The following is a 56294-nucleotide window of genomic DNA, read 5'->3' as shown; positions in this document are numbered from 1 at the left end:
GGCCCAGCAGCAGGTCACTTCGCTGGCATCCGACCGATCGCGCGGCCTGAGCCTGTTCGCCAACGCCACGGTGCACGACAAGAAGACCAATGCCATCGACAACTATGTTCAGGCAGGACTGCTATTCAAGGGCCCCTTCGACGCCCGCGCCAAGGACGACATCGGCTTCGCCCTCGCCCGCGTGCACGTCAATCCCGCCTACCGCAAGAACGCCCGCCTGGCCAACCAGGCCGCCGGGCTCGACGACTACGACGATCCGGGTTACCTGCCGGTGCAGGACACCGAATACAGCGCCGAACTCTATTACGGCATTCACCTGGCCGACTGGCTCACCGTGCGCCCGAACCTGCAGTACATCCGCCATCCGGGCGGGGTGTCGCAGGTCGACGACACCGTGGTCGGCGGCCTGAAGATCCAGAGCACGTTCTAACAATTTTCAACCTAACGGAGAACATACGATGAGCACTGACGGTGCCAAGAATGGAAGCCGCTGGCTACCGCGCCTGATGGGCGTGCTGCTGTTGCTGATGGGCCTGGCCCTGCTGGCGGGCGGAATCAAGCTGAGCCAGGTCGGCGGGTCGCTTTACTACCTGATCGCAGGCATCGGCTTTGCCCTGTCGGGCATCCTGCTGCTGGCCCAGCGCCGCATCGCCCTGGGCCTGTATGGCCTGGTACTGCTGGGCAGTACCGTATGGGCATTTCTGGAAGTGGGCCTGGACTGGTGGCAGCTGGTGCCGCGCCTGGCTATCTGGTTCGCCATCGGCGTGGTGCTGCTGCTGCCGTGGGCACGTCGCCCGTTGACCGGCCCGGCCAACACGGCCAACACTGCGCTGCTCAGCGTGGCGGTCCTGGCCTCCGGCGCCTGCGCGCTGGGCAGCCAGTTCACCCACCCAGGCGAAGTCTTTGGTGAGCTCGGCCGCGACAACAGTGAAATGGGCAGCGCTGCGCCGGCCATGCCTGACGGCGACTGGCAGGCCTATGGCCGCACCGAGCATGGCGACCGTTATTCGCCCCTGCGCCAGATCACCCCGCAGAATGCGTACCGCCTGGAAGAGGCCTGGCGTATCCGCACGGGCGACCTGCCGAACGATAACGACCCGGTCGAACTGACCAACGAGAACACGCCGCTGAAAGCCAACGGCATGCTCTATGCCTGCACCGCCCACAGCAAGGTGCTGGCGCTGGACCCGGATACCGGCGCCGAGCTCTGGCGTTTCGATCCGCAGATCAAGACCCCCGTAGGCACCTTCAAAGGCTTTGCCCACATGACCTGCCGCGGGGTCTCGTACTATGACGAGAATGCCTACGTCAGCCGTGATGGCAGCCCGGCACCGAAAGTCTCCGACGCAGGTCAAGTGGTGGCCCAGGCATGCCCACGCCGCCTTTACCTGCCAACCGCCGACGCCCGCCTGATCGCCATCAATGCCGACAACGGCAAGGTCTGCGAAGGTTTCGCCAACCAGGGCGCAATCGACCTGACCACGGGTATCGGCCCGTTCACTGCCGGCGGCTACTACTCCACCTCGCCGGTGGCGGTCACCCGCAGCCTGGTGATCATCGGTGGCCACGTCACCGACAACGAGTCGACCAACGAACCGTCCGGCGTGATCCGCGCCTACGACGTGCACGATGGCCGCCTGGTGTGGAACTGGGACAGCAACAACCCGGACGACACCAAGCCACTGGCCCCAGGCAAGACCTACAGCCGCAACTCGGCCAACATGTGGTCGCTGGCCAGCGTCGATGAAGACCTCGGCATGGTCTACCTGCCACTGGGCAACCAGACCCCCGACCAGTACGGCGCTGACCGTACCCCAGGTGCCGAGAAGTACAGCGCTGGCGTGGTCGCCCTCGACCTGGCCACCGGCAAGGCGCGCTGGAACTACCAGTTCACCCACCACGACCTGTGGGACATGGACGTCGGCAGCCAGCCAACCCTGGTGCACCTGAAGACCAAGGACGACATCAAGCCGGCGATCATCGTGCCGACCAAGCAGGGCAGCCTGTACGTGCTCGACCGCCGCGATGGCACGCCGATCGTGCCGATTCGCGAGATCCCGGTGCCACAGGGCGCCGTCAAAGGTGACCACACCGCGCCGACCCAAGCCCGTTCCGACCTCAATTTGCTCGGCCCGGAACTGACCGAACAGGCCATGTGGGGCGCCACCCCGTTCGACCAGATGCTGTGCCGTATCCAGTTCCGCGAGCTGCGCTATGAAGGCCAGTACACGCCGCCGTCCGAACAAGGTTCGCTGGTCTACCCAGGCAACGTCGGCGTGTTCAACTGGGGCAGCGTCTCGGTCGACCCGGTACGTCAGTTGCTGTTCACCTCGCCCAACTACATGGCCTTCGTGTCGAAAATGGTGCCGCGCGAGCAGGTTGCCGCCGGCAGCAAGCGCGAAAGCGAGACCAGTGGCGTACAGCCGAACACCGGTGCACCTTACGCGGTGACCATGCACCCGTTCATGTCGCCCCTGGGCGTACCGTGCCAGGCGCCAGCCTGGGGCTACGTGGCGGCTATCGACCTGTTCACCAACAAGGTCGTGTGGAAGCGCAAGAACGGTACCACCCGTGACAGCACCCCGGTGCCGATCGGCCTGCCGGTGGGCGTGCCAAGCATGGGCGGCTCGATCGTCACCGCCGGTGGCGTCGGGTTCCTCAGCGGCACCCTCGACCAGTACCTGCGCGCCTATGACGTGAACAATGGCAAGGAGCTGTGGAAGTCGCGCCTGCCAGCGGGTGGCCAGGCCACGCCGATGACCTACACCGGCAAGGACGGCAAGCAGTATGTGCTGATCGTCGCGGGTGGCCACGGCTCGCTGGGTACCCGGATGGGCGATTACATCATCGCTTACAAATTGGCTGAGTAATCTTCGGCTGCGGCGGTGACCTTACCGCCGCTATCGCCGGCAAGCCAGCTCCCACAGGTACTCCACAAGCCTTGAAAGCAGTGGGGTTCAAGTGGGAGCCGGCTTGCCGGCGATGAGGCCGATACAGGCTCCCCAAGATGAAACCCCTCCCCTGCTCCCTTCGTCTACCATTGAAACCCTTCCCCCCGCGCCCCATCTAAGCACCATAGTCATTCACGCAGGTGCCCCATGAGCAACCAGCAGGATTTCCCGCAACCACCCGACGCACTCAGCGAAGCCGAACACCTCGATACCCAGGCCGAACCCGGCCACGCCCTCGCCCTGCCCGGCCAGCAGCTGCCGGACAAGGTCTACGTGATTCCGATCCACAATCGCCCGTTCTTCCCGGCCCAGGTGCTGCCGGTGATCGTCAATGAAGAACCGTGGGCCGAAACCCTCGACCTGGTGGCCAAGACCCCGCACCACTCGCTGGCGCTGTTCTTCATGGACACCCCACCGGAAGACCACCGCCACTTCGACACCTCGGCGCTGCCGCAGTACGGCACCCTGGTCAAGGTTCACCACGCCAGCCGCGAAAATGGCAAGCTGCAGTTCGTCGCCCAGGGCCTGACCCGGGTGCGCATCCGCACCTGGCTCAAACACCATCGCCCGCCGTACCTGGTCGAGGTCGAGTACCCGCACCAACCGGCCGAGCCGACCGACGAGGTCAAGGCCTATGGCATGGCCCTGATCAATGCGATCAAGGAGCTGCTGCCGCTCAACCCGCTGTACAGCGAAGAGCTGAAGAACTACCTCAACCGCTTCAGCCCCAACGACCCGTCGCCGCTGACCGACTTCGCCGCGGCGCTCACCTCGGCGACCGGTAACCAGCTGCAGGAAGTGCTCGATTGCGTGCCCATGCTCAAGCGCATGGAGAAAGTCCTGCCGATGCTGCGCAAGGAAGTCGAGGTTGCACGCCTGCAGAACGAGATCTCCGCCGAGGTCAATCGACAGATCGGCGAGCACCAGCGTGAGTTCTTCCTCAAGGAGCAGCTCAAGGTCATCCAGCAGGAGCTGGGCCTGACCAAGGACGACCGCAGCGCCGACCTCGAACAGTTCGAGCAGCGCCTGCAGGGCAAGACCCTGCCGGACCAGGCCAGGAAACGTATCGACGACGAGATGGGCAAACTGGCCATCCTCGAAACCGGCTCGCCCGAATACGCCGTCACCCGCAACTACCTGGATTGGGCCACCGCCCTGCCTTGGGGCGTGTACGGCAAGGACAAGCTCGACCTCAAGCATGCCCGCAAGGTGCTCGACCAGCACCATGCCGGCCTCGATGACATCAAGGAACGCATCCTCGAATTCCTCGCCGTGGGCGCCTGGAAGGGTGAGATCAGCGGCTCCATCGTCCTGTTGGTAGGCCCGCCCGGGGTGGGCAAGACCAGCATCGGCAAGTCCATCGCCGAATCCCTCGGCCGGCCGTTCTACCGCTTCAGTGTGGGCGGCATGCGCGACGAGGCGGAGATCAAGGGCCACCGCCGCACCTACATCGGGGCTCAACCCGGCAAGCTGGTGCAGGCATTGAAAGATGTCGAGGTGATGAACCCAGTGATCATGCTCGATGAAATCGACAAGATGGGCCAGAGCTACCAGGGCGACCCGGCGTCGGCACTGCTGGAAACCCTCGACCCCGAGCAGAACATCGACTTCCTCGACCACTACCTGGACCTGCGCCTGGACCTGTCCAAGGTCCTGTTCGTGTGCACCGCCAACACCCTGGACTCGATCCCCGGTCCGCTGCTTGACCGTATGGAAGTGATCCGCCTGTCGGGCTACATCACCGAAGAAAAACTGGCCATCGCCAAGCGCCACCTGTGGCCCAAGCAACTGGACAAGGCCGGTGTGGCCAAGACCAGCCTGAGCATCAGCGACAGCGCTCTGCGCACGGTGATCGAGGGCTATGCCCGCGAGGCCGGCGTGCGGCAACTGGAAAAGCAGCTGGGCAAGCTGGTGCGCAAGGCGGTGGTCAAGCTGCTGGAAAACCCGGATGCCAAGCTCAAGATCGGCAACAAGGATCTCGAATCCGCCTTGGGCATGCCGGTGTTCCGCAGTGAGCAAGTGCTGGCCGGCAAGGGTGTTATCACGGGCCTGGCCTGGACCAGCATGGGTGGCGCAACACTGCCGATCGAAGCGACCCGCATCCACACCCTGAACCGTGGCTTCAAGCTCACTGGCAAGCTCGGTGACGTGATGAAGGAGTCCGCCGAGATCGCCTACAGCTACGTCAGCTCAAACCTCAAGCAGTTTGGCGGGGACCCAAGCTTCTTCAATGAAGCCTTCATTCACCTGCACGTACCCGAAGGTGCCACGCCCAAGGACGGCCCAAGTGCCGGTATCACCATGGCCAGTGCCCTGTTGTCGCTGGCCCGCGACCAGCCGCCGAAAAAAGGCGTGGCGATGACCGGCGAACTGACGCTCACCGGCCAGGTGCTGCCGATTGGTGGCGTGCGCGAGAAGGTGATTGCGGCGCGACGGCAGAAGATTTTCGAGCTGATCCTGCCCGAGCCTAACCGCGGTGATTTCGAAGAGCTGCCCGACTATCTGCGTGAAGGGCTGACCGTACACTTCGCCAAACGCTTTGCCGACGTGGCGAAAGTGCTGTTCTGATCTGCACAGGGCCCCATCGCCGGCAAGCCGGCTCCCACTGGGTTTGGTGAGATCCCTGTGGGAGCCGGCTTGCCGGCGATGAGGCCTCAAGAGCCAGCACAAATTCTCATCTGCTTCGGGTATCCTCAGGCCATCGCCAGCCTTCGGAGCCACCATGACTGCCCCTCGTCTGCTCGTTCCCCTGAGCCTCGCCCTGCTGACCGCCTGCGCCCAACAGCCCAGGCAAACCATCGAACTGGACGCCGAAAGCGAATGCCCCCAACGCCTGCAAGTTGGCCAGGCCCTGACCCTGACGCTGCCCAGCAATCCCACTACCGGCTACCGCTGGTTGGTGCAGAACCCGGCTTCGAATGTACTGCGTAGCCTCGGCCCCGAGGTTTACAGCGCCCCCGAAGAAGCCGGAATCGTTGGCAGCGCGGGCATTTCCAGCTGGCGCTTCGAGGCCCGCGCTGCGGGAGAAGGCCACCTGGTGTTGGTCTATCAGCAGCCGTGGGCACCGGAAGTACGCCCTGTGCAGACGTTTGATTGTGCGATCAATGTGCATTGAACGCACTTCAGAGCGCTTCGAAACGCCGGCGCAAGGCAAGCAGATAATCGCGGGCATGTCTTAGCGCAGACTCGAGTGTTTCTGCCGCAGTGGCAGCAACCAACGCACGCTCGTGAACTTGCCATGCCTCGATGAACTTGCCTGCTTGTTCCTCCCAAGGCGTGCGCTTCGCGAGCAACTCTTCGACAGATTCAAACTGGGTGCTTGCATGCTGCGTCTGCTCCAGCTCTTTTCGAAGATGACGCAACGTCTTTTCCTGGTCGGCCAGCGCATCGCTAAGTCGCTGTCTGGCCGCAATAACATCAACGAACTTTCGTCCTTGCTCGAGCAGGTCCAGATGCTTGTTGAGCTTGCTCAAGGCCGCCTTGATCAGCTCTGGGCTTACCGTGGGATCTTTGAGCGTGTTGAGCATGACATCGATGTCACTTTCCTCGGGAATGGCATTGCGCAAGGCCTTGCGAACAGAAGGCTGATCGAGCGTCTCAAGTAGAGCATCCACTTCTTCCAGCTTGGCCCGCTTGTCGACGAGCATTTGTTCTATCTCTGCAATGCCATCCCGTTGCTTCACGACAACGGTCTCGTGCTCGCGTCTAAGTTCTGTGACAACCGGGGAGCGATAGTCGCGCACCCGCTCAATCGCCTCGGTGAGGTCGCCGACCTCTGCACGTAAGTCTTGGCAGATACGCATCAACTCCTCTTCATCCAGTTGAGGTGAAGTGTTTCTCAGATCAAGGTTCAATGCGACCAGGCTGGCAACTGCTTTTTCCCGCAAAGCGTCATTGCCGGCCTTGACCAAGGTAATCAGATCCAGCAAGCGTTCACGCACGGCCGGCAGCATTGCAGCAGTCTCGTTGTAATAGAGATAACTCATTCGTGTCTCGATCAGCACCATCGCATTTACATCAGGCAGTTCATCTTTTTTAATTTCCATGGCAGCAGAGCTCCTTAATCCGCCCGCAGGGCGTCATTGAACAGTTCAGATATCGTCTTGGTAATGCCTAGAATGTTTTTCCATGGTTCGACAACTCGTTCAAATCCACTCACAAAACGCTTGAGTTCCAACTGGGTATTTATGCCCTTGACTTTTCTTAGCGAAGACTTTGCATAGGCTTCCAACAACACCCAAACATCTTCAAGGTTCTTGGTCGCTGAAGCCACATCCACCAGCCGAAACTGCATATCTTGTATAAGAGTCCTGACATCCTCGAATTGAGCTGCCCCTCCTCCGAGCAATATGTTTTTCTTGACTGACAACTGCTCTCGCTGCTCGATCAGCTTATTTTTCAGTGCCCTTACATCTTCTGCTTGAGCGCCAAAGATTCCTCCGGTCACCACCAATCCGAGCGGACCGAAAACCAAGCCATAGAAAGCGGCACCGACGAGGCCATTGTACTCTTCAAGTTTCTTCTGAATCTTGTCATCCAGATCGACAAGCTCTGACTCTATCGACAGCAGCGTCCCCGTGACATCTTGCTTATTGAAATGCTTGAGCAAACTTATCGCCATCGGCATCAAGTTTTCGCTGATATCATCACCAAAGCGATCGATACGCCGTTTGACAAAGCGCACCCCGTCCAGCTTTTCGGATATCTCATCGGCAATGTGTTGCAGGTAGGTATCCACACCCTCGCTAAATGTTTGCTTGTCGTTAAAGGACAGCTCGGGTACCGCAGCAGCGGCACCGTCAGGTGCAGACTCCCAAGTCTCCAGGCCTTGGATGACTGATAGAAACCGCCCGCCGTCCCTGATCAGGTTCTCAGCAAAGACCTGCAGATCGGCCCCCATCGTTTTGCATTCATCTTCAACGACATCCCAGGAGTCGGCGTGCTTGCGCAGGTTGTCGAAAAACACATTGACATCTTTTGCCTCAAGCCCGAGCGCAGACAGCGACGCGTTCTCTGAAACCTCGTCGGGCATTGGCAGTTGGCGAACCCGCGCCTCATAACGTTTGATCGTCTTCAGATTTTCTCGACTAAAAATGAAGGCGGGTTCATCTTTCTTTAAATCAAATATCTGACCAGGTATCAGTACCGCCCGCTGCTCTTCAGAAAGCTGATCAAATGGCTTGCCCCCTTGATACTGTGCGTCACCACCTTGAAATAGAGGTAAATCTTCGACGCTACCATTAACCATACAACACCTCCACGGTGGATATAAATATTCAAAGAAAGGAACTACAACCGCGCAATTAAAGTAGCGCTACCAGCGAGTTACTGAAGTCAGGGCATTGTCGATAACATGACGGAAAAGTCGGCGGGCATGGACGGACCTGTGAACACGGGAACTCTCCCCCCCACCCTGCCATCAGTCACTTCGGTCTGATAAATAGGCAGCCACGGCCACTTTTGGCTAGAATATTGCCCCCTTATCACCCACGCCTGAGCCTGCCGTGAGCCAATCCCCCGACCGCCTCTTCTCTCAACCTCTGGAACAGGTACCCGACTTCGCGTTCAACGAAGACGTGGTGCGCGTATTCCCGGACATGATCAAGCGCTCGGTACCCGGTTACCCGACCATCGTCGAGAACCTCGGCGTGCTCGCGGGGCGCTTCGCACAGCCGAACACCGCGTTATATGACCTTGGCGCGTCGCTGGGCGCCGTCACCCAATCGCTGCGCCGCCATGTGCGCGTCGATGGCTGCCGGGTAATCGCCGTGGACAACTCGGCGGCCATGGTCGAACGTTGCCGCCAATACCTCACCGCGCAAGATTCGATGTTCCAGGAACTGCTACCGGTGCAAGTACTGGAGGCCGACATCCTGACCCTGCCCTTCGAGCCCGCGTCGGTGGTGGCGATGAACTTCACCCTGCAGTTCATCGCTCCCGAACAGCGCCTGGCGCTGCTCGGCCGCATCCGGCAGGCCTTGCTGCCTGGCGGCGCGCTGATCCTCTCGGAAAAACTGCGTTTCGCCGACGATGAGGAGCAGACGCTGCTCAATGAGCTGCACCTGGACTTCAAACGCGCCAACGGCTACAGCGAACTGGAAATCGCCCAGAAACGCAGTGCCATCGAGCACGTGATGAAGCCCGATACCCTGCAGGCCCATACCGAGCGGTTGCGCGCGGCGGGCTTCAGCAAGGTGGTGACGTGGTTCCAATGCCTTAACTTTGCCTCGTTGATAGCCCTGCCATGATCGATCTGTCTCCCCTCGTCCGCCGCCTGGCGGGCACGCCACTGGCTTCCTGGTCGCAAGGCCTGCAAGCACAACTGGACACCAAGCTGGAAAAAGGCCACGGCGACCTCGACCGCTGGCGCGGTGCGCTCGACGCTTTGCCGGCCCTGCAACCCAGCCAGATCGACCTGGTCGATGGCCTGCGCCTGGACTGCGACTGCGACGACGCCACCCGTGCCCGCATGCGCGATGCGCTGATGGGCCTGTCGCCTTGGCGCAAGGGGCCGTTCGACCTGTTCGGGGTACATGTGGACACCGAATGGCGTTCGGACTGGAAATGGTCGCGGGTCAGTCCGCACCTCGACCTCAAAGGCAAGCGCGTGCTCGATGTGGGCTGTGGCAACGGCTATTACCAGTGGCGCATGCTCGGGGCCGGTGCCGACATGGTCATCGGCGTCGATCCCAACTGGTTGTTCTTCTGCCAGTTCCAGGCCGTTCAGCAGTACCTGCCCGAGCTGCCCGCGTGGCACCTGCCGTTCGCCCTGGAAGACCTGCCTGCCAATCTCGAAGGCTTCGACACGGTGTTCTCCATGGGCGTGTTCTACCACCGCCGCTCGCCCATCGAACACTTGCTGGCACTCAAGGACTGCCTGGTCAAAGGCGGCGAACTGGTGCTGGAGACGTTGGTCATCGAGGGTGACGAGCAACAGGTGCTGGTACCCGAAGACCGCTACGCGCAGATGCGCAACGTCTGGTACCTCCCCTCGGTGCCTGCATTGGAGCGCTGGCTGCGGCGCGCAGGCTTCAGCGACGTACGCTGCGTGGATGTCAGCGTGACCAGCGTCGAGGAGCAGCGCAGCACCGAATGGATGCGCTACCAGTCACTCGGCGACTTCCTCGACCCGAACGACCACAGCAAGACCATCGAGGGCCTGCCGGCCCCCCGCCGCGCGACCCTGGTGGCGCGCAAATAAAAAAGGCGCCGATCACGGCGCCCGAATCACACCTGTGCCGAGGAGCTGTTTCGGCGCAGGTGCTGTTGCCTCAATCCTTCGCCACCTTCTGCGCGTTTTCCTGCGCCTTGCGCTCCCGCGCCACAATCGCCTGCTGCTTGTCACCATGCAGGCGCTGCTGGTCCTGGCGGAAAGCTTCCCAGAATTGCCTGGAGCGCTCCGCGCCACCTTCGGCATAAACGCTGGCACTGCCCAGGGTGAGGGTTGCCAGCAGCAAATATTTGGTCAGGTTCATCGTGCTTGCCTCGTGATAACCGATCAGACAGGGCCATCCTAGCGAGGGGCAGCTAACGCCAAGGTGAGGGGGGGATTACAGTCTTGCAATGTAGGCTTGGGTTGTCTGTTCTGGCCCTTTCGCGGGACAAGCCCGCTCCCACATGATGGGCGGAGTACCTGTGGGAGTGGGCTTGTCCCGCGAAGAGGCCCGTATGAACAGCCGGATAACGCCAGGATTACAAATCCGTCATCTACCCCGCTTGGCCTTACGCATGCCGTAACATCCTGCCCGTTGACCCTGAAGCCCCTACAGGGTCGAGAATCGCTCCCTTTTCCCTACCCTGAGCCTCTCATGCGCCTATTGATCATCGAGGACGAACTGCGTACCGCCGACTACCTGCAGCAGGGCCTGCGCGAGAATGGCTACGTGGTCGACTGCGCCCACACCGGCACCGACGGCCTGCACCTGGCACGCCAGCAGCCTTATGACCTGATCATTCTCGACGTCAACTTGCCCGAACTCGATGGCTGGGCCGTGCTGCAGCGCCTGCGCATCGAGTCGGCCACGCGCATCATGATGCTGACCGCCCACGGCCGCCTGGCCGACCGGGTCAAGGGCCTGGACCTGGGCGCCGATGACTATCTGCTCAAGCCGTTCGAGTTTCCCGAGCTGCTGGCGCGCATTCGCAGCCTGCTGCGCCGCAACGACCAAGACATGCAGCCCAGCACCCTGCGCGTCGCCGACCTGGAACTGGACCCAGGCCGCCACCGCGCCTACCGGGGCGGACAACGCATCGACCTGACCGCCAAGGAGTTCGCCCTGCTGCACCTGCTGATGCGCCAGAGCGGCGAGGTACTGTCGCGCACGCAGATCATTTCGCTGGTGTGGGACATGAACTTCGACTGCGACACCAACGTGGTCGAGGTCTCGATCCGCCGCTTGCGCGCCAAGATCGATGACCCGTTCGAGGACAAACTCATCCACACCCTGCGCGGCGTGGGCTACGTCCTGGAAGCGCGTCGATGAGACAAGCCAGCCTGTCGCTGCGCCTTGGCCTGGGCGTGACCCTGATGGGCGCTGCGCTGGTACTGTTGCTGGGCTGCCTGGGCGTGTTCGCCCTCAAGCATGAACTCGACAGCCGCGCGCGCAAGGACCTGATGCGCAAGATGCTGCAGGTCGAGCACAACCTGCGGGTCGACTTGCGCAGTGAAGACCTGGGCAACCGTGCCCATCCCCTGCTCGATTTGGTAATGGGGCACGACAACCTGAGCCTGAGCGTGCTGACCCTGGATGGCCGCCACCCACATTTGCTCATCCTGGGCCCTGCCCTGGAGTCACAGGTGGGCGCGCTGTACACCGACGCCCAACTGCGCTTCCATGAATGGCGCGACAGCACCGGCCAACAGTTGCTCACGGTGACCCGGCAAATGCGCCTGCGGGACGACACCCCGGTGCGCGTGATGATGTCGCTCAACCGCGCTGACGACAACGACCTGCTGCAAGCGTACCTGCACTCGACCCTGCTGGCCCTGCCGCTGCTGTTGCTGCTGATCGGTGCCGGTGCCTGGTGGTTGGTGCAGCGCGGCTTGAAACCACTGCGCCACTTTCGACACATCGCTGGCAAGGTGTCCGCCCAGGACCTGCAACACCGCCTGCCCGATCATGGCTTGCCTGTGGAGTTGGCCGAGCTGGCGACAGGCATCAACGTGATGCTCGACCGCCTGGACCACGGGGTGCGCCAGTTGTCGCAATTTTCCGATGACCTGGCCCACGAGCTGCGCACGCCCTTGAGCAACCTGATGGGCAAGGCCCAGGTGACCCTGGCCCGCGAACGGGACAGTGAGAACTACCGCGAAGTGCTGGCCGACAGCATCGATGAACTGACCCGCCTGAACCGCATCATCAACGACATGCTGTTTCTCGCCCAGGTCAGCCAGCCCCAGGCGCAGCTGGCGCTCAAGCCGCTGTCCTTGACTGACGAGACGCAGCAGGTGCTGGAGCTGTTTGCCTACAGCGCCGAACACAAGGCGTTGACACTACAGCTCAAAGGCTGGGGCACGGCCCTGGCTGATCGGCTGATGTTCCAGCGAGCGCTGTCGAACCTGTTGAGCAATGCGATACGCCACAGCCCGGAGGGTCGCGAGGTGAACCTGGGCATCGAGCGCCGTGGCGACGAGGTCTGGCTTTGGGTGGCGAATGAGGGGCCGGGGATCCTTGATGAGCATCTGCCGCAGCTGTTCGAGCGGTTCTACCGGGCAGGGTCGGGGCGTTCGCGGCTGGAAGGTGGAACGGGGCTGGGGTTGGCGATCGTGAAATCGATCATGCAGCAGCTTGGAGGGCGAGTTGAGGTGAGCAGTAGCTCTGCCGGGCCGACTCGTTTTTCCCTGGTGTTCAGAGCCGAATAGGTAGTTGTCTGGACTGGCCCTATCGCCGGCAAGACGGCTCCCACAGGGATCCGCACAGTTCTTGGGTGTTGTGCAGTACCTGTGGGAGCTGGCTTGCCAGCGATGGGGCCACAGCAGATCAGCGCGAAGCCGCGACGATCAGCGCCTTCATTTCCGCCACCGCCGCCTTGAAGCCGACGAACAGCGCATGGGCTACCAGCGCATGGCCAATGTTCAGTTCATTGATGCCCTTGATCGCCGCCACCGCTTCGACGTTGTGGTAATGCAGGCCGTGGCCGGCATTGACGATCAGCCCCTGGCCAACCCCAAACGCCACGCCATCGACGATGCGCTTGAGCTCTTCAGCCACCTCAGTGGGGGTTTGGGCATCGGCATAGCGACCGGTATGCAGCTCGATGGCCGGTGCGCCCACACGGCGCGAGGCTTCGATCTGCCGCTCGTCCGCATCGATGAACAACGACACTTCGGCACCCGTACGCGAGAGGCGCTCCACCGCAGCCTTGATCCGTGCCTCCTGGCCGGCCACATCCAGGCCACCCTCGGTGGTCAACTCCTGACGGGTCTCTGGCACCAGGCAGATATGCGCCGGGCGGATCTTCTCGGCGAAGACCATCATCTCTTCGGTCACGCCCATTTCGAAGTTCATGCGCGTCTGCAGCACGTCCTTGAGCACCAGCACGTCGCGCTCCTGGATGTGCCGGCGATCCTCGCGCAGGTGCACGGTGATGCCGTCGGCACCGGCTTCTTCGGCGTCCAGCGCGGCTTTGACCGGGTCGGGATAGCGCGTGCCGCGGGCTTGGCGCAGGGTCGCCACGTGGTCGATGTTGACGCCGAGAAGCATGCGGTTGCTGTGAGTCACGAAAGGCTCTCCTGGGGATTTAGCCCCACAGCATACGACGTGCTCAGCGCTTGCGAAACAGTTCCCGGCTGACCAGTGGCTTTGACCCCAGGTGCACCGCCAATGCCTGGCGCATCAGGCGCTTGGCCGCGAGCAAGGCGCCCGGTGCCTGCCAGTCGACTTGGGCCAGGGCTATCAGCTCGGTACCGTTGAACAGGCCAGGTTGCACCAGGTACACCCGCTCAAGGCCGGCATCGACCCGCAAACGGTAGAGGCCATCGGCCGCGATAGGGTCGTCATTGATGTCGTGGCTGAGCGAGAAGGCATAACCGAGGTCGTCCAGCAGGCGCCATTCGAAGGCGCGCAGCAGCGGCTCCAGCGGCCGCCCGGCCGCCAGCGCCTGCAAGGTCAGGGCGTAGTGCTCGAACAACTCGGGCTGGGGCGCCTCGGCAGGCAGCAGGCGCATCAGCAGCTCATTGAGGTACAAACCACTGAACAGGGCATCGCCGTGCAGCCAGGCGGCGATGCCGACGCTGTCCAGCCGACCGACATTCTTCAGCTCACCGCGCCCGCGCAGTTCCACTTCCAACGGCACGAACGGCCTTACCAGGCTGCCGCCCTTGCCCCGCGCCCGCCGCAACACCGCGCGCATGCGACCCTGCGGCGTGAAGAAGTCCACCAGCGCGCTGGTTTCCTTGTAGGCACGGCTATGCAGCACGTAGGCCGGCTGGCCGACAGGTTGTTCCATGGAAATGGCCTGAAAGCAAAGGCCCGGAACAATCCGGGCCATTGGGGAGGTTACAGGTCGCCGTAGCCCAGCGACCGCAGCGCGCGCTCGTCATCGGACCAGCCGCCCTTGACCTTGACCCACAGGTTGAGCATGACCTTGGCGTCGAACAGTACTTCCATGTCCTTGCGCGCGTCGGAGCCGATACGCTTGATACGCTCGCCCTTGTCGCCAATGATGATCTTCTTCTGGCCGTCACGCTCGACCAGGATCAGGGCATGGATGTGCAGCACGTGGCCTTGCTGCTTGAACTCTTCAATTTCCACGGTGATCTGGTAGGGAAGCTCCGCACCGAGCTGGCGCATGATCTTTTCGCGTACCAGTTCGGCAGCCAGGAAACGGCTGCTGCGGTCGGTGATCTGGTCTTCGGGGAAGAAGTGGTCGTTTTCCGGCAGGTGCTTGGCGATCAGTGCTTCCAGCGATTCAAGGTTGTGCCCCTGCTGGGCCGAGATCGGCACGATCTCGGCATTTGGCAGTTGCTCCTGCAGCCACTGCAGGTGCGGGATCAGCTCGGCCTTCTCGTCCATGCGGTCGGTCTTGTTCACCGCCAGGATCACCGGGCCGGTCACGTACTGAATGCGCTCGAGCACCAGCTGGTCCTCATCGGTCCAACGAGTGCGGTCGACCACGAAAATCACCACATCGACGTCCTTCAGGGCCGCCGAGGCATTACGGTTCATGTAGCGGTTCAAGGCCTTGTCGTTGGCCTTGTGCATGCCGGGGGTGTCGACGTAGATCGCCTGCACGTCACCCTCGGTCTTGATGCCGAGCATGTTGTGGCGGGTGGTCTGTGGCTTGCGCGAGGTGATCGCCAGCTTCTGGCCGAGGATGTGGTTGAGCAGGGTCGATTTGCCCACGTTGGGGCGGCCGACGATGGCCACATAGCCGCAGCGGGTCGGGTTGTTCTCAGTCATTGCCATTCTCCACGCCCAGGGCGATCAATGCGGCGGCGGCAGCGACTTGCTCGGCGATACGCCGGCTAACGCCCTGGCCACGGCTCTTGTTGTTCAGCAGCACCACTTCGCATTCGACGAAGAAGGTACGGCAGTGCGGTTCGCCCTGGATGTCCACCACCTCGTAACGTGGCAGATCGCAGCTACGCGACTGCAGAAACTCCTGCAGGCGGGTTTTCGGGTCCTTGTTGGTGTCGACCAGCGTCAGGCTGTCGAACTCGTCGGTCAGCCAGGCCAGGATGCGCTCGCGCACAGTCTGCATGTCGGCGTCCAGATAGATGGCACCAATCAGTGCCTCCAGGGCGTCGGCCAGGATCGATTCGCGGCGGAAACCGCCACTCTTGAGCTCACCCGAGCCCAGGCGCAGGTATTCGCCCAGGTCGAAGCCGCGGGCCAGACGAGCCAGGGTCTCACCTTTGACCAGGCGAGCACGCAGGCGCGACAGCTGGCCTTCGCGAGCCTGCGGAAAGCGCTCGAACAGCGCCTCGGCGGCAACGAAGTTGAGGATGGAGTCACCGAGAAACTCCAGGCGCTCGTTGTTGCGCCCGGCATAACTGCGGTGGGTCAGGGCCAGCAGCATCTGGTCCTGATTCTTGAAGGTGTAGCCGAGCTTGCGCTCGAGACGGGCAAGGGAAGCACTCATGCAGCCACCCGTGGGTTATTCAACGCGTTGTTCAAATCAACATCCTGAAAGACGGTTGGGCTGTGGTCCGTCGCGGTGCGCGGCGAATCTCTCGGTCCTTGAGAACACAGCCTATGTCAGAAATGCATTCGGCGCTGTCTACAGGACAGCGCCGATGGGTATCAATGGATCAGACCAACCCGCGACAGGTTGGGCAGGTGGCTGAGTTTTGGCTCTGGCCAGCTCATCCACACCGCGAAAGCCTTGCCGACGATGTTCCGGTCGGGAACCATGCCGTGCAGTTCCTTGGGAATGTTCGGGTCATCCCAGTAACGGCTGTCGTTGGAGTTGTCGCGGTTGTCGCCCATCATGAAGTAATGGCCGGCCGGCACGGTCCATTGCTGGTCCGGCGGCATGCGATAACGGGTCATTTCCTTGCGGATCAAGTGCTCGGCCGCGCCGAGCTTTTCCTTGTACAACTGGGCACTGCCCAGGGTGCCTGGCTCGGCGCCAACCAGCTGTTCGGCAATCGGCTGGTCATTGACGAACAGTCGCTTGTCGCTGGTGTAGCGCACCTTATCGCCCGGCAGGCCGACTACACGCTTGATGTAGTTGACGTTCGGGTCGCTCGGGTAGCGGAACACCATCACATCGCCGCGCTGCGGGTCACCGACCTCGATGACCTTCTTGTCGATCACCGGCAGGCGAATGCCATAGGAGAACTTGTTCACCAGGATGAAATCGCCCACTTCCAGGGTCGGCTTCATCGACCCCGACGGAATCTGGAACGGTTCTACCAGGAACGAGCGCAACACCAGCACGATGAACAGCACCGGGAAGAACGACTTGCCGTACTCCACCAGCAGCGGTTCCTTGCTCAGGCGCTCGACCACGGCCATTTCTGGCGGGTTGACGCGCCCCTGGTAGTTGGCGACCGCCGCCCGCCGGCGCGGGGCCAGGAACAGCAGGTCGATCAAGCCCAACAGGCCGCAGACGGCTACGGCGATGACTAGCAACAGCGGGAAATTTAGCGACATAGGACCTAGCTATCCAACCTGAGCACGGCGAGGAAGGCTTCTTGTGGAATTTCCACGTTGCCGACCTGTTTCATGCGTTTCTTACCGGCCTTCTGCTTCTCCAGCAGCTTTTTCTTACGGCTGACGTCACCACCGTAGCACTTGGCCAGTACGTTCTTTCTGAGCGCCTTGACCGTGGTCCGCGCGATGATCTGGCCGCCAATGGCTGCCTGGATCGCCACATCGAACATCTGCCGAGGGATCAGTTCCTTCATCTTTTCGGTCAATGCGCGGCCTTTGTAGGCCGCGTTGTCGCGGTGCACGATCAATGCCAGGGCATCGACCTTATCGCCGTTGATCAGTACATCCAGCTTGACCAGGTTGGCAGACTGGTAGCGATCGAAATGATAGTCCAGCGAAGCATAGCCGCGGCTGGTCGACTTCAAACGGTCGAAGAAGTCCAGCACCACTTCGTTCATCGGCATGTCGTAACGCACCTGCACCTGGCTGCCGAGGAACTGCATGTCGCGCTGCACGCCACGCTTCTCGATGCACAGGGTGATGACGTTGCCCAGGTGCTCCTGTGGCACCAGGATGGTCGCGGTGACAATCGGCTCGCGGAAGTCTGTGACCGACGATACGTCCGGCAGCTTCGACGGGTTGTCGACGATGATGGTTTCGCCGGTCTTGAGCTCGAGCTCGTAGATCACGCTCGGCGCCGTGGTGATCAGGTCCAGGTCGTACTCGCGCTCCAGGCGCTCCTGGATGATTTCCATGTGCAGCATGCCGAGGAAGCCGCAACGGAAGCCGAAGCCCAGGGCGTCGGAGCTTTCCGGCATGTACTGCAGCGACGAGTCGTTCAGGGTCAGCTTCTGCAGGGCATCGCGGAAGTCCTCGAAGTCGTCGGAGCTGACCGGGAAGAGGCCGGCGTAGACCTGCGGCTGGATCTTCTTGAAGCCCGGCAGCACTTCCACCTCAGGGGTGGTGGACAGGGTCAGGGTGTCACCCACTGGTGCACCGTGGATGTCCTTGATGCTGCCGATGATGAAGCCTACTTCACCGGCTTTCAGGTCAGCCGTCTGGGTGTGCTTGGGCGTGAATACACCGACGCTGTCGACCAGGTGCGTCTTGCCGGTGGACTTGACCAGGATCTTGTCGCCCTTCTTGACGCGGCCTTGGCGCACACGCACCAACGAGACCACGCCCAGGTAGTTGTCGAACCAGGAGTCGATGATCAGCGCCTGCAACGGCGCGTCGATGTCGCCTACCGGCGCGGGGATGGTCTGCACCAGGCGCTCGAGCACTTCGTCGACGCCCATGCCGCTCTTGGCGCTGCAGGCCACGGCGTCGGTGGCGTCGATGCCGATGATCTTCTCGATCTCGTCCTTGACGCGATCCGGGTCGGCCTGCGGCAGGTCCATCTTGTTCAAAACCGGCATGACCTCAAGGCCCTGCTCGATGGCGGTGTAGCAGTTGGCCACGGACTGGGCCTCGACGCCCTGGCCGGCGTCCACGACCAGCAGAGCACCTTCACAGGCCGCCAGCGAGCGCGAGACTTCGTAGGTGAAGTCGACGTGGCCGGGGGTGTCGATGAAGTTGAGCTGGTAGACCTTGCCGTCCTGCGCCTTGTAGTTCAGCGTGACGCTGTGGGCCTTGATGGTGATCCCGCGTTCGCGCTCCAGGTCCATGGAATCAAGGACCTGGGCTTCCATTTCGCGTGCCGACAGGCCACCGCACATCTGGATGAAACGGTCGGCCAGCGTCGACTTGCCATGGTCGATGTGGGCGATGATGGAGAAATTGCGGATATGACTCAAATCACTCACGGGTCAACACTCGAAAAGGCTGCGAGCCGGAACGCCCGCCGAAAAATAGCCGGGAATTGTACCTCAAGCCGCAGGGATATGGGAGATTCCTCTGTCGCACAGTGCACCCGCTTTCCCGCAGGGAATTGTGAAATCTCATGAAAAAGGGCAGCCGAAGCTGCCCTTTCCTACTTCAAAGCCAGCTTATTCCGCCAGCTTGAAGGTGATGAAGCTCGCCCGCCCTTGACGCAGCACGCGCATGGACACCGAACGGTTCTTCGGCAAGTCCTTGGCAATTTCGGTGAACTGCTTGGCCGAAGTGATCGCCTGGTTGTTCAGGTGACTGATGACGTCGCCCGGACGCAGGCCGATCATCGCTGCCGGGCCATCCTGGACTTCCTTGATGACCACGCCGCCCTTGAGCTCCAGCGTTTTCTTCTGCTCTGCGGTCAGGTCCGACACGGCGACACCCAGGCGGTTGCTGCTGCGCTCAGCGCCGCCTTCGGTGCTGCCGACACCAATATCGGCATCGTCATCCGGCATCGCGCCAACGGTGACATCCAGATTCTGGCGCTTGCCATTGCGGATGATCTCGAGCTTGGCCTTGTCGCCATCCTTAAGGGTGCCGACCAGATGAGGCAGGTCAGCCGACATGACGATCGGCTGGCCGTTCATGCTCAGGATGACATCACCCACCTGCAGGCCGCTCTTGGCCGCCGGACCGTCTTCCAGGACCTGGGCCACCAGGGCACCGGCCGGCTTGTCCAGGCCGAAGGATTCAGCCAGGTCCTTGTTGACCTCCTGAATCACCACGCCCAGCCAGCCACGGCTGACCTTGCCATCTTTCTTCAGCTGGTTGGACACATCGATCGCCACATCGATCGGAATGGCAAAGGAAAGGCCCATGAAACCGCCCGAACGCGTGAAGATCTGCGAGTTGATCCCCACCACTTCGCCGTTCATGTTGAACAGCGGGCCGCCGGAGTTGCCCGGGTTGATGGCAACGTCGGTCTGGATGAACGGCACATAGGTGTCGTTGGGCAGCGTGCGGCCCTTGGCACTGACGATGCCTTTGGTCACCGAGTGGTCGAAGCCGAACGGCGAGCCAATGGCCAGCACCCACTCACCCACCTTGAGCTTCTCGGAATCGCCCAGCTTGACCGTCGGCAGGTTCTTGCCCTCCACCTTGAGCAAGGCCACGTCGGTGCGCGGGTCGGTGCCGACCAGTTTGGCCTGCAGCTCGCTGCGGTCCGAGAGGCGGACGATGATCTCGTCGGCGTCGGCGACCACATGGTTGTTGGTCAGCACGTAACCATCGCTGGAAATGATGAAGCCCGACCCCAGCGACTGCGCCTCACGCTGGCGATCACCGCGCGGCGAACGCGGCTGCTGCGGCATGTTGCGCTCGAAGAACTCGCGGAACATCGGCGGCAGGCCTTCGAGGTCCGGCATCTGCCCCGAGGCGATACGGCGATCTGGCAGCTTCTGCTTGGTACTGATGTTGACCACCGCCGGCGAGGCCTGCTCGACCAACGTGGTGAAGTCCGGCAGGGCTTCGGCCTGGGCGCTGAGCACCTGGCCGAGCATCAGCACGGCGGCGAACATCGATAGGTAGGTTTTCAAGCGTGGTATTGACATACGGCTCCCGTCACAACGAGCGTAGTTAGCGTAAGGCCCCCTGCAAAAGCAGGAAAGGCCAGACTCCAAGAAGCCTGACCTATAGAAAATTTACCGATGGATTGCAAATGACAATGCTTTAATTTCATTTCAGCAGCATGTCCGCAAAGCTTGGCATGGACCGAAAAAAAGCGCGCCATCACTGGCGCGCCTGGGCATCCTGGGGCCGCATCGACAGCGCAATGCGTTCTGCGGTACCCAATGGGATTTCCCCGACCACGGTGACCATCACCTTGCCCTTGGGCGTATTCAGACGGCGCGAAACCGCCACGGTTGGACCCAGTTGAGTGCGTACATCGGCGCCGGAGTCGTCTTTGACAGGCTCCAGGAACACCGAAAAACGTGCCAGCCCATCGTCGTACATCAGGCTGCTGATGGTGCTGTCACGCGCTGGGTCACGGCGAACGGAGCTGTTGATCAGCTCGAAACCATCTGGCAGCCAATCCGAACGCCAACCGGCGACAGTCTCGCCCTTGGTACTCGCCACATGCTCTACCGGCTTGCACGCCGCACTGGGGCGCAAGTCCTGGTCGGTGGGCAGGTCATCGGTATCCAGCCGGGTCATCTGGAAGCGCTCGAGCAACTGGCCTTTGTCATTGAGCATCAATGAACGCAGGGGCAGCCCTGTCTGGCGATCGAGGTGCAATTCGAATGCATAGCGATGCTGATCACGCGGGGTAAGGGTGACAATCACGGCATCGCGCCCGGCGACACGCGCCCGGCCTGCCAGGCGAAGGTCATACCAGCTCATCAGCTTGAGAGGATCGAGCACGCGTGCGGTACCGTCAGGTGGCGTGCCCACGCCACTGACCAACGCACCACTGATGCACTGTACCTTGCCATCCACGCGCACGATTTCCTGGGCGGCCCCATCGAGCTGCAGCAGCCGCTCGCTGACTTTGCCGTCCTCAACCCGATGCCAGATATCGTGGGAAGAGAAGCTACCGTTGCGTTCGTAGACGAAGGAGCCCTGATAACTCTGTTTTTGCTCGGCCAGTGCCAGCTTGTTCAACCACTCACTCGCCTCGGGCGAGGAATTGGCCGCCAACGCTGGCACCATCACGCAGCTGCCTATCAGCAGCGACAGGAGAGGTAGCGCGCGCATGATCCTCCTTACTTAGCGGTTTTCCAGGCTGGCGGCGCGGGCATAAGGCAATGCGGTTTCAGTGCCTTTGAGCGCGGATTCCTGGGCATGCTGGCGCAGGTAACCTGGCAGACGCTGATCCCAGCCGGCCTGGTTCTGCAGCACGCCGTTGGCCATTGGCCCGGTCGGTTGCTCACTGCTCTCACTATAGCCTGCCAGAACAGCCGGGCCCTGAGTTTGTGGCATGCTCAGGCCTTGTTGCGCAGGCTGCTGGGAAGCCAGCTCGGCACCGGTGATCTCGTCCTGGTTGTACATGCGTACACCGGCCAGCACCGCGACGGTCACCGAGGCGGCAACAGCCAGGCGGCCAATGCTGCGCCACGGGCCTTGCTTGACCTTGGCTGGCACGGCTTCGTCGGCCAGTGCGGCAGACACCGCCGAGGCGATATCCAGCTTGGGCAGCAGCAGTTCCTTGTGCATGGCTGCGCGGGCAACCTGGTAACGCGACCAGGTGGCACGGGTTTCGGCGTCGTCGACGGCATTCAGCACGCGACGCAGTTCCAGTTCGTCCGCTTCGTTATCCATTACCGCGGACAGCGATTCCTGCAAAGCTTCACGACTCATGGCGGTTCCTCTCTTGGCTGTCGCCGCTGTCTCAGGTGTCCTGCAACAACGGCTGCAGGGCTTTGTCTATGGCCTCCCGAGCGCGGAAGATTCGAGAGCGCACGGTACCCACCGGACATTGCATGACGCTCGCAATGTCTTCGTAACTCAATCCGTCGAATTCACGCAGGGTCAGAGCCGTGCGCAAATCTTCCGGCAGTTGCTGGATGGTGCGATGGACAGTGCCTTCGATTTCATCCCGCAACAACGAGCGCTCTGGGGACTCGAGATCCTTGAGACCATGATCGCCGTCGTAAAACTCCGCATCCTCGGAGCTCACATCGCTGTCTGGTGGCCGTCTTCCACGGGACACCAGGTAGTTCTTCGCCGTGTTGATGGCGATGCGGTACAGCCAGGTATAAAACGCACTGTCTCCGCGAAAATTGCCAAGCGCACGGTAAGCCTTGATAAAGGCTTCCTGCGCCACATCCTGGGCCTCGTGGGTATCGTGAACGAACCGCACGATCAACCCGAGAATCTTGTGCTGATACTTCAGCACCAACAGATCGAACGCTCGCCTGTCACCACGCTGTACGCGCTCTACAAGCTGCTGATCCTCTTCCTGGGTTAGCATGAACACTCCTCAGTGAACTCGAAGGAGCGTTGCAACAGCCATCGTTCAGGCTTGCAACCATAGACTCGGGCTTTGCGCAAAAGTTCTCCCCTCCAAGCAAGTTTCCTGCGGCCCTTGGTCGGCTCGCACGGAAGACGCGGCGCGGTCACGGCCTGCTGCGTCGATAATCAGGTTTCGAATACGCAGGTGTCAGCCCGAATAGAGCTGCCGCCCTGCGTCGCCGCGGCAAATTGTGGCGTGCGGGCAGCCTTCATAGGATTTCCTGCCGTGCCGGAAAGTTCCCGCGAAGATCGCCGCTACGTCACATGTGGCATGGAAATTGGCTACCGCAGGCTGCTATAAAGACAGCCCGGCCTGCATTCACGATAGTTTCACATTGCCATCTGCACGTGACTATTGTGCCGCGCCCCTTTCAAAGATTACTAGTGTCCTGACATGAGCCAACAATTCCAACATGATGTCCTGGTGATCGGCAGCGGCGCCGCCGGTCTCAGCTTGGCACTGAACCTTCCCAGCCACCTGCGCATTGCCGTGCTGAGCAAGGGTGACCTGGCCAACGGCTCGACCTTCTGGGCCCAAGGCGGGGTCGCTGCGGTGCTGGACGATACCGATACCGTGCAGTCCCATGTCGAGGACACCCTCAATGCCGGCGGCGGCCTGTGCAATGAAGACGCGGTGCGCTTCACCGTCGAGCACAGCCGCGAAGCCATCGAATGGCTGATCGAACAGGGCGTGCCTTTCACGCGCGACGAACACCACGGTGTCGACGACGGCGGTTTCGAGTTTCACTTGACGCGCGAGGGCGGTCATAGTCATCGGCGCATCATCCATGCCGCCGATGCCACTGGCGCGGCCATCTTCACTACCTTGCTGGCCCAGGCGCGGCAGCGGCCGAACATCGAGCTGCTCGAACAGCGCGTGGCCGTCGACCTGATCACCGAGCGGCGCCTGGGCTTGCCCGGCGAACGCTGCCTGGGCGCCTACGTACTGAACCGCAACAGCGGCGAAGTGGACACCTTCGGGGCACGCTTCACCGTGCTGGCCACCGGTGGCGCGGCCAAGGTCTACCTCTACACCAGCAACCCCGACGGCGCTTGTGGCGACGGTATCGCCATGGCCTGGCGGGCAGGCTGCCGGGTGGCGAACCTGGAATTCAACCAGTTCCACCCGACCTGCCTGTATCACCCGCAGGCCAAGAGCTTCCTGATCACCGAAGCACTGCGCGGCGAAGGCGCCCTGTTGCGCCTGCCCAACGGCGAACGCTTCATGCCACGTTTCGACCCGCGCGAGGAGCTGGCCCCGCGGGATATCGTGGCCCGTGCCATCGACCACGAGATGAAGCGCCTGGGCGTGGATTGCGTGTACCTGGACATCACCCACAAGCCGGCCGAGTTCATCAAGAGCCACTTCCCTACCGTTTACGAGCGCTGCCTGACGTTTGGCATCGACATCACCCGCCAGCCGATCCCGGTGGTACCGGCGGCGCACTACACCTGTGGCGGGGTCGTGGTCGACGAGCGCGGGCACACCGATGTGCCTGGCCTGTACGCCATCGGCGAAACCAGCTTCACCGGCTTGCACGGGGCCAACCGCATGGCCAGCAATTCGTTGCTCGAATGCTTCGTCTATGGCCGCGCCGCCGCGGCGGACATCCGCGCGCACCTGGAGCAGATCAACATGCCCAGCGCCCTGCCCTGCTGGGATGCCAGCCAGGTCACCGACTCCGACGAGGACGTGATCATTGCGCACAACTGGGATGAACTGCGGCGTTTCATGTGGGACTACGTGGGCATCGTGCGCACCAGCAAGCGCCTGCAGCGCGCCGAGCACCGCGTTCGCCTGCTGCTCGATGAGATCGATGAGTTCTACAGCAACTACAAGGTCAGCCGGGACCTGATCGAACTGCGCAACCTGGCCCAGGTGGCGGAGCTGATGATTCGCTCGGCGATGCAGCGCAAGGAAAGCCGGGGGCTGCACTACACCCTGGATTACCCGGGGATGTTGCCCGAGGCCAAGGACACCATCCTTAGCCCGGTCTGAAATCAGTGGCGCCACCATCGCCGGCAAGCCGGCTCCCACAGGGTTCTGCGGCGCTGCAGGCATTGTGGGAGCCGGCTTGCCGGCGATAGCGCCAACTCGATGCCCGATCATCGCAGCGGTGCTTCAGCCCACCTGCGACGACTGAACTTGAGCCTTACCCGCAGTCGCCGATGCTCATCAGCCCCCAGGGCATCCCTGGCAATACACTGGCTCTCGCCAAACCAGCACCCCGGCCGCACAAACCGCAACACCACCAACCCCGGCAACGCCACACTGTCCCGGCACAACCGCACCGGCTGCCAACCGCGCGCGCGGCTGAACACCCGCCAGCCAAGCGCATCGCGGCGCAAACCGGTCACGGCTCGCGGATCAGTCAACAGAATTCGTCGGGGAATGGCCCAGCAAGCGTGGGCAATACAAGCTGCCAGAATGGCAAGACAAAACCACCAGGGCAGCGCACTCGACCACAAGGCCAGCTGCGCCGGCGCCTGGCAGATCAGATAGGCCGTCAGCAGCAGGCGCGAACCCTGCCAACGGCACTCGAAACGCTCACTTGGGCTGGACACGGTCCAGGATGATGCGAACCATGCGCTGCAGCTCCGGGTCTTCGGACTCGGTACGCTCCATGAACCAGCCGAACATGTCCTGATCTTCGCAGCTCAACAGGCGAACGTAGAGTTCGCGGTCGGCTTCGCTCAGGGTCGGATAGACTTCCTGGGTGAATGGCACCAGCAGCACGTCCAGTTCCAGCATGCCACGGCGGCTGTGCCAGAAAAGCCGGTTGAGTTCAGTTTGTTCGACCATGGGGCCCTCCTCGAATGGTCGGGCAGTATACCGCGCGAAGCCGCGAGCGACACCGGGCGTTGGTCTAGTCACCTACCTATTTTGTTACCGGCGTTCTATGATGGCCGCCAGACTTTAGCCACCGCGATGACCCATGGCCGATTCCGCTTTCTTCAGCCCCCTGTCCCACGAGGGCATCCTCGCCGTCCGCGGCTCCGACGCCGGCAAGTTCCTGCAGGGCCAGCTGACCTGCAACATCAACTACCTCAGCCCCGAGCATGCCAGCCTTGGCGCCCGTTGCATGGTCAAGGGCCGCATGCAGTCGAGCTTCCGCATTCTCCCCGAAGGCAACGGCTACTTGCTGGCCATGGCCAGCGAACTGCTCGAGGCGCAGCTGGCCGACCTGAAGAAATACGCTGTGTTCTCCAAAGCCACGCTCAGCGACGAAAGCGCTGCCTGGGTACGCTTCGGCGTGCAGCATGGCGAAGCGGCGCTGCAGGCGCTGGGCCTGGACGTGCCGACTGGCGCGGGCGCCAGCGTGCGTCATGAAGGCCTGATCGCGGTTGCCGTCTCGCAAGGTCGCATCGAACTGTGGGTGCCGGCGGACAACGCCGCGAACGTGCGCGAAAGACTTGCCGCGGTCTTGCCTGAGGGCAGCCTCAACGACTGGCTACTGGGGCAGATCCGTGCCGGTATCGGCCAGGTCATGGGCCCGACCCGCGAGTTGTTCATCCCGCAGATGATCAACCTGCAGGCGGTCGACGGCGTGAGCTTCAAGAAAGGCTGCTACACCGGCCAGGAAATCGTCGCCCGCATGCAGTACCTGGGCAAGCTCAAGCGCCGTCAGTACCGCCTGGCGCTCGACCAGCAAGACATTCCGTCACCGGGCGCTGAAATCTTCTCGCCCACCCATGGCTCTTCGGTCGGCGAGGTTGTCATTGCCGCCAGCACGGGCCAGGGCTGCGAGCTGCTCGCGGTACTGAGCGCCGATGCAGTGGAAGACGACAACCTGCACCTGGGCAGCCTGCAAGGCCCACGTCTGCAGCTGTTGAGCCTGCCTTACGAACTGGATCGCGACCGGGAAATCCAGCGCTGACCAGCACGCCACCCCTGCGGTAGAGACGTTCATGAACAAGCTGGCCGAGACGGTTCAAGCACAGTTGCTCGCTGCCATCGACAACGACGACCTGGTCTTGCCGACCCTTCCGGAAGTTGCCTTGAGTATCCGCGAGGCGGCCGAGGACACGGAAATCAGCGTTGCCGCCCTGAGCAAAGTGATAGGCCGCGACGCGGCCCTGTCGGCACGCCTGATCAAAGTGGTCAACAGTCCGCTGCTGCGTGCGGCGGTCGAGGTCACCGACCTGCACACCGCCATCACCCGCCTGGGTATCAACTACAGCTGCAACCTGGCCATCGGCTTGGTGATCGAGCAGATCTTCCACGCCCGATCGCCTGCAGTGGAGCAGAAGCTCCGTGATATCTGGGCCAACAGTCTCGAAGTGGCGGGTATCAGCTATGAACTGTGTCGGCGCTATACCCAGCTCAAACCCGACCAGGCCACCCTGGGCGGGCTGGTCAATCAGATCGGCGCGCTGCCGGTACTGATCTATGCCGAGGAGCATAACGAGCTGCTTTCCGACCCGGTCTGCCTGCACTACGTGATCGAGCAGATCCAGCCGGTACTGGGCGACAAGATCCTGTCATCCTGGGAGTTTCCCGAGCAGCTGGTGAACCTGCCGAGCCAGATACAGGACCTGGATCGCTTCACCGCCAAGGTCGACTACATCGACGTGGTACAGATTGCCCGCTGCCTCAGCCAACGCGGGCGCAACCGGTCCCTGGGGACGCTGCCGGCCTATCGGCACCTGGGGTTGCCGCCTGGCACCGAGCTGGACATTGGTGAGCTGCTGGAAGCGCGCAGCATGTTGCGCTGATCAAGGACTGCCTGCACTGGCCTCTTCGCGGGACAAGCCCGCTCCCACAGGTTCAATGCTGACCTCAGATATTGCGGTGATCTTGTGGGAGCGGGCTTGTCCCGCGAAGAGGCCAGCCTAGGCGGCACATCAATCAGGGATGAAACTCACCCGCACTTTCAACCCGCCCTTTTCCCCATCATGCAGGCTGATCTGCGCCAGATGCGCGCGACAGATCTCGCCCACAATGGCCAACCCCAAGCCAGTACCCTGGGCGCCACGCCGATAGAAGCGCTCGAACACCCGCTCACGCTCCGCCTCGGGAATGCCCGGTCCATCATCCTCGACCTCCAGCACCGCCGGCGCCAGCACCCGCAGGATCACATTGCCCCCTGCCGGCGTATGCGCCAGGGCATTGTCCACCAGATTGCTCAACAGCTCGTTGAGCAAGGTCGGCTCGCCCTTGAGCCAGACCGGCGCCTCGGCCTCCAGCGCCAGTGCCACGCCGCGATGGTGCGCCAACGGCGCCATGGCCATGCCCAGCTCGCGCGCCAGCTGGCTCAGGTCCAGACGCTGTGCCCCACCTTCGGCGATCGCGCGGGCACCGTTTTCCACCCGCGCCAACGACAACAGCTGATTGGCCAGGTGAGTCAGGCGGTCAGTACCTTGGGCAGCAGACTCCAGGGTCTGACGCCACTCCTCGGGCTGCTGCGAACGCAAGCCCAGCTCCACCCGCGCCTTGAGCGCCGCCAACGGTGTGCGCAACTCGTGGGCAGCCTCGGCGATGAACTGCGCCTGGCGCTCGAACTGCTCGCGCAAACGCTCGGTGAAGTGGTTCAGGGCACGCACCAGTGGCCCCAGTTCCCGCTGCACTTGCACCACCGGCAGCGCCCGCAGGTCGTCCGGCTGGCGCTCTTCCACCGCCGTGCGCAGGCGCTCCAGGGGGCGTAGCGCCGCGCTCACCGCAAACGACACCAGCACCAACGCACCGAGCGCCAGCATGCCCAGGCGCAGCAAGGTGTCGGCCATCAGCCCACGGGCCATGCGTACCCGCGCTTCCTCGGTCTCGGCCACGCGGATTTCCGCCATGCCATTCATGTTCGGCTCGCTCACGGGCTTGAGCAGGCTCACCACACGCACGTCCTGGCCCAGATAAGTGGCGTTGTAGAAACGCGCCAGCGCCGGGTAGTCATCGGTGCGCGGCGTGCCGGGCGGCGGCGGTGGCAGCTTCTCGTAACCCGAGATCAGCTTCTGGTTGATGTCCAGCACCTGGTAGTAGATCCGCCCGGCACTGTCGTAGGCGAAGGTGTCCAGCGCCACGTAGGGCACGTCCGCGCTCAGGGTGCCGTCGCGCTGGGAAAGGCCGGCGGCGATGGTCCTGGCCGAAGCCAGCAAGGTCCGATCGTAGGCGGTGTCGGCAGCTTCACGGCCGTTCCAGTAGGCGCTCAGGCCGCTGGCCAGCATCAGCACCACCAGCAACAGCGCCAGGTTGCCCAGCAATCGCCCGCGCAGGCTGCCGATGTCACGCATCGCGATGCTCGAGCAGATAGCCCAGGCCACGGAAGGTCACGATGGCCACCGGGTGGCCGTCGAGCTTCTTGCGCAGCCGGTGAATGTAGATTTCGATGGCGTCGGGGCTGGCCTCTTCGTCCAGGCCGAACACCTGGGCGGCCAATTGCTCCTTGCTCATCACCCGCCCCGGCCGGGCGATCAGCGCTTCGAGCACGCTCTGCTCGCGCAAGGTCAGTGTCAGGTTGTCTTCACCCAGGCTGAAACGGCGGGTATCGAGGTCGTACACCAACGGCCCGCAGCGCTGCTGGCGCTCGCCACCGAGCACGCTGCGCCGCAGCAGGGCCTTGACCCGCGCCTCCAGCTCGGTCAACTCGAAGGGTTTGGCCAGATAATCGTCGGCGCCAAGGTTCAGGCCATGCACACGGTCCTTCACATCGCTGCGCGCGGTCAGCATCAGCACCGGCAGGGTCTTGCCGCGGCCACGCAAGCGCGCCAGCACTTCGAAGCCGTCCATGCGCGGCAACCCCACGTCGAGCACGGCAACGGCGTACTCCTCGCTGGCCAGGGCCAGGTCGGCGGCCACGCCATCGTGCAATACATCCACGGTCAGGCCATGGCTTTTCAGGGCCTGGGCCACGCTTTCGGCCAGTTGCAGGTGGTCTTCGACCAGCAGCACACGCATCGGATTCTCCCTGCTCAGGTGGGGCGGTGGCGCGGAGTGTACCGCTGTCGCCCGGCCTTTGAAGCCCTTTGTGACAAACCTTTCACGCTGAAAGGTTAGCGAAAGGTTGGTTGCCTAGCATCGCACCACGGTCGCCCCGCGCGCCGAAAAAAAGCACCAGCAAGGTGCAACGAATAAGAACAATAAACGGAGCCACCCCGATGCTGTCATCGCAGCTGCAGGCATTCGCACCTGCCCGTTCCCTCTCCGCACGCCCCTCGGCCATTGCCAGTGCCCTGGCACTTGCCGGTGTCGCCCCGATGAGCCAGGCCGCCTTCTTCGAAGACAGCTCGGCGACCTTCGAAACCCGCAACATGTACTTCAACCGCGACTTCCGCGATGGCACCCGCGCGCAGCAATCCAAGCGTGACGAATGGGCCCAGGGCTTTATGCTCAATTTCGAGTCCGGCTACACCGACGGCAACGTCGGCTTCGGCCTGGATGCACTGGGCATGCTGGGCATCAAGCTCGACTCCAGCCCCGACCGCACCGGCACCGGCCTGTTGCCGACCCATGACGACGGCAAGGCCGCCGACGAATACGCCAAGCTCGGCCTGACCGGCAAGGTGAAAGTGTCGAAGACCGAACTGAAGATCGGTACCCTCATCCCTGAACTGCCGACCCTGCAGCCCAACGACGGCCGCATCCTGCCGCAAACCTTCGAGGGCGGCCTGCTCACCTCCCAGGAGATCAAGGGCCTGACCTTCACCGGCGGGCGCCTGGACAAGGCCAAGGACCGCGACGACACCAACTGGGAAGACCTGGCCCTCAACAACAAGAACGGACGCTTCGGCGGCACCTTCAGCGCCGATAACCTCGACCTGGCCGGCATGGACTACACGTTCACCGACCGCATCACCGGCAGCTACCACTTCGCCCAGCTCGAGGATATCTACCGCCAGCACTTCATCGGCCTGCTCGCCACCCAGCCCTGGGGCCCTGGCACCTTCGGCGCCGACCTGCGCCTGGCGGTCAGCGACGACCAGGGCGCGGCCAAAGCCGGCAACATCGACAACACCACCGTCAACGGCATGCTCAGCTACGCCCTGGGCGGGCACAAGGTCAGCGCCGCCTACCAGCACCTGTCCGGCGACAGCGCCTTCCCCTACGTCGATGGCGCCGACCCGTACCTGGTCAACTTCGTCCAGATCAACGACTTCGCCGGTGCCGACGAGCGCTCCTGGCAAGCGCGCTACGACTACAACTTCGCAGCGCTCGGTATCCCCGGCCTGACGTTCATGACCCGCTACATCAACGGCGACAACGTCAGCCGTGCCGATGGCAGCGAGGGCAAGGAATGGGAACGCAACACCGAGTTCAAGTACGTGGTACAAAGCGGCCCGTTGAAAGACGTCGCCGTGCGCCTTCGCAACGCCACCTTCCGTTCCAACTTCACTCGCGACGCCGACGAAGTGCGGCTGCTGGTGAGTTACAGCGTGGCGCTGTGGTAGCCAATAGCAGTCACCCATAACAACAACGCTCACGGAGATAGACGATGACCTTTTCACTGCGCCGCCTCGTTCTGGCTACCGGTTGCCTGCTGTTGGCCGGCAATGCCCTCGCTGCCGAACCGAAACGCCCCGAATGCATCGCCCCGGCTTCGCCCGGCGGCGGTTTCGACCTGACCTGCAAGCTGGTGCAGAGCGCGCTGGTGCAGGAGAAGATCCTCAGCAAGCCGATGCGTGTGACCTACATGCCTGGCGGTGTCGGCGCGGTGGCCTACAACGCCGTGGTGGCCCAGCGTCCGGCCGATGCCGGCACCCTGGTGGCCTGGTCCAGCGGCTCGCTGCTGAACCTGGCCCAGGGCAAGTTCGGCCGCTTCGACGAAAACGCGGTGAAATGGCTGGCGGCGGTCGGCACCAGCTACGGCGCCATCGCGGTGAAGAGCGATTCACCCTACAAGACCCTCGATGACCTGGTCGCAGCCCTGAAGAAAGACCCGAGCAAGGTGGTGATCGGCTCCGGCGGCACCGTCGGCAGCCAGGACTGGATGCAGACCGCACTGATCGCCAAGGCCGCTGGCATCAACCCGCGCGACCTGCGCTACGTGGCCCTTGAAGGCGGCGGCGAAATCGCCACTGCGCTGCTCGGCGGCCATATCCAGGTGGGCTCCACGGACATTTCCGACTCCATGCCGCATATCCAGAGCGGCAACATGCGCATCCTCGCGGTGTTCTCGGAAAACCGCCTGGACGAGCCAGAGATGAAGGACATCCCGACCGCCAAGGAGCAGGGCTACGACATCGTCTGGCCGGTGGTGCGTGGCTTCTACCTCGGGCCGAAGGTGAGCGACGAAGAATACGCCTGGTGGAAGGAATCGTTCGACAAGATGCTCGCCTCCGAGGACTTCGCCAAGCTGCGTGACCAGCGCGAGCTGTTCCCGTTCGCCATGACCGGTGCAGAGCTGGACGGCTATGTGAAGAAGCAGGTGGCCGACTACAAGGCGCTGGCCAAGGAATTTGGCCTGATCCAGTAAGCCACTCAGCTAGCTGTCACTGATCCTTGTGGGAGCGGGCTTGTCCCGCGAAGTGGGCACCGCGATGCATGGCACCGGCTAAGCCGGTGTTCGCGGGGCAAGCCCGCTCCCACAGGGTCCGCATCCTACGAGGATTTGCCAATGATCCTGCAACGCTTCTTCGCCCTGGCCCTGCTGGCGGTGTGCGCCGCCCTGGCCGTGATGGCCTGGCCCTACCAGGCCGCGTTTTCCTACGAACCGGTGGGCCCGCGTGCCTACCCACTGCTGATGCTCGGCCTGATGAGCCTGGGCCTGCTCTACCTCGCCATCCGCCCGACGCCGATCGTGCGCAAGGACGACGAGCCCGAGCTGGACCGCGAAACCCTGACCAAGATCGGCTTCTGCATCGGCCTGCTGATCGTCTTCGCTGCAACGTTCGAGGCCCTGGGCTTCATCCTCAGCGCCATCCTGGTCGGCATCCCCATGGCCCGCCTGTACGGCGGCCGCTGGCTGCACAGCGCCATCGTGGTGGTGGGCATGAGCCTGTTCCTCTACTGGCTGTTCGACCGCGTGATGGATGTGCCCCTGCCCCTTGGCCTGCTGAGCGTACTGGAGAACTGACACATGGATACCTTGAGCTACCTGGGCCAGGGCTTCGGCGTCGCCCTGAGCCCGTACAACCTGGTCACCGCCCTCTCGGGCACCTTGATCGGCACCGTGGTCGGCCTGCTGCCGGGCCTGGGCCCGATCAACGGCGTGGCCTTGCTGATCCCGATCGCCTTCGCCCTCGGTCTGCCGCCGGAGTCGGCACTGATCCTGCTGGCCGCGGTGTACCTGGGCTGTGAGTACGGTGGGCGGATCAGTTCGATCCTGCTGAACATCCCGGGCGAGGCCTCGACGGTGATGACCACCCTCGACGGCTACCCGATGGCGCGCAATGGCCTGGCCGGTGTGGCCCTGTCGCTGTCGGCCTGGAGTTCGTTCATCGGCGCCTTCATCGCCACCTGCGGCATGGTGCTGTTCGCCCCGCTGCTGGCGAAATGGGCGATCGCCTTTGGCCCGGCGGAGTATTTCGTGCTGATGGTGTTCGCCATCGTCGCCCTGGGCGGCATGGCGGGCGACAAACCGCTGAAGACTTTCATCGCCGCGCTGATCGGCCTGTTCCTGTCGGCGGTCGGCATCGACGCCAACAGCGGCGTGTACCGCTTCACCGGTGACAGCGTGCACCTGGCCGACGGCATCCAGTTCGTGGTGCTGGTGCTGGGCCTGTTCTCGATCAGTGAAATCCTCCTGCTGCTGGAAAAGACCCACCATGGCCACCAGGCGGTGAAGGCCACCGGGCGCATGCTGTTCAACTTCAAGGAAGCGGCCTCGGTGTTCGTGGTCAACCTGCGCTGCGGCCTGCTCGGTTTCATCATGGGCGTGCTGCCAGGTGCCGGCGCTACCTTGGCCAGTGCCGTGGCCTACATGACCGAGAAACGCATCGCGGGTGAAAGCGGCACGTTCGGCAAGGGCGATGCCCGTGGCCTGGCCGCCCCGGAAACCGCCATCGGCGCCTCCTGCTGCGGCGCCCTGGTACCGATGCTGACCCTGGGTGTGCCGGGTTCAGGCACCACCGCGGTGATGATCGGCGCACTCACCTTGTACAACATCACCCCGGGGCCGATGTTGTTCGAGCAGCAACCGGACATCGTCTGGGGCCTGATCGCCTCGCTGTTCATCGCCAACATCATGCTGGTGATCCTGAACATCCCGATGATCCGCATCTTCACCCGCATCCTTGCCGTGCCGAACTGGGCGCTGGTACCGGTGATCGCGATCATCACCGGGATCGGCGTGTACGCCGTGCATGCCACCACCTTCGACCTGTTCCTGATGATCGGCATCGGCATCATGGGCTACATCCTGCGCAAGCTGGACTTCCCGCTGTCGCCGATACTGCTGGGCTTCATTCTTGGCGGGCTGATGGAGCAGAACCTGCGCCGCGCGCTGTCGATCTCCAACGGCGAGCTGGCCATTCTCTGGTCGAGCCCGATCAGCATGGGCATGTGGGTACTGGTGGTGTGCATGCTTGGTCTGCCGCTGCTGCGTATCTGGCGTAAACGCAGCCAGCAACGCCGGGCGCTGGCCGATGCCTGATCGGTCTTTGCCGCTGTTCATCGCGACCGGGCTGGTCGGCCTTGCGGGCGGGTTTCTCGCCAGCAAGGTCGGCTGGCCTTTGCCGTGGATGGTCGGCTCGCTGCTGGCGATCATCCTGGTGCGTTGCCTGACGCCCTGGCAGCTGACGGAAATCCCCCATGGCCGCAAATGCGGGCAATGCATCATCGGCCTGGGTATCGGCCTGCACTTCACCCCGGCAGTGATCGAACAGGTGGCCAGCCACCTCGTGCTGATCTTCTGCGCGGCCCTGTTCACCACCCTTTCCAGCGTGATCGGCGTGTGGCTGCTGCGGCGCACCGGTGAAGACCGGGCCACGGCGTTTTTCGCCAGCATGCCTGGCGGTTCGGGGGAGATGGTCAACCTCGGTGCGCGCAATGGCGCGGTGCTCAGCCAGGTGGCGGCGGCGCAGAGCTTGCGCGTGCTGGCCGTGGTGCTGTGCGTGCCGGCGCTGTTCAAGTTTCTGATCGGTGACGGTGTCGCCCTGAATCACGCGGGCAGTGTCAGCTGGGGTTGGCTGGCGTTGATCGTGCCCTTGGGTGTGGCGGTCGGCTTCATCTGGCAACGCTTGCGTCAACCCAACCCTTGGCTGTTCGGACCCTTGCTGGTGGCGGCTGCGGTGAGCCTGGCGGCCAACCTGCAGATCGCCCTGCCCAATGGCGCCAGCCAGATCGGCCAATGGTTGATCGGCAGCGGGCTGGCCTGCCACTTCAACCGGGCGTTCTTTCGGCGGGCACCGTCGTTCCTCGGGCGCACGCTGGTGGCCACGGCGTTGTGCATGCTGATTGCCGGCGGCGCGGCCTGGGGGTTGAGCGTGATGACAGGGCTGGATCTGCGTTCGCTGACCTTGGGCATGATGCCCGGGGGCATTGCCGAAATGAGCCTGACGGCGGAGACCTTGCAGTTGTCGGTGCCGCTGGTGACGGCCTTGCAGGTGATGCGGCTGTTGTTCGTGCTGTTTCTGGCGGAGCCGTTGTTCAGGCTGTGGAACGCTGATCAGCAGTGATCGTGGCGCCTTCATCGCGGATAAATCCGCTCCTACAGGGGGCCAATGCCTGTAGGAGCGGATTTATCCGCGATGAAGGCGACTCGGTCCATCACAGCGGCGGCAATGCCCAGTTGATCGGCGCCAGCCCACGCTGCTCCAGGAACCCATTGGCCCGGCTGAAGTGCCCACAGCCAAGGAACCCGCGGTAAGCCGACAACGGCGAAGGATGCACCGACTTCAGCACCAGGTGCTTGGTGCCATCGATCAGTTTCTGCTTGCTCTGGGCATGCGCGCCCCACAGCAGGAACACCACGTTCGGGCACTGCTCGCTGACCACCTGGATAACCCGGTCGGTAAAGAACTCCCATCCCTTCTTGGCATGCGAAGCGGCATTGGCGCGCTCGACGGTCATGGTCGTGTTGAGCAACAACACGCCCTGCTCGGCCCAGCTCTGCAGGTAGCCATGGCTGGCAATGGGAATGTTCAGGTCGCGCTGCAGCTCCTTGAAGATGTTCACCAGCGAAGGCGGCGTCGCCACGCCCGGCTGCACCGAGAAGCACAGGCCATGGGCCTGGCCGGGGCCGTGATACGGGTCCTGGCCGAGGATCACCACCTTCACCTGCTGCAGCGGCGTGGAATTGAGCGCGTTGAAAATCATCGGCCCCGGCGGGTAGATCTCTTTGCCGGCTGCGTATTCCTCGCGCAGGAATTCGCGCAGCTGGTGCATGTAGGGCTGGTCGAACTCGGCGCGCAGTGCAGCCTTCCAACCGGGTTCGAGTTTGATGCGATCGTCGTCAGTCATGGGGCCATCCGTAAACAATGGCGCGACACTAGGTAAGCCATCCACCCTTGTCAATCGATCCGACCGACGACCGGCATGATTGGCTACGCAGGCCATACTAGGGTGATGACTTGTGCGAGGTAGTCCATGTCCATTCATTGCGAGGTACTCACCGGCGTCGATGGCGCCCGCATCGGCGTTGCCACCTTGGATGCTCCCAAGGCGCTCAATGCTCTCAACCTGCCGATGATCGAAGTGCTCGGCGAACAGCTGCACGAATGGGCCCGCGACCCCGGCGTGGTCTGCGTGCTGCTGCGTGGCAACGGCGCGAAGGCGTTCTGTGCCGGGGGCGACATCCGGGCCCTGGCCCAGGCCTGCCGCGACCACCCAGGCAGCGTACCGCCGCTGGCGGCCACCTTTTTCGCCGCCGAGTATCGCCTCGACTATCTGTTGCATACCTACCCCAAGCCACTGCTGTGCTGGGGGCACGGACATGTGCTGGGAGGCGGCATGGGGCTGTTGCAAGGGGCCAGCGTGCGCATCGTCACGCCCAGCAGTCGGCTGGCGATGCCTGAAATCAGCATCGGCCTTTACCCCGATGTCGGCGCCAGCTGGTTCCTCGCTCGCCTGCCGGGCAAGCTTGGGCTGTTTTTCGGGCTGACCGGTGCGCCGATCAATGCCCGCGATGCGCTTGATCTCGACCTGGCGGATCGCTTCTTCGGCGAGCACCAGCAGGAAGATCTGATCGACGACCTGCTGCAACTGAACTGGCAGGAGCAGACCGACTTGCAGCTCAACAGCCTGCTCAAGGCCGAGCAGCATCGTGCCAGTGAAGAGCTGCCGCAGGCGCAATGGCTACCTCGGCGTCGGCTGATCGACGAACTGCTCGATGTCGCCGACCCAGCCGCTGCATGGCATGCACTGGAGGGCTTGAAGCATCACAGTGACCCACTCCTTGCCGCCGCGGGCGAACGCCTGCACGAGGGTTGCCCGCTGACCGCGCACCTGGTCTGGGAGCAGATACACCGGGCCCGGCACCTGTCACTGGCGCAGGTATTCCAGATGGAGTACAGCATGAGCCTCAATTGCTGCCGTCATCCAGAGTTCAGAGAAGGCGTACGCGCCCGCTTGCTCGACAAGGACAACCAGCCACACTGGCACTGGCCGGATGTGGCGCAAGTGCCGGCGGCGGTGGTCGAGGCGCATTTCGTGAAAGTCTGGGAGGGACGGCATCCCTTGGCAGACCTGGCCTGACGGGACTGGCCCCATCGCCGGCAAGCCGGCGATGAGGTCAGTCCCACCAACACGGTCCCTTCAACCCTTACCGCTGCCAGTTGCGCCCCCCTCCGCGCCCGTTGGAATGCCAGCGGTCATTCGGATAACGCTGGCTGCCATTGCGATAGTCGTGACGGTCGCGATCGCGCCCATAGTCATAACGCTGGCGATTGCCGTAGTCGTAACGCGGGTTGCCGTGCCACTGGTTCATGCCCGGCTGCGGGTAGGGTCTGTAATGCGGCACGGGCGCCGGCCGGTAGTAACGCGGTGCGGGCTGGTAGTAACGCGGTGACGTCGGGTAGTAGTAGCGCGGTTGTGGCGTTACATAGTATCGGTCGTAACGGTAGTACCCCGGTGACACGTAGCGATCGCTGGTGTAGTAGTCCGAGCGATAATAGCTGCCGCCTTCGTAGTAGGGTACGCACGCGCAAGTCATCAGCCCCAAGAGGGCTACCAACAGCATTCGATAGGACATGGCGGCCTCCTGGACCGCTGGGGTGCCCGAACAGCGTCGCTGGCGAGCGTCGATTGAAAAGCGTTCATCGACACTGAATAAGACCGTTGCGCCAAGGTGCAGTGCCATTTCTGCAACAATTAGAAACAGCTCGACTCATGTGATAACTGCAGCCCGGAAACGACCATGATTGACCAACAGCAATGCCCCGCCTGTGGCGCCCTCAACCAATGCGCCCTGGCCGACCCGCGCAGCGCCACGCAAGCGTGCTGGTGCTATGCCGTGACCATCGCCCCTGCCGTCCTGCAGGCTCTGCCTGTCGAACTGCGCGACAAGGCCTGCCTGTGCCCGCGCTGTGCCCAAGTGCTGGATCAACTTCAGCAAACACCCAGCGATCAAGGGTAAAAAACGCTAGACTGTGCGGCCATCGTCCAACTGCCTTGTCACCATGCGCCTCGACCGTTTCCTCGCCAACCTGCCCTGCTATAACCGCCAGCAAGTGCGCCTGCTGCTGGTGCAGCGCCGCGTGCGCGTGGACGCCAAGGTGGTCACCGACCCACAGGCCGAGGTGCGCGAATTCAGCAGTGTCGAAGTGGACGATCAGCTGCTCCAGGCAGGCCGCCCAGCGCGCTATCTGATGCTGCACAAACCGGCCGGCTGCGTGAGCGCCACCCACGACCCGCAGCACCGCACGGTGCTGGACCTCTTACCCGCCGAGGTCCGTGACGACCTGCACATCGCCGGGCGGCTGGACTACAACACCACCGGCCTGCTGATCCTGACCAATGATGGCCAGTGGTCACGGCGCCTGACCCAACCGACCACCAAGCTGCCCAAGCATTACCTGGTGGAAACCGAGGACGAAATCGGCGATCACTATGTCGCCAAATTTCGCGAGGGCTTCTACTTCGCCTTCGAAGACCTCACCACACTGCCCGCCCAACTCGACATTCTGGGCCCGCGCCAGGCGCGGTTGGCGATCGTTGAGGGGCGTTATCACCAGGTCAAGCGCATGTTCGGGCACTTCGACAACAAGGTGGTGGGGTTGCATCGAGAAAGCATGGGGGCGATCCAGCTGGATCCCCGGTTGGCGCCGGGGGCGTTCAGGGCATTGACGGGTGATGAGATCGCCACGGTCTAGGTTGTCGGGTCGGGCCTCATCGCCGGCTTGCCGGCGAAAGGGCCGGAACAGACAGCGCAGCGTCGTCATACGACCACCCAGCGGCAAAAGTCACATATTTGCGCCAACGGCACTTGCGAGAACCCCAACCCACTGCTTGAATCCTAACTCGTCAGTCTGCACGTGACTCATTAGTCACATTTGCAGTCGAAGACACCTTTTCGCCGGCTACCCAATGCCTAGATGCCTTGGGGCACGGCGAATTGCCCGCCTAAAACAATACCGTCGACACGTGTACGAAGGATCGACACAGGGCCCCCGGTTTTTCTTCAGGCAAATGCCTACCTGTCATATTGAACGTGCACCCTAGGTGACGCGAATACCCTTTTTGCGCCAGGAGTCGATGACATGAGGCCAGAAATCGCTGTACTTGATATCCAAGGTCAGTATCGGGTTTACACGGAGTTCTATCGCGCGGATGCGGCCGAGAAAACGATCATCCTGATCAATGGTTCGCTGGCCACCACGGCCTCGTTCGCCCAGACGGTGCGTAACCTGCACCCGCAATTCAACGTCGTGCTGTACGACCAGCCCTACGCTGGCAAGTCCAAGCCGCACAATCGCCAGGAACGCTTCATCAGCAAGGAGACCGAGGCGCATATCCTCCTTGAGCTGATCGAGCACTTCCAGGCCGACCACGTGATGTCGTTCTCCTGGGGCGGTGCGGGCACGCTGCTGGCGCTGGCGCACCAGCCGCGGCGGGTGAAGAAGGCGGTGGTCAGCTCGTTCTCGCCGGTGATCAACGAACCGATGCGCGACTACCTCGACCGTGGCAGCCGGTATCTGGCGGCCTGCGATCGCTACCAGGTCGGCAACCTGGTCAACGACACCATCGGCAAGCACCTGCCATCGCTGTTCAAACGCTTCAACTACCGCCACGTGAGCAGCCTGGACAGCCATGAGTATGCGCAGATGCACTTCCACATCAACGAAGTGCTGCAACATGACCTGGAACGGGCGCTCAAAGGCGCGCGCAACATCGACATCCCGGTGCTGTTCATCAACGGCGACCGTGACGAGTACACCACCGCTGAAGACGCCCGGCAGTTCGGTCACCATGTCGACAAGAGTCATTTCACGGTGATACGCGATGCTGGCCACTTCCTCGACATGGAGAACAAGTCGGCCTGCGAAGACACTCGCAGCGCACTGCTCGACTTCCTCAAACCCACCGTGCGCGAGCCGCGACCGCGTAACCCGTACACGGCCCAAGGGCAACATGCATGGGCTATCTGAGTGAATCGGCGTCCTGCAGCCACCACCCGCAGGCCAGGGACGCCGACAGCCTTTTTATAACTGGGGCTTCTAATTCGATGAGGGTTCTGGTAAAAAGTCGAGCGCAGACGCGGGTATAGTTTAATGGTAGAACAGTAGCTTCCCAAGCTTCCGACGAGGGTTCGATTCCCTCTACCCGCTCCACACCGCATTCCCCGCATGGCGTTCCAGCAACGTCATCGCTGTCAAAAGGAGCCTTGGCTCCTTTTTTCGTTTTCATGACTTGGCTCACTTGCCAGCAGCTCGACTTGCAGCGCATATGCTCAATGCATTTCGCGAGACATATCGAAAGGACTGAGCATGTTTCTGTCACGCTGGCTCCCTGGCCTTGCCAACCTGCTTCATTACCGCCGCGAGTGGTTCCACGCCGACCTGCAAGCCGGCTTGTCGGTTGCGGCCATCCAGATCCCCATCGCCATCGCCTACGCACAGATCGTCGGCCTTGCGCCCCAGTACGGGCTGTATGCCTGTGTGCTGCCCATGATCGTCTATGCCCTGGTCGGTAGCTCGCGGCAACTGATGGTCGGCCCGGACGCCGCCACCTGCGCGATGATCGCCGGTGCCGTGGCACCGCTGGCCATGGGCGACCCGCAGCGCACCGCCGAATTGGCGGTGATCGTCACCGTGCTGGTGGGCGTGATGCTGATTGGCGCCGGGCTGGCGCGTGCCGGGTTCATTGCCAGCTTCTTCTCGCGGCCGATCCTGATCGGCTACCTCAACGGTATCGGCCTGAGCCTGATCGCCGGGCAGTTGTCCAAGGTGGTGGGGTTCAAGATCGAAGGTGACGGCTTCATTCTCAGCCTGCTCAACTTCGTGCAGCGACTGGGCGAAATCCACTGGCTCACCCTGGCCATCGGCGGGGCCGGGCTAGCCCTGCTGATCTGGCTACCACGGCGCTTCCCACGCCTGCCCGCCGCCTTGGTCACCGTCGCCGTGTTCACCGCACTGGTAGGCCTGCTCGGCCTGGACCGGCTTGGCGTTGCCATCCTCGGCCCCGTACCGGCTGGCATCCCGCATCTGGCCTGGCCACAGAGCAACCTCGCAGAAACCAAGAGCCTGCTGCGCGATGCCCTGGGTATCGCCACCGTCAGCTTCTGCAGCGCCATGCTCACGGCGCGCAGCTTCGCCGCGCGCCACGGTTACGCGATCAATGCCAACCATGAGTTCGTCGCCTTGGGCGTGAGCAACCTGGCGGCCGGCATTTCCCAGGGGTTTGCCATCAGTGGGGCCGACTCGCGTACCGCGGTCAATGACATGGTCGGTGGCAAGAGCCAACTGGTGGGCATCATCGCCGCGCTGGTGATCGCGATGATCTTGCTGTTCTTCACCGCGCCCATGGCGTGGATCCCGCAGGCGGCGCTAGGCGCGGTGCTGCTGATGGCCGGCTGGGGGCTGATCGATATCAAATCGCTGGGGCGCATCCGGCGCCTGAGCCGCTTCGAGTTCTGGCTATGCCTGCTGACCACGGTCGGCGTGCTCGGGCTGGGCGTGCTGCCGGGCATCATGGTGGCCGTGACCCTGGCGATCCTGCGCTTGCTGTACAGCATCTACCAGCCCACCGACGCGGTGCTGGGCTGGTTGCCGGGCATCGAAGGCCAGGTGGACATCCGCAAGCACAAGGAAGCCCGTACCGTCCCGGGCCTGGTGGTGTACCGCTTCGACGACGCGATCCTGTTCTTCAACGCCGACTACTTCAAGATGCGCCTGCTCGAAGCCGTGCAGAGCCAGGCAAACCCCCAGGCCGTGCTGTTCGATGCCGAGGCGGTGAGCAGCATCGACGTCAGCGGCATTGCGGCCTTGCGCGAGGTACGCGACACCCTGGCGGCGCAAGGGATCTACTTCGCCATCGCCCGAGCCCGCGGCAGCTTCCTGCGCATGCTGGTGCGCTCCGGGATGGCGCGGGAAATGGAGGAGAAATTGCTGTTCGGTTCGGTGCGGGCGGGGATTCGGGCGTATCGGATGTGGCGTAACAGGAATCGCAAAGGGCCGGTAGCGGAGTAAAGAAGAGGACCTGTGCGCGGGCTCGTCGAAGTTGGCGGTTGGCCGAACAGCAGCCCGCGCATCTTGCACGACATGCTAAAGTCGCCCCCGTTTCCCGCCCCACCGAATGGACCCAGCATGCCTGCACTCGACGCCCACCTCGCCACCTGGCCGGAACTCGCCCAGCGCCATCCCTGCGACGCCCTGCTGCTGGGCAACGGCGCCAGCCGTGCGCTGTGGAAGCCTTTCGGCTACTTCTCGCTGTTCGAAGAGGCCCAGCGCGCCGGTCGCAAGAAAGGCCTGGCGATCAGCGACCAGGCCTTGTTCAAGTCCCTGGGCACGGAGCTGTTCGAGCCTGTACTGAGCACCCTCAACCATACCGTGCGCGCCAACGCGGCCCTGGCGATCAACTCCACCGCGCCGCTGAACCGCTACTACTCGATCAAGGAAGGCCTGATTCACGCCATACGCACCGTGCACCTGCCCTGGTCGCTGATGCCAGCGGCTACCCTGGCGTCGATCAACCAGGCCCTGCGCAGCTACCGCAGCGTCTACACCAGCAACTACGACCTGATCCTGCCGTGGGCCATGCAGCATGACCCGCAAGGCTTCGCCGACCTGTTCGACGAACAGGGCTTCTTCGACGTGCGTCGCACCCGCAGCGAGGGCACCCGCGTCCTGCACCTGCATGGCGGCCTGCACCTGCTCAAGCTGCCCGACGGCACCACCCGCCTGCGCAGCGCCGACAGCGCCGAGCTGCTCGACGGCTTTGCGGTGAACATTCCGGGTGAGGTGCCGCTGTTCGTCAACGAGGACCGCAGCGAAGAGAAACTGCGGGCGATTCGCAACTCGGATTACCTGGGCTGGTGCCTGGGGCAGTTGGCGCAGGAGCGCGAGGGGTTATGCCTGTTCGGGCAGCATCTGGATGCGAGTGATCAGCACCTGTTTGAGGCCGTTCGGCAGGCACAGCCGGCGCATCTGACGATTGCCATACGGCCGCTGGGTGAAGCGTCGGTGATCAATCAGAAACGGCATTTCGTTGAACGGTTTGCGGGGCTGACGGCGACCGAGCTGCATTTCTTTGATGCGAGTACTCATCCGCTGGGCATGCTGGCGGTGGCCATTGATGTTGCGAGCGGGCGTGGTTGAAGGCTTGCCTTGAGGCTTACTGCGCTCTTGAGATCGAGCGCCGCCCGCGCGGCGCTCGGTTTCCGCCCCACCGCTGGACTCAAGCGGAAATCAACCCATCCCCCCGCAACAACGTCTCCAGGCAATGCTCCTGCACGCCATAAAACGCCTTGAGCTGCGCAATCTTCTCCAGCAACGCCCCCGCCGCCACGGGCTGCTTGCGCTTCACCGCAAGAATCATCTTGTTCTTGTTGGTGTGCTCCAGCGAGATGAACTCGAACACCTTGGTCTCGTAGCCACAGGCTTCCAGATACAGGGCGCGCAAGCTGTCCGTCAGCATCTCCGCCTGCTGCCCCAGGTGCAGGCCATATTGCAGCATCGGCTGCAACAACCCCGGGCTGTGCAGTTGCGGGCGAATCTGCTTGTGGCAGCACGGCGAGCACATGATGATCGCGGCGTTGCAACGGATGCCGGTGTGGATGGCATAGTCGGTGGCGATGTCGCAGGCGTGCAGGGCGATCATCACCTCGATGGCCTCGGGGACCACGCTGCGCACGTCACCGCACTGGAATTCCAGGCCCGTATGCTCCAGGCGCGCGGCTGCAGCGTTGCACAGGTCGACCATGTCCTGACGCAGCTCGACACCGGTCACCTGAGCTTCACGGCCCAGCGTATTGCGCAGGTAGTCGTGCATGGCGAAGGTCAGGTAGCCCTTGCCCGAGCCGAAGTCGGCCACCCGCAATGTCTGCTGCGCCGGCACCGGGGCATTGGCCAGTGCGTGGTCGAAGAATTCGATGAACTTGTTGATCTGCTTCCACTTGCGCGACATCGACGGAATCAGCGAGCCTTGCGCATCGGTCACGCCAAGGTCGCGCAGGAACGGGCGCGACAACTCCAGGTAGCGTTTCTTCTCACGGTCATGGCCGGTAGTGGTGGCAGCCTCACGGGGCGGCTGCGCACCATGGCGCTGCAGCATCGGCTTACCCTTCTTGCTGAAGGTCAGCTGCACTTCGCCATCGGCGTCGAACAAGTGAGCGTTGCGAAAGCTCTCCGGCAGCAGTTCGGCAACCAGCGCCTGGGCCTGGTCCAATGGCAGGTTGCGGGTGATGTCACGGGTCTGGTGGCGGTAGACCAGCGACAGGTTGGCCTGCCCTTTCACTTGCACGGGCTTGCCGATGATGCGCTGCAAGGTCTGGTCGACGCCGACATGGCGTGCCAGTACCAGCTTGACCAGCGTATTGCCGTGCAGGGCGGCACTGAGCAGGTCAAGGAACTGGGCGCGCGCATCCTGCGCAGAAGAAGCGGAAGTACTGGCGGACATGGAAAACAGGTGCCTCGGATAACAGGGGCGCGTTGCGCAATGCCGCGCATTCTACACCCCTGCCAGCTGCAGGTTCAGTCGAGAATCACCAGGCGGTTGGGCAGTTCATTACGTCCATGGGTGCGCGGTACCTGCTCGCACAGCAGCTCCCCGCACGCCTCGATGCACTCGACGAAGCCCTGCAAGGTCCGTCCTTGACGCACCTGCTCGGCAAAACGCGCAACGATCATGGCCCGGGCCTGGGCATCGAAATGGTGGTCGATACCCTGGTCGACAAGGATCTCCACATGCCGCTCTGCCTCGGCGACGAAGATCAACACCCCCGTACCGCCGGCCGTACTGCGCAAATTCTGTTCGCGAAACTGCTGCCGCGCCAGGCTCGAAGCGCGCCAACGGCGCAACGCGGCGGGGATCAGCACGGCGGCAAGGCGCGGGTTGCGCAACAACAGGCACAAGCCGATGAACAGCACCAGGTTGGCCACCAGCAGCCCACGCACACCGGGCCAACCGAGCAACCACTGCAACAGGCCCGGCACGGCCAGCGCCAGCACGGCCGCCCAGAACAATGGCAGGTAAGCGTAATCATCGGCTCGCCGCGCCAGCACGGTCACCAGCTGGGCATCGGTGCGCCGCTCCACGCGGGCTATGGCCTCGGCGACCTGGCGCTGCTCGTACTCGTTGAGAGGGGTCATGCCTTGGGTCTCTTGAGCGTTTTCTTATAGTTGTTGTCCCGGCATTCGGGGGTGCCTCCGTGAGCGGCATATTCAGGCATAATCCGCCGCTGAGAAGCATTACCCGCGAATCGTACAACAATAGCCGCCTGAAAACTTCGGCCGCGCGCGTATCTCCGTGGATACGGCATAGGCCTCGACAACGGAATTCATGATGAAACTGTCTTTGCTGGGCCTGGCCATGGGCCTTGCCAGTCAGGCGGCCCTCGCCGCCCCCTCCGCCCCGCCCCTGCAGGACAAGCAGGCGTTCATCGAACACCTGATCAGCCAGATGACCGAAGCCGAGAAAATCGGCCAGCTGCGCCTGATCAGCATCGGCCCGGAGATGCCGCACGCCAAGATCCGCGAAGAAATCGCCGCCGGGCGTATCGGCGGTACCTTCAACTCGCGTACCGCCCCCGAGAACCGGCCGATGCAGGACGCTGCCATGCGCAGCCGCCTGAAGATTCCGATGTTCTTCGCCTACGACACCATCCACGGCGAACGTACCATCTTCCCGATCGGCCTGGGCCTGGCCTCCAGCTGGGACATGGACGCCATCGCCAAGGTCGGCCGCACCTCGGCCATCGAGGCCTCCGCCGACGCCCTGGACATGACCTTCGCGCCGATGGTCGACATCGCCCGCGACCCGCGCTGGGGCCGCACCAGCGAGGGCTTCGGCGAAGACACCTACCTGACCTCGAAAATCGGCCAGGTGATGGTCCGCTCCTTCCAGGGCAGCAGCCCGGCCAACCCCGACAGCATCATGGCCATCGTCAAGCACTTCGCCCTGTATGGCGCAGTCGAGGGCGGGCGCGACTACAACACGGTCGATATGAGCCTGCCGAAGATGTACAACGATTACCTGCCGCCCTACCGCGCCGCGCTCGACGCCGGTGCCGGCGGGGTGATGGTAGCGCTCAACTCGATCAACGGCGTGCCAGCCACCTCCAACACCTGGCTGATGAACGACCTGCTGCGCAAGGAGTGGGGCTTCAAGGGCGTGACCATCAGCGACCACGGCGCGATCCAGGAACTGATTCGCCATGGCGTCGCCCGCGACGGCCGCGAAGCCGCCAAGCTGGCGATCAAGGCCGGTATCGACATGAGCATGAACGACACCCTGTATGGCCAGGAGCTGCCAGGGCTGCTGAAGTCCGGCGAAGTGACCCAGGGCGAGCTTGACCAGGCCGTGCGCGAGGTCCTCGGCGCCAAGTACGACATGGGCCTGTTCAAGGACCCCTACGTGCGTATCGGCAAGGCCGAGACCGACCTCAAGGACTATTACAGCGACGACCGCCTGCACCGCGACGCCGCCCGTGACGTGGCACGCCGCAGCCTGGTGCTGCTGGAAAACCGCCAGCAGACCCTGCCGCTGAAAAAGGCCGGCACCATCGCCCTGGTCGGCCCGCTGGCCGATGCGCCGATCGACATGATGGGCAGCTGGGCCGCCGACGGCAAACCGATGCACTCGGTGACCGTCCGCGAAGGTCTGCGCCGCGCCGTCGAGGGCAAGGCCAAGCTGGTCTACGCCAAAGGCGCCAATGTCACCGGCGACAAGGCGATCTTCGACTACCTGAACTTCCTCAACTTCGACGCTCCGGAAATCGTCGATGACCTGCGCCCTGCCGCTGTGCTGATCGACGAGGCGGTCAAGGCCGCCAAGCAATCCGATGTGGTGGTGGCCGTGGTCGGTGAGTCCCGAGGCATGTCCCACGAATCGTCGAGCCGCACCACGCTGGAGATTCCCGCCAGCCAGCGCGAACTGATCAAGGCCCTGAAAGCCACTGGCAAACCGCTGGTGCTGGTGCTGATGAACGGCCGTCCGCTGTCGATCGGCTGGGAACGTGAACAGGCCGACGCCATCCTCGAAACCTGGTTCGCCGGCACCGAAGGCGGCAACGCCATTGCCGACGTGCTGTTCGGCGACTACAACCCGTCGGGTAAGCTGGCCATCACCTTCCCGCGCTCGGTCGGGCAGATCCCGATGCACTACAACCACACGCGTATCGGCCGCCCCTTCACGCCGGGCAAGCCGGGCAACTACACCTCGCAGTATTTCGAAGAACCCAACGGCCCGCTGTATCCGTTCGGTTACGGCCTGAGCTACAGCAGCTTCGAGCTGTCGGGGCTGAACCTGTCGAACAAGGCGCTCAAGCGCGGTGACAGCCTGGAAGCCAAGGTGACGGTGAAAAACACCGGCAAGGTTGACGGCGAGACCGTGGTGCAGCTGTACCTGCAGGATGTCTCGGCGTCCATGAGCCGCCCGGTCAAGGAACTCAAGAACTTCCAGAAACTGATGCTCAAGGCTGGTGAGTCGCGAACCTTGACCTTCCGCATCAGCGAAGACGACCTGAAGTTCTACAATGGCCAACTGCAGCGCGTGGCCGAGCCTGGCGAGTTCAATGTCCAGGTTGGGTTGGATTCCGAGGCCGTGCAGCAACAGAGTTTCGAACTGCTGTAAGCAGGGCCGGCCCTATCGCCGGCAAGCCGGCTCCCACAGGTACCCCACTGTTCTCAAGTTCAGTGCTGTACCTGTGGGGGCCGGTTTGCCGGCGATAGGCCCGCGACTGACACCCCATCATCCGGACCCGCCCCATGCCCTTAACCTTTCGCGCCCTGCGTCTGGGGCTGATTACCCTGTTGATCCTGGCCGGCACCGCGCTCAGCGCCGGCTGGGCCATGCACCAGGCCAAGCGCCAGGCCATGGAAGAAGACGCCCGCCGTGCCAGCCAGCAGCTGGGGTTGTATGCCAATACGTTGCACACGCTGATCGAACGCTACCGCGCCTTGCCCGCCGTGATGGCGCTGGACCCGGAATTGATCGAAGCCCTGCGTGGCCCCGTCAGCGACACGGTGCAGGACGCGCTCAACCGCAAGCTCGAACGGATCAATGGCGCCGCCAATTCCTCCACCCTCGAATTGCTCGACCGCACCGGGCTTGCGGTGGCAGCCAGCAACTGGCGCCTGCCGACCACTTACGTGGGCTCGAACTACGCTTTTCGCCCCTATTTCAAACAGACCCGCAGCCAGGGCAGCGGCCGTTTCTACGCGGTCGGCGTGACCAGTGGCGTACCGGGCTACTTTCTCTCCAGCGCGATCACCGACGAGCATGGGCGCTTCCTTGGCGCCATGGTGGTGAAGCTTGAGTTCCCCGAACTGGAACGCGAATGGCGCCAGGGCAGCGATATCCTGCTGGTCAGCGACGCACGTGGCATCACCTTCATCGCCAACCAGGACGGTTGGCGCTACCGCGAGCTGCAACCGCTGACGGGCGCCGACCGTGCCGAACTGGCCGAAACCCGCCAGTACGACAAGCAACCGCTGGTACCGCTGCAACATCAGGTACTGACCCGCTTCGCCAGCAACAGCCAGCTGAGCCGCGTGCAAGGCCCCGACGGGCCGGCCGAATACCTGTGGGAAAGCCTGGCGCTGGAAGGCGAAGACTGGACCCTGCACCTGCTGCGCAAGCCGCAGGTGGCTGCCGACGGCCGCAACGCCGCGTTGGGCGCCGCCGCCGTCTGGCTGAGCCTGGTGTTCGCCGCCCTGTTCGTCAGCCAGCGCTGGCGCCTGGCCCGGCTGCGCCAGCGCAGTCGCGACGAGCTCAAGCGCCAGGTCGAGGAACGCACCCGCGAGCTGCGCACCGCCCAGGAAGGTCTGGTGCAGTCGGCCAAGCTGGCCGCGCTCGGTCAGATGTCGGCCGCCATGGCCCACGAGATCAACCAGCCGCTGACCACCCAGCGCATGCAACTGGAGACCCTGCGCCTGCTGCTCGACCATGGCCGCTACGAGGAAGCGCGCAAGGCCCTGGAGCCGCTGGAGCAGATGCTCACGCGCATGGCCGCACTGACCAGCCATCTGAAGACCTTCGCCCGCAACAGCCCAGGCGGTTTGCGCGAGCGCCTGGACCTGGCGAACGTGGTCGACCAGGCCCTGCAACTGCTCGACACGCGCATCCGTGCCGAGGCGGTCGAAGTGGCCCTGTACCTGGCGCGCCCGGCCTGGGTGCGTGGCGACGCGATCCGCCTGGAGCAAGTGCTGATCAACCTGCTGCGCAATGCCCTCGACGCCATGGCCGACAAACGCTACAAGCGCCTGGAGATCCGCATCGAACCCGAGCAGGGGCAGTGGCGCCTGAGCGTGCTCGATTCCGGCGGTGGCATTGCCGAAGCCGACCTGACCAAGGTCTTCGACCCGTTCTTCACCACCAAGCCAGTGGGCGAAGGGCTCGGCCTGGGCCTGGCCATCTCCTATGGCATCATCGTCGAGGCCGGCGGCCAGTTGCAGGCCGAAAACGTGCCGGGCGGCGCCCGCCTGAGCCTTACCCTGCCCCGCGACCTGGAGCCTGTATGTTGAACTCAGTGATCGTCGTCGATGATGAAGCGAGCATCCGCAGCGCCGTCGAACAGTGGCTGAGCCTTTCCGGTTTCAGCGTGCAATTGTACGCCCGCGCCGAGGACTGCCTGGCGCACCTGCCGCGGCACTTTCCGGGGGTGGTCATCAGCGATGTGCGCATGCCGGGGATGGGCGGCATGCAGTTGCTCGAACGCCTGCAGGCCGATGACCCCGACCTGCCGGTGATCCTGCTGACTGGCCACGGCGATGTGCCGATGGCGGTGGAAGCCATGCGCAACGGTGCCTACGACTTCCTTGAAAAACCCTTCACCCCCCAGCATCTGCTGGGCAGCCTGCGCCGTGCGCTGGAGAAACGCCAGCTGGTGCTCGAGAACCGCCGCCTGCACGAGCAGGCCGACCTCAAGTCACGCCTGGAAACCACCCTGCTGGGCATGTCCCAGGGCCTGCAGCAGTTACGGCGACAGGTGCTGGACCTGGCCAACCTGCCGGTCAACGTGCTGATTCGTGGCGAAACCGGCAGCGGCAAGGAGCGCGTGGCGCGCTGCCTGCACGATTTTGGCCCGCGTGCCGAAAAACCCTTCGTCGCGCTCAACTGCGCCGCGATCCCCGAAGCGCTGTTCGAGGCCGAACTGTTCGGCCATGAAAGCGGCGCCTTCACCGGCGCGCAAGGCAAGCGTATCGGCAAGCTGGAATATGCCAATGGCGGCACGGTGTTTCTCGACGAGATCGAAAGCATGCCGCTGGCCCAACAGGCCAAGCTGTTGCGCGTGATCCAGGAACAGAAACTGGAGCGGCTGGGCGCCAACCAGAGCATCAGCGTCGACCTGCGGATCATCGCCGCGACCAAACCCGACCTGCTCGACGAAGCGCGTGCCGGGCGTTTTCGCGAAGACCTGGCGTATCGGCTGAACGTGGCGGAACTGCGCCTGGCGCCTTTGCGCGAACGGCGCGAGGACATTCCGTTGCTGTTCGAGCATTTCGCCCAGGCTGCGGCTGAAAAGCTCGGACGCACTGCGCCGCCGCTGGCAGGGGCGCAATTGAGCCAGCTGCTGTCGCACGACTGGCCTGGCAACGTGCGCGAGCTGGCCAATGCGGCGGAGCGGCATGCACTGGGCCTGGGGTCGCCGAGCCTGGAAGGGGCGCCTGCCGGCCAATCGTTGACCGAGCAGATGGAAGCGTTCGAGGCGCAATGCCTGCGGGCGGCGTTGCGCATGCACAAGGGTGAGATCAAAGGGGTGATGGAAGCCTTGCAGCTGCCGCGGCGGACGTTGAACGAGAAAATGCAGCGCCATGGGTTGGTGCGAGAGGATTTCGTCGCGCGCGAATAGGCGGAAATCCGCTTATTGGCTGTATGGGATGAGCGAGAAACCGCTTATTCAGGGGATTTTTGTGGTGGTAAGGGGCTGCTTTGCAGCCCATCGCGGGCAAGCCCGCGCCTGCAGGGACCGCGTCGTGGCGGGGTTGTGGGCGTGGGCGTGCCTCCAAATGGATCGCCCTGCACTCATTTGGCACAGCTCGTGCAAAACCCTTCTCAAGCTGCGCCCAGGCGCGCTCCACAAAAACAACGAGAAGGTATCCCTGATGGATAACGCCACCTCCCTGCCAGCCGGGGCGGCCACCGCGCCCGCCGCAGAAAAAACCACCGCCAGCCGTCTTAAGTCGATCTTCAGTGGCTCGATCGGCAACATGGTCGAATGGTACGACTGGTACGTCTACGCCGCATTCTCGCTGTACTTCGCCAAGGCCTTCTTCCCGGCCGGCGACTCCACCGCACAACTGCTCAACACCGCCGCGATCTTCGCCGTGGGCTTCCTCATGCGCCCGATCGGTGGCTGGCTGATGGGCCTGTACGCCGACCGCAAGGGCCGCAAGGCGGCGCTAATGGCCTCGGTACTGCTGATGTGCGCAGGCTCGCTGGTGATCGCCCTGACCCCAGGCTATGAAACCATCGGCGTCGCCGCGCCGGTGCTGCTGGTCATCGCCCGCCTCATGCAAGGCCTGTCGGTGGGTGGCGAATACGGCACCTCGGCCACCTACCTCAGCGAAATGGCCAGCAAGGACCGCCGTGGTTTCTTCTCCAGCTTCCAGTACGTGACCCTGATCTCTGGCCAGCTCATCGCCCTGGCGGTGCTGATCGTGCTGCAGCAGACGCTGACCACCGAGCAGCTGTATGCCTGGGGCTGGCGCGTACCCTTCGTGATCGGCGCGCTGTGCGCGGTGGTTGCCCTGTACCTGCGCCGCGGCATGGAAGAAACCGCTTCCTTCACCAAGAAGGAAAAGGCCAAGGAAAGCCTGATGCGCACCCTGATGCGTCACCCCAAGGAGCTGATGACCGTGGTCGGCCTGACCATGGGCGGCACCCTGGCCTTCTATACCTACACCACCTACATGCAGAAGTACCTGGTGAACACCGTCGGCATGAGCATCAGCGACTCGACCACCATTTCGGCGGCCACGCTGTTCCTGTTCATGTGCCTGCAGCCGATCATCGGCAGCCTGTCGGACAAGATCGGCCGTCGCCCGATCCTGATCGCCTTCGGTGTGCTCGGCACCCTGTTCACCGTGCCGATCCTCAGCACCTTGCACACCATCCAGACCTGGTGGGGCGCGTTCTTCCTGATCATGGCGGCGCTGATCATCGTCAGCGGCTATACCTCGATCAACGCCGTGGTCAAGGCCGAGCTGTTCCCCACCGAGATCCGCGCCCTGGGCGTCGGCCTGCCGTATGCGCTGACCGTGTCGATCTTCGGCGGCACCGCCGAGTACGTGGCCCTGTGGTTCAAGAGCGCGGGCATGGAGAGCGGTTTCTACTGGTACGTCACCGCATGCATCGCTTGCTCGCTGCTGGTGTACGCGACCATGAAAGACACCAAGCAGCATTCGCGGATTACTACTGACTGACAGTAATCCAACAGCTTGATGAGAGGGGTGCCCAGAGTCTTGGGCACCCCTTTTTTATGCTGTTCATCGTCAGGTGAGCCGAATAAGCGTTCTATTCGGCTCACGAAATGAGCCGAATCCATTAGCAGTAGTGCCCCGCAACGCGCCGTCAATCAGACCGCCTTCCTCTTAACCCCCGATTAATTCCGGCCCCGCATGCTGCAAGGGCTGGCGAATCCTATCGCTCGCGGGTTTCAGCACCTGACGCCAACAAGCCATGCCGAGTGCGGGATGACGGTAAGCGCACCCATACACATCTATTAATTCGATTACTTTGTGCCATTTTTTGCGCTTTTTAATCAAATTCATTGGCGTAACATTAAACCCATAGAAGCAAACAACCTCTCGAACCCAACGGAGCAACGACCATGAAAAACAAACTGATCCTCAGCCTGGCCTTCTCGGTTTTCGCAACTGGCGCGTTCGCCGAAGATGGCTTCGACCGCACCAATGCCCACACCTTCGCAGCCGCCCAGAGCCAAGCTGCCACCTACGCGGAAGATGGTTTCGACCGTACCGGTGCACAACGTTTCGCTGAAGACGGTTTCGACCGTACCGGTGCACAACGTTTCGCTGAAGACGGTTTCGACCGTACCGGTGGCCAACGTTTCGCAGAAGATGGCTTCGACCGTACCGGCGGCCAACGCTTCGCAGAAGACGGCTTCGACCGTACCGGCGGCCAACGCTTCGCCGAAGACGGCTTCGACCGCACCGGTGGCCAACGTTTCGCCGAAGATGGTTTCGATCGCACCAACGCTCACCGCATCAGTTGATCCCTGATGCGTGCAACCAGCCCGGCCTCGGCCGGGCTCGATCATTTCCAGGCGGGCTCAGGCTTGGCACACTAGGCGCCTTGTCCACCAGGAGGTAGGGCCAGCAAGCCCGACAGATGTATTACTACGAACCCACCAAAGGCCACGGCCTGCCCCACGACCCGTTCAATGCCATCGTCGGCCCACGCCCGATCGGCTGGATCTCCTCGCAGGACCGCGAAGGCCGCCTGAACCTTGCGCCCTACAGCTTCTTCAACGCCTTCAACTACATCCCGCCGATCATCGGTTTCTGCAGTGTCGGGCGCAAAGACAGCCTGAACAATATCGAGCAGACCGGCGAGTTCGTCTGGAACCTGGCCACCCGCCCCTTGGCCGAGGCCATGAACCAGAGCTGCGCAGCCGTGCCGGCGCAAGTGAACGAGTTCGAGCTGAGCGGGTTGACGGCCACCCCATCGCGCCTGGTGAAGGTGCCACGGGTGGGCGAAACGCCGGTGGCGTTCGAGTGCAAGGTTAGCCAGATCGTCCAGCTCAAGCGGGCCGACCAGGCGCCGGTGCCGAGCTGGCTGATCCTCGGCGAGGTGGTAGCGGTGCACATCGCCGAACACCTGCTCAAGGACGGCATCTACGATACCGTCGCCGCCGAGCCGATCCTGCGAGGTGGTGGCCCGGCGGACTACTTCGAACTGGGCAATCTGTTCAAGATGAGAAGGCCCCAGGTCTGATCACCAGACCAGTTCGCCTTCCTCGCCAACGCCATTGAGGCGTTCGAGCTCGGCGCAGGCGGCCTCATCGGCCGCCACGGCGCTCTTGAACACCTGGCCATCGAGCACCTTGTGAAAGCGCGGCGCACCGCCCATGTTCAGGGCCTTGACTGCGATGGCGGCGTTGTAGCCACCGCCTTCCACCGGGACTATCGCCGAAACCGCTTCGAAGTGCGGGAATTCTTTACGTGCCATGTCGCTATCCGCGTCGTTGATCGAGGGGCGGCATTCTACCCCGTGCGGCTCGGCATTCAATCGAAGGTGTGCAGGTCCAGGCTACTGACGACCTGGGCCTGGACCAGTTCGCCGAACACGTCCAAGGTCGGCGAAGCAAAATAGCCGCTCATCGCCTGCTGATCGCACCAGCTGCCACTGAGCAGCCACAGGTCGGCATCGGCCTGCGAGCGCTGCACGCTGAAACTCAGGCAGCCAGGCGTGCGCAACGAGGGCTCCAGCAGGTCGCGCAGGCGCGCACCGAGCTCGGCCGAACGACCACTGCTGGCGCGGATGAAAGCCAAATGGGTGACCGGTTGTCGTAGGGTCATTGCACGATCTCCTTGAAGCACACGGGCGGATAACCAGGTTGCCAAGGTTAGGGGCTTGCCCGCGCGGCGCGTTAGGCTATTACTGCACGTCGATTGCCTGATTCTGCCGCGCGGCAGGATCAGGCAATCGACGTGCAGCATTCGACTAGCGCCCGCCATTGCCCAAACCTATGCTGCGACGGTCTGCAGAGGAGCGCCATCATGACCACAGCCCCGTCCATCGATCCGACCCTGGAAGTGCAACGCCAGGAACTCGCCGAACTGATCGTCCGGCATGCTGGCGAGCCCCACGGCCCGGCTTCGGCCATCGACGCGCTGTACCTGGTGCGCTACACGGAAAATGTCCGCGCCGTGCCGACCTTGGCCCAACCGGCCCTGTGCATCCTGGCCCAGGGCAGCAAGAGCCTGTTTCTCGGCGATGAGCAATACGCCTACGACCCGTTGCATTACATGGTGGTGTCGGTGACCTTGCCGTTGAGCGGCGTGAAGCTCGATGCCAGCCCCCAGAACCCCAGCCTGGGGCTGCGCCTGGACCTTGACCCGGCCGAGATCAGTCAGTTGATTGCCGAAAGCGGGCCGATGCTGGTGCCCAACCTGCCCTCCGGTCGCGGCCTGTATGTGGAACGGACCGATCCACAGCTGCTGGACGCCCTGTTGCGCCTGGTTCGCCTGCTCGACACACCGCGTGACATCGGCATGCTGGCGCCGCTGATTCGCCGGGAAATTCTCTACCGCCTGCTGCGCGGCCCCCAAGGGTACCGCTTGTATGAGATTGCCCTGGCCAACAGCCAGACCCACCGGGTATGCCAGGCGATCACCTGGCTCAACCAGAACTTCCAGCAACCGCTGCGCATCGAGGACCTGGCTCGGGAGGTGAACCTCAGCACCTCGACCTTGCACCATCGGTTCAAGGCGGTGACGTCGATGAGCCCGTTGCAGTACCAGAAGCAGCTGCGCCTGCAGGAAGCGCGGCGGCTGATGCTCAATGACGGGCTGGAAGCGGCGGTGGCGGGCTACCGGGTGGGGTATGAAAGCCCTTCGCAGTTTAGCCGCGAGTACAGCCGACTGTATGGCGCGCCGCCGATCCGCGATGTCGCTCGATTGCGGGCCAGTGCTGGCTGACTGGCCTGCACCGCCCCCTGTGGGAGCCGGCTTGCCGGCGAGAGGCCCGAACAGCCAACTCAAGGCGACAATGTTGTTCCTTGGACTATCAGACTGCGGGCTTTTGTCTGCTCCGGCCCTATCGCCGGCAAGCCGGCTCCCACAGGGATCGTGGACTGATCGTCAGCCTGCGACCACCGCCTGCCACTGGTTCTGGTCAACCTCGATCAGGGTCGGCCCCTTGCGTTCCACCGCCCGCCCCAGCGCCGCCTGCAATTGCTGCACATCGCCAACATGCTCGGCCTCAGCCCCC

At 63.1% G+C, this 56294-nt stretch carries 53 protein-coding genes and 1 tRNA gene (2 of these 54 cut by a window edge); 30 read left to right on the top strand and 24 right to left on the bottom strand.

Going from position 1 to position 56294, the window contains the following annotated elements:
- From ACIPZG_RS14140 to ACIPZG_RS14125, 4 genes are all read left to right on the top strand, one after another.
- On the top strand, nucleotides 1-430 hold the 3' end of the coding sequence (locus tag ACIPZG_RS14140) for a carbohydrate porin (protein WP_400714620.1). Its footprint begins 905 nt before the window's first position; only the last 430 of its 1335 coding nucleotides appear in the window; its start codon lies off the left edge, out of view; the stop codon is at nucleotides 428-430.
- A 28-nt stretch (nucleotides 431-458) separates the two neighbouring features.
- On the top strand, nucleotides 459-2870 hold the full coding sequence (locus ACIPZG_RS14135; protein WP_400714617.1) for a glucose/quinate/shikimate family membrane-bound PQQ-dependent dehydrogenase: 2412 nt from the start codon (nucleotides 459-461) through the stop codon (nucleotides 2868-2870).
- Between the two features lie 228 nt (nucleotides 2871-3098).
- Entirely contained in the window at nucleotides 3099-5519 is a 2421-nt protein-coding gene (gene lon / locus ACIPZG_RS14130) for an endopeptidase La (protein ID WP_400714615.1), read from the top strand.
- A gap of 154 nt (nucleotides 5520-5673) precedes the next feature.
- Nucleotides 5674-6066, top strand: coding sequence for a protease inhibitor I42 family protein (locus ACIPZG_RS14125; protein WP_400714613.1), 393 nt, complete (start codon nucleotides 5674-5676; stop codon nucleotides 6064-6066).
- A 7-nt stretch (nucleotides 6067-6073) separates the two neighbouring features.
- Here the strand turns inward: ACIPZG_RS14125 and ACIPZG_RS14120 are convergent, their stop codons facing one another.
- Nucleotides 6074-6997, bottom strand: a complete 924-nt coding sequence (locus ACIPZG_RS14120; protein ID WP_400714611.1) for an alpha-xenorhabdolysin family binary toxin subunit B — start codon at nucleotides 6995-6997, stop codon at nucleotides 6074-6076.
- 14 nt (nucleotides 6998-7011) lie between these two features.
- On the bottom strand, nucleotides 7012-8199 hold the full coding sequence (locus ACIPZG_RS14115; RefSeq protein ID WP_400714609.1) for an alpha-xenorhabdolysin family binary toxin subunit A: 1188 nt from the start codon (nucleotides 8197-8199) through the stop codon (nucleotides 7012-7014).
- Between the two features lie 256 nt (nucleotides 8200-8455).
- On the opposite strand from ACIPZG_RS14115, the gene cmoA reads away from it, so the two are divergent.
- Nucleotides 8456-9199, top strand: a complete 744-nt coding sequence (gene cmoA, locus ACIPZG_RS14110; RefSeq protein WP_400714607.1) for a carboxy-S-adenosyl-L-methionine synthase CmoA — start codon at nucleotides 8456-8458, stop codon at nucleotides 9197-9199.
- Nucleotides 9196-10152 carry a tRNA 5-methoxyuridine(34)/uridine 5-oxyacetic acid(34) synthase CmoB gene (gene cmoB / locus ACIPZG_RS14105; protein WP_400714605.1) on the top strand — a complete coding sequence of 319 codons (957 nt, stop codon included), beginning with the start codon at nucleotides 9196-9198 and terminating at the stop codon, nucleotides 10150-10152. The genes cmoA and cmoB overlap by 4 nt, the downstream gene beginning before the upstream one ends.
- A gap of 70 nt (nucleotides 10153-10222) precedes the next feature.
- Here cmoB and ACIPZG_RS14100 read toward each other — a convergent pair whose 3' ends face one another.
- Nucleotides 10223-10426, bottom strand: coding sequence for a hypothetical protein (locus ACIPZG_RS14100; protein ID WP_400714603.1), 204 nt, complete (start codon nucleotides 10424-10426; stop codon nucleotides 10223-10225).
- Nucleotides 10427-10759: 333 nt separating this feature from the next.
- On the opposite strand from ACIPZG_RS14100, the gene ACIPZG_RS14095 reads away from it, so the two are divergent.
- Nucleotides 10760-11434: a heavy metal response regulator transcription factor gene (locus tag ACIPZG_RS14095; RefSeq protein WP_400714600.1), complete on the top strand. Its 675-nt coding sequence runs from the start codon at nucleotides 10760-10762 to the stop codon at nucleotides 11432-11434.
- Complete coding sequence (locus tag ACIPZG_RS14090; RefSeq protein WP_400714597.1) at nucleotides 11431-12813, top strand: heavy metal sensor histidine kinase; 1383 nt, start codon at nucleotides 11431-11433, stop codon at nucleotides 12811-12813. The genes ACIPZG_RS14095 and ACIPZG_RS14090 overlap by 4 nt, the downstream gene beginning before the upstream one ends.
- Before the next feature lie 118 nt (nucleotides 12814-12931).
- Here the strand turns inward: ACIPZG_RS14090 and pdxJ are convergent, their stop codons facing one another.
- The 10 genes from pdxJ to rpoE all read right to left on the bottom strand — a co-directional run bounded on the left by pdxJ (nucleotide 12932) and on the right by rpoE (nucleotide 22832).
- On the bottom strand, nucleotides 12932-13654 hold the full coding sequence (pdxJ, locus tag ACIPZG_RS14085; protein ID WP_400640948.1) for a pyridoxine 5'-phosphate synthase: 723 nt from the start codon (nucleotides 13652-13654) through the stop codon (nucleotides 12932-12934).
- 61 nt (nucleotides 13655-13715) lie between these two features.
- Complete coding sequence (gene recO / locus ACIPZG_RS14080; RefSeq protein ID WP_400714594.1) at nucleotides 13716-14399, bottom strand: DNA repair protein RecO; 684 nt, start codon at nucleotides 14397-14399, stop codon at nucleotides 13716-13718.
- A 50-nt stretch (nucleotides 14400-14449) separates the two neighbouring features.
- Nucleotides 14450-15352 carry a GTPase Era gene (gene era / locus ACIPZG_RS14075; protein ID WP_008094982.1) on the bottom strand — a complete coding sequence of 301 codons (903 nt, stop codon included), beginning with the start codon at nucleotides 15350-15352 and terminating at the stop codon, nucleotides 14450-14452.
- A complete protein-coding gene (rnc, locus tag ACIPZG_RS14070; protein WP_008094984.1) occupies nucleotides 15345-16034 on the bottom strand; it encodes a ribonuclease III in 690 nt (229 codons plus the stop codon). Before rnc ends, era begins: the two co-directional genes overlap by 8 nt.
- 161 nt (nucleotides 16035-16195) lie before the next feature.
- Nucleotides 16196-17050, bottom strand: a complete 855-nt coding sequence (gene lepB / locus ACIPZG_RS14065; RefSeq protein WP_400714591.1) for a signal peptidase I — start codon at nucleotides 17048-17050, stop codon at nucleotides 16196-16198.
- A gap of 5 nt (nucleotides 17051-17055) precedes the next feature.
- Nucleotides 17056-18855, bottom strand: coding sequence for a translation elongation factor 4 (lepA, locus tag ACIPZG_RS14060; protein WP_008094986.1), 1800 nt, complete (start codon nucleotides 18853-18855; stop codon nucleotides 17056-17058).
- Nucleotides 18856-19038: 183 nt separating this feature from the next.
- Complete coding sequence (locus tag ACIPZG_RS14055) at nucleotides 19039-20439, bottom strand: DegQ family serine endoprotease (protein WP_400640946.1); 1401 nt, start codon at nucleotides 20437-20439, stop codon at nucleotides 19039-19041.
- Between the two features lie 211 nt (nucleotides 20440-20650).
- The gene (locus ACIPZG_RS14050; RefSeq protein ID WP_400714588.1) at nucleotides 20651-21616 is read right to left on the bottom strand and encodes a MucB/RseB C-terminal domain-containing protein; all 966 of its coding nucleotides are present in this window, start codon (nucleotides 21614-21616) and stop codon (nucleotides 20651-20653) included.
- A gap of 12 nt (nucleotides 21617-21628) precedes the next feature.
- On the bottom strand, nucleotides 21629-22219 hold the full coding sequence (locus ACIPZG_RS14045; protein ID WP_008094989.1) for a sigma-E factor negative regulatory protein: 591 nt from the start codon (nucleotides 22217-22219) through the stop codon (nucleotides 21629-21631).
- Between the two features lie 31 nt (nucleotides 22220-22250).
- Nucleotides 22251-22832 carry an RNA polymerase sigma factor RpoE gene (rpoE, locus tag ACIPZG_RS14040; protein ID WP_008094990.1) on the bottom strand — a complete coding sequence of 194 codons (582 nt, stop codon included), beginning with the start codon at nucleotides 22830-22832 and terminating at the stop codon, nucleotides 22251-22253.
- 435 nt (nucleotides 22833-23267) lie between these two features.
- On the opposite strand from rpoE, the gene nadB reads away from it, so the two are divergent.
- Nucleotides 23268-24872 (top strand): L-aspartate oxidase, encoded by a 1605-nt coding sequence (gene nadB, locus ACIPZG_RS14035; protein WP_400714585.1) that lies wholly within the window; start codon nucleotides 23268-23270, stop codon nucleotides 24870-24872.
- Nucleotides 24873-24979: 107 nt separating this feature from the next.
- Here the strand turns inward: nadB and ACIPZG_RS14030 are convergent, their stop codons facing one another.
- Both ACIPZG_RS14030 and ACIPZG_RS14025 read right to left on the bottom strand, forming a co-directional pair.
- A complete protein-coding gene (locus tag ACIPZG_RS14030) occupies nucleotides 24980-25438 on the bottom strand; it encodes a protein YgfX (RefSeq protein ID WP_400714582.1) in 459 nt (152 codons plus the stop codon).
- Nucleotides 25422-25676, bottom strand: coding sequence for a succinate dehydrogenase assembly factor 2 (locus ACIPZG_RS14025; RefSeq protein WP_008094993.1), 255 nt, complete (start codon nucleotides 25674-25676; stop codon nucleotides 25422-25424). The genes ACIPZG_RS14030 and ACIPZG_RS14025 overlap by 17 nt, the downstream gene beginning before the upstream one ends.
- Nucleotides 25677-25809: 133 nt before the next feature.
- Here ACIPZG_RS14025 and ACIPZG_RS14020 point away from each other — a divergent pair, with 133 nt between their 5' ends.
- Nucleotides 25810-26751, top strand: a complete 942-nt coding sequence (locus ACIPZG_RS14020; protein ID WP_400714579.1) for a YgfZ/GcvT domain-containing protein — start codon at nucleotides 25810-25812, stop codon at nucleotides 26749-26751.
- Between the two features lie 31 nt (nucleotides 26752-26782).
- A complete protein-coding gene (locus tag ACIPZG_RS14015) occupies nucleotides 26783-27589 on the top strand; it encodes an HDOD domain-containing protein (RefSeq protein ID WP_400714577.1) in 807 nt (268 codons plus the stop codon).
- A 129-nt stretch (nucleotides 27590-27718) separates the two neighbouring features.
- Here the strand turns inward: ACIPZG_RS14015 and ACIPZG_RS14010 are convergent, their stop codons facing one another.
- The gene (locus tag ACIPZG_RS14010) at nucleotides 27719-29098 is read right to left on the bottom strand and encodes a sensor histidine kinase (protein WP_400714575.1); all 1380 of its coding nucleotides are present in this window, start codon (nucleotides 29096-29098) and stop codon (nucleotides 27719-27721) included.
- On the bottom strand, nucleotides 29091-29762 hold the full coding sequence (locus ACIPZG_RS14005) for a response regulator (RefSeq protein ID WP_008095000.1): 672 nt from the start codon (nucleotides 29760-29762) through the stop codon (nucleotides 29091-29093). Before ACIPZG_RS14005 ends, ACIPZG_RS14010 begins: the two co-directional genes overlap by 8 nt.
- Nucleotides 29763-29962: 200 nt before the next feature.
- Here ACIPZG_RS14005 and ACIPZG_RS14000 point away from each other — a divergent pair, with 200 nt between their 5' ends.
- The 5 genes from ACIPZG_RS14000 to ACIPZG_RS13980 all read left to right on the top strand — a co-directional run bounded on the left by ACIPZG_RS14000 (nucleotide 29963) and on the right by ACIPZG_RS13980 (nucleotide 35419).
- The gene (locus ACIPZG_RS14000) at nucleotides 29963-31252 is read left to right on the top strand and encodes an OprD family porin (protein ID WP_400714572.1); all 1290 of its coding nucleotides are present in this window, start codon (nucleotides 29963-29965) and stop codon (nucleotides 31250-31252) included.
- A gap of 44 nt (nucleotides 31253-31296) precedes the next feature.
- Nucleotides 31297-32277, top strand: a complete 981-nt coding sequence (locus ACIPZG_RS13995) for a tripartite tricarboxylate transporter substrate binding protein (protein WP_008095004.1) — start codon at nucleotides 31297-31299, stop codon at nucleotides 32275-32277.
- A gap of 141 nt (nucleotides 32278-32418) precedes the next feature.
- The gene (locus ACIPZG_RS13990; RefSeq protein ID WP_400714569.1) at nucleotides 32419-32877 is read left to right on the top strand and encodes a tripartite tricarboxylate transporter TctB family protein; all 459 of its coding nucleotides are present in this window, start codon (nucleotides 32419-32421) and stop codon (nucleotides 32875-32877) included.
- 3 nt (nucleotides 32878-32880) lie between these two features.
- The gene (locus tag ACIPZG_RS13985) at nucleotides 32881-34395 is read left to right on the top strand and encodes a tripartite tricarboxylate transporter permease (RefSeq protein ID WP_400714566.1); all 1515 of its coding nucleotides are present in this window, start codon (nucleotides 32881-32883) and stop codon (nucleotides 34393-34395) included.
- A complete protein-coding gene (locus tag ACIPZG_RS13980; protein WP_400714563.1) occupies nucleotides 34388-35419 on the top strand; it encodes an AbrB family transcriptional regulator in 1032 nt (343 codons plus the stop codon). The genes ACIPZG_RS13985 and ACIPZG_RS13980 overlap by 8 nt, the downstream gene beginning before the upstream one ends.
- A gap of 91 nt (nucleotides 35420-35510) precedes the next feature.
- Here ACIPZG_RS13980 and ung read toward each other — a convergent pair whose 3' ends face one another.
- Complete coding sequence (gene ung, locus ACIPZG_RS13975) at nucleotides 35511-36203, bottom strand: uracil-DNA glycosylase (RefSeq protein WP_400714560.1); 693 nt, start codon at nucleotides 36201-36203, stop codon at nucleotides 35511-35513.
- Nucleotides 36204-36329: 126 nt separating this feature from the next.
- Between ung and ACIPZG_RS13970 the strand changes: the two genes are divergently transcribed.
- Nucleotides 36330-37436, top strand: coding sequence for an enoyl-CoA hydratase/isomerase family protein (locus ACIPZG_RS13970; protein ID WP_400714557.1), 1107 nt, complete (start codon nucleotides 36330-36332; stop codon nucleotides 37434-37436).
- 67 nt (nucleotides 37437-37503) lie between these two features.
- Here the strand turns inward: ACIPZG_RS13970 and ACIPZG_RS13965 are convergent, their stop codons facing one another.
- Nucleotides 37504-37932, bottom strand: a complete 429-nt coding sequence (locus ACIPZG_RS13965; protein WP_400714554.1) for a hypothetical protein — start codon at nucleotides 37930-37932, stop codon at nucleotides 37504-37506.
- Nucleotides 37933-38097: 165 nt separating this feature from the next.
- On the opposite strand from ACIPZG_RS13965, the gene ACIPZG_RS13960 reads away from it, so the two are divergent.
- The 6 genes from ACIPZG_RS13960 to ACIPZG_RS13935 all read left to right on the top strand — a co-directional run bounded on the left by ACIPZG_RS13960 (nucleotide 38098) and on the right by ACIPZG_RS13935 (nucleotide 43495).
- Entirely contained in the window at nucleotides 38098-38316 is a 219-nt protein-coding gene (locus tag ACIPZG_RS13960; RefSeq protein WP_400714552.1) for a cysteine-rich CWC family protein, read from the top strand.
- Between the two features lie 43 nt (nucleotides 38317-38359).
- A complete protein-coding gene (locus ACIPZG_RS13955) occupies nucleotides 38360-39052 on the top strand; it encodes a pseudouridine synthase (protein ID WP_400714549.1) in 693 nt (230 codons plus the stop codon).
- Between the two features lie 387 nt (nucleotides 39053-39439).
- On the top strand, nucleotides 39440-40327 hold the full coding sequence (locus ACIPZG_RS13950; protein WP_400714546.1) for an alpha/beta fold hydrolase: 888 nt from the start codon (nucleotides 39440-39442) through the stop codon (nucleotides 40325-40327).
- A 109-nt stretch (nucleotides 40328-40436) separates the two neighbouring features.
- Nucleotides 40437-40510 (top strand) — tRNA-Gly (locus ACIPZG_RS13945).
- A gap of 156 nt (nucleotides 40511-40666) precedes the next feature.
- Entirely contained in the window at nucleotides 40667-42367 is a 1701-nt protein-coding gene (locus tag ACIPZG_RS13940; RefSeq protein ID WP_400714543.1) for a SulP family inorganic anion transporter, read from the top strand.
- Between the two features lie 117 nt (nucleotides 42368-42484).
- Entirely contained in the window at nucleotides 42485-43495 is a 1011-nt protein-coding gene (locus ACIPZG_RS13935; protein ID WP_400714540.1) for a DUF4917 family protein, read from the top strand.
- Between the two features lie 79 nt (nucleotides 43496-43574).
- On the opposite strand, the gene ACIPZG_RS13930 is transcribed toward ACIPZG_RS13935, so the two are convergent.
- Together ACIPZG_RS13930 and ACIPZG_RS13925 are read right to left on the bottom strand one after the other, a co-directional pair.
- Nucleotides 43575-44795, bottom strand: a complete 1221-nt coding sequence (locus ACIPZG_RS13930; RefSeq protein WP_400714537.1) for a class I SAM-dependent methyltransferase — start codon at nucleotides 44793-44795, stop codon at nucleotides 43575-43577.
- A gap of 74 nt (nucleotides 44796-44869) precedes the next feature.
- Nucleotides 44870-45487, bottom strand: coding sequence for a TPM domain-containing protein (locus ACIPZG_RS13925; RefSeq protein WP_400714534.1), 618 nt, complete (start codon nucleotides 45485-45487; stop codon nucleotides 44870-44872).
- A gap of 190 nt (nucleotides 45488-45677) precedes the next feature.
- Between ACIPZG_RS13925 and bglX the strand changes: the two genes are divergently transcribed.
- The 6 genes from bglX (at nucleotide 45678) to ACIPZG_RS13895 (ending at nucleotide 54296) form a co-directional block, all read left to right on the top strand.
- Nucleotides 45678-47969 carry a beta-glucosidase BglX gene (bglX, locus tag ACIPZG_RS13920; RefSeq protein WP_400714531.1) on the top strand — a complete coding sequence of 764 codons (2292 nt, stop codon included), beginning with the start codon at nucleotides 45678-45680 and terminating at the stop codon, nucleotides 47967-47969.
- A 134-nt stretch (nucleotides 47970-48103) separates the two neighbouring features.
- The gene (locus tag ACIPZG_RS13915; RefSeq protein WP_400714528.1) at nucleotides 48104-49861 is read left to right on the top strand and encodes an ATP-binding protein; all 1758 of its coding nucleotides are present in this window, start codon (nucleotides 48104-48106) and stop codon (nucleotides 49859-49861) included.
- Nucleotides 49855-51189 (top strand): sigma-54-dependent transcriptional regulator, encoded by a 1335-nt coding sequence (locus ACIPZG_RS13910; RefSeq protein ID WP_400714526.1) that lies wholly within the window; start codon nucleotides 49855-49857, stop codon nucleotides 51187-51189. Before ACIPZG_RS13915 ends, ACIPZG_RS13910 begins: the two co-directional genes overlap by 7 nt.
- Before the next feature lie 253 nt (nucleotides 51190-51442).
- Nucleotides 51443-52762 (top strand): MFS transporter, encoded by a 1320-nt coding sequence (locus ACIPZG_RS13905; RefSeq protein WP_008094388.1) that lies wholly within the window; start codon nucleotides 51443-51445, stop codon nucleotides 52760-52762.
- A gap of 407 nt (nucleotides 52763-53169) precedes the next feature.
- A complete protein-coding gene (locus tag ACIPZG_RS13900; RefSeq protein ID WP_400714523.1) occupies nucleotides 53170-53574 on the top strand; it encodes a heme utilization protein in 405 nt (134 codons plus the stop codon).
- 116 nt (nucleotides 53575-53690) lie between these two features.
- Nucleotides 53691-54296 carry a flavin reductase family protein gene (locus tag ACIPZG_RS13895; RefSeq protein ID WP_400714520.1) on the top strand — a complete coding sequence of 202 codons (606 nt, stop codon included), beginning with the start codon at nucleotides 53691-53693 and terminating at the stop codon, nucleotides 54294-54296.
- Here the strand turns inward: ACIPZG_RS13895 and ACIPZG_RS13890 are convergent, their stop codons facing one another.
- Both ACIPZG_RS13890 and ACIPZG_RS13885 read right to left on the bottom strand, forming a co-directional pair.
- On the bottom strand, nucleotides 54297-54530 hold the full coding sequence (locus tag ACIPZG_RS13890; RefSeq protein ID WP_008094395.1) for a hypothetical protein: 234 nt from the start codon (nucleotides 54528-54530) through the stop codon (nucleotides 54297-54299). It lies immediately after the preceding gene.
- Between the two features lie 56 nt (nucleotides 54531-54586).
- Entirely contained in the window at nucleotides 54587-54880 is a 294-nt protein-coding gene (locus ACIPZG_RS13885) for a putative quinol monooxygenase (protein ID WP_400640718.1), read from the bottom strand.
- Between the two features lie 201 nt (nucleotides 54881-55081).
- Between ACIPZG_RS13885 and ACIPZG_RS13880 the strand changes: the two genes are divergently transcribed.
- Nucleotides 55082-56002, top strand: coding sequence for an AraC family transcriptional regulator N-terminal domain-containing protein (locus ACIPZG_RS13880; RefSeq protein WP_400714517.1), 921 nt, complete (start codon nucleotides 55082-55084; stop codon nucleotides 56000-56002).
- Between the two features lie 162 nt (nucleotides 56003-56164).
- On the opposite strand, the gene ACIPZG_RS13875 is transcribed toward ACIPZG_RS13880, so the two are convergent.
- Nucleotides 56165-56294, bottom strand: partial view of a 5-guanidino-2-oxopentanoate decarboxylase gene (locus tag ACIPZG_RS13875; RefSeq protein WP_400714514.1) — the end only. It continues 1508 nt past the right edge of the window; the window shows 130 of its 1638 coding nt (coding positions 1509-1638); its start codon lies beyond the right edge, outside the window; it ends in the stop codon at nucleotides 56165-56167.

The organism is Pseudomonas sp. NPDC089395 (genome assembly GCF_044749525.1).
Classification (GTDB): Bacteria; Pseudomonadota; Gammaproteobacteria; order Pseudomonadales; family Pseudomonadaceae; genus Aquipseudomonas.
Note: the sequence above shows the minus strand (reverse complement) of the source record. Positions and strands in the feature narration are given on the sequence as shown.

Coding starts and splice junctions, on each gene's coding strand:
- ACIPZG_RS14135 (WP_400714617.1), top strand. CDS start 459: ATGAGCACTGACGGTGCCAAGAATGGAAGCCGCTGGCTACCGCGCCTG.
- lon (WP_400714615.1), top strand. CDS start 3,099: ATGAGCAACCAGCAGGATTTCCCGCAACCACCCGACGCACTCAGCGAA.
- ACIPZG_RS14125 (WP_400714613.1), top strand. CDS start 5,674: ATGACTGCCCCTCGTCTGCTCGTTCCCCTGAGCCTCGCCCTGCTGACC.
- ACIPZG_RS14120 (WP_400714611.1), bottom strand. CDS start 6,997: ATGGAAATTAAAAAAGATGAACTGCCTGATGTAAATGCGATGGTGCTG.
- ACIPZG_RS14115 (WP_400714609.1), bottom strand. CDS start 8,199: ATGGTTAATGGTAGCGTCGAAGATTTACCTCTATTTCAAGGTGGTGAC.
- cmoB (WP_400714605.1), top strand. CDS start 9,196: ATGATCGATCTGTCTCCCCTCGTCCGCCGCCTGGCGGGCACGCCACTG.
- ACIPZG_RS14100 (WP_400714603.1), bottom strand. CDS start 10,426: ATGAACCTGACCAAATATTTGCTGCTGGCAACCCTCACCCTGGGCAGT.
- ACIPZG_RS14095 (WP_400714600.1), top strand. CDS start 10,760: ATGCGCCTATTGATCATCGAGGACGAACTGCGTACCGCCGACTACCTG.
- ACIPZG_RS14090 (WP_400714597.1), top strand. CDS start 11,431: ATGAGACAAGCCAGCCTGTCGCTGCGCCTTGGCCTGGGCGTGACCCTG.
- pdxJ (WP_400640948.1), bottom strand. CDS start 13,654: ATGCTTCTCGGCGTCAACATCGACCACGTGGCGACCCTGCGCCAAGCC.
- recO (WP_400714594.1), bottom strand. CDS start 14,399: ATGGAACAACCTGTCGGCCAGCCGGCCTACGTGCTGCATAGCCGTGCC.
- era (WP_008094982.1), bottom strand. CDS start 15,352: ATGACTGAGAACAACCCGACCCGCTGCGGCTATGTGGCCATCGTCGGC.
- rnc (WP_008094984.1), bottom strand. CDS start 16,034: ATGAGTGCTTCCCTTGCCCGTCTCGAGCGCAAGCTCGGCTACACCTTC.
- lepB (WP_400714591.1), bottom strand. CDS start 17,050: ATGTCGCTAAATTTCCCGCTGTTGCTAGTCATCGCCGTAGCCGTCTGC.
- ACIPZG_RS14055 (WP_400640946.1), bottom strand. CDS start 20,439: ATGTTCGCCGCCGTGCTGATGCTCGGCCAGGTGCTCAGCGCCCAGGCC.
- ACIPZG_RS14050 (WP_400714588.1), bottom strand. CDS start 21,616: ATGCGCGCGCTACCTCTCCTGTCGCTGCTGATAGGCAGCTGCGTGATG.
- ACIPZG_RS14045 (WP_008094989.1), bottom strand. CDS start 22,219: ATGAGTCGTGAAGCTTTGCAGGAATCGCTGTCCGCGGTAATGGATAAC.
- rpoE (WP_008094990.1), bottom strand. CDS start 22,832: ATGCTAACCCAGGAAGAGGATCAGCAGCTTGTAGAGCGCGTACAGCGT.
- nadB (WP_400714585.1), top strand. CDS start 23,268: ATGAGCCAACAATTCCAACATGATGTCCTGGTGATCGGCAGCGGCGCC.
- ACIPZG_RS14025 (WP_008094993.1), bottom strand. CDS start 25,676: ATGGTCGAACAAACTGAACTCAACCGGCTTTTCTGGCACAGCCGCCGT.
- ACIPZG_RS14020 (WP_400714579.1), top strand. CDS start 25,810: ATGGCCGATTCCGCTTTCTTCAGCCCCCTGTCCCACGAGGGCATCCTC.
- ACIPZG_RS14015 (WP_400714577.1), top strand. CDS start 26,783: ATGAACAAGCTGGCCGAGACGGTTCAAGCACAGTTGCTCGCTGCCATC.
- ACIPZG_RS14010 (WP_400714575.1), bottom strand. CDS start 29,098: ATGCGTGACATCGGCAGCCTGCGCGGGCGATTGCTGGGCAACCTGGCG.
- ACIPZG_RS14005 (WP_008095000.1), bottom strand. CDS start 29,762: ATGCGTGTGCTGCTGGTCGAAGACCACCTGCAACTGGCCGAAAGCGTG.
- ACIPZG_RS14000 (WP_400714572.1), top strand. CDS start 29,963: ATGCTGTCATCGCAGCTGCAGGCATTCGCACCTGCCCGTTCCCTCTCC.
- ACIPZG_RS13995 (WP_008095004.1), top strand. CDS start 31,297: ATGACCTTTTCACTGCGCCGCCTCGTTCTGGCTACCGGTTGCCTGCTG.
- ACIPZG_RS13990 (WP_400714569.1), top strand. CDS start 32,419: ATGATCCTGCAACGCTTCTTCGCCCTGGCCCTGCTGGCGGTGTGCGCC.
- ACIPZG_RS13985 (WP_400714566.1), top strand. CDS start 32,881: ATGGATACCTTGAGCTACCTGGGCCAGGGCTTCGGCGTCGCCCTGAGC.
- ACIPZG_RS13980 (WP_400714563.1), top strand. CDS start 34,388: ATGCCTGATCGGTCTTTGCCGCTGTTCATCGCGACCGGGCTGGTCGGC.
- ung (WP_400714560.1), bottom strand. CDS start 36,203: ATGACTGACGACGATCGCATCAAACTCGAACCCGGTTGGAAGGCTGCA.
- ACIPZG_RS13970 (WP_400714557.1), top strand. CDS start 36,330: ATGTCCATTCATTGCGAGGTACTCACCGGCGTCGATGGCGCCCGCATC.
- ACIPZG_RS13965 (WP_400714554.1), bottom strand. CDS start 37,932: ATGTCCTATCGAATGCTGTTGGTAGCCCTCTTGGGGCTGATGACTTGC.
- ACIPZG_RS13960 (WP_400714552.1), top strand. CDS start 38,098: ATGATTGACCAACAGCAATGCCCCGCCTGTGGCGCCCTCAACCAATGC.
- ACIPZG_RS13955 (WP_400714549.1), top strand. CDS start 38,360: ATGCGCCTCGACCGTTTCCTCGCCAACCTGCCCTGCTATAACCGCCAG.
- ACIPZG_RS13950 (WP_400714546.1), top strand. CDS start 39,440: ATGAGGCCAGAAATCGCTGTACTTGATATCCAAGGTCAGTATCGGGTT.
- ACIPZG_RS13940 (WP_400714543.1), top strand. CDS start 40,667: ATGTTTCTGTCACGCTGGCTCCCTGGCCTTGCCAACCTGCTTCATTAC.
- ACIPZG_RS13935 (WP_400714540.1), top strand. CDS start 42,485: ATGCCTGCACTCGACGCCCACCTCGCCACCTGGCCGGAACTCGCCCAG.
- ACIPZG_RS13930 (WP_400714537.1), bottom strand. CDS start 44,795: ATGTCCGCCAGTACTTCCGCTTCTTCTGCGCAGGATGCGCGCGCCCAG.
- ACIPZG_RS13925 (WP_400714534.1), bottom strand. CDS start 45,487: ATGACCCCTCTCAACGAGTACGAGCAGCGCCAGGTCGCCGAGGCCATA.
- bglX (WP_400714531.1), top strand. CDS start 45,678: ATGATGAAACTGTCTTTGCTGGGCCTGGCCATGGGCCTTGCCAGTCAG.
- ACIPZG_RS13915 (WP_400714528.1), top strand. CDS start 48,104: ATGCCCTTAACCTTTCGCGCCCTGCGTCTGGGGCTGATTACCCTGTTG.
- ACIPZG_RS13910 (WP_400714526.1), top strand. CDS start 49,855: ATGTTGAACTCAGTGATCGTCGTCGATGATGAAGCGAGCATCCGCAGC.
- ACIPZG_RS13905 (WP_008094388.1), top strand. CDS start 51,443: ATGGATAACGCCACCTCCCTGCCAGCCGGGGCGGCCACCGCGCCCGCC.
- ACIPZG_RS13900 (WP_400714523.1), top strand. CDS start 53,170: ATGAAAAACAAACTGATCCTCAGCCTGGCCTTCTCGGTTTTCGCAACT.
- ACIPZG_RS13895 (WP_400714520.1), top strand. CDS start 53,691: ATGTATTACTACGAACCCACCAAAGGCCACGGCCTGCCCCACGACCCG.
- ACIPZG_RS13890 (WP_008094395.1), bottom strand. CDS start 54,530: ATGGCACGTAAAGAATTCCCGCACTTCGAAGCGGTTTCGGCGATAGTC.
- ACIPZG_RS13885 (WP_400640718.1), bottom strand. CDS start 54,880: ATGACCCTACGACAACCGGTCACCCATTTGGCTTTCATCCGCGCCAGC.
- ACIPZG_RS13880 (WP_400714517.1), top strand. CDS start 55,082: ATGACCACAGCCCCGTCCATCGATCCGACCCTGGAAGTGCAACGCCAG.